This is a genomic window from Burkholderia sp. BCC1977, assembly GCF_905339595.1.
Taxonomy (GTDB): domain Bacteria; phylum Pseudomonadota; class Gammaproteobacteria; order Burkholderiales; family Burkholderiaceae; genus Burkholderia.
Genome location: NZ_CAJPGQ010000016.1, coordinates 1 through 56,717, shown reverse-complemented (window position 1 = coordinate 56,717; position 56,717 = coordinate 1). Strand labels below are relative to the sequence as shown.

Sequence of the window (56,717 nt, the reverse complement as noted above, 5' to 3'; positions counted from 1 at the left end):
AGTTCCCGCGGTTCGGGCTCGGCAGCCCGCTGCGTCGTCATGATCGCGATCGCGGCCAGCGTCGCGGGCACCGCGAGCATCGACAGGATCGCGTCGAACTTCCAGCCGACGCCGAGCAGCGCGCCGCCGATCGCCGAGCCGAAGATGCTGCCGAAGCGGCCCATCCCGAGCATCCAGCTCACGCCGGTTGCGCGTGCAACGGTCGGATAGCGTCCCGGCGCGTACGCGTTCAACCCCGTCTGCGCGCCGCTCATGCAGAAGCCGGCCGCGAACACCAGCAACGCGAGCGACGACGACAGCGCACCGGCCCACGCGAGCACGGCCACGCACAGCCCGCCGCCGAGATAAGCGGCGCCGATCACCGGCGCCGGCCGCACGCGGTCCATCAGCCAGCCCACGCCGATCGCGCCGATCGTGCCGCCGATCTGGAACATCGCGGTCACGTTCGCCGCCGTGCTGACGGACAGGCCCGCATCCTTGATCAGCGTCGGCAGCCAGCCGGTCAGCAGATAGATCACCAGCAGCCCCATGAAGTAGGTGATCCACAGCGACAGCGTCACGCGTCCATAGCCTTGCGAGAACAGCACGCCGATCGGCTTGCGCGTCGGCAGCGGCGGCTCGTTCGACACGAACGTCTCGTTGCCGCTGAATTGCCCGCCGCACACGCGGTTCAGCAGCGCGCCGACGCGTTGCGACGGTGCGCCGCGCACGGCCAGCAGCCGCGCCGATTCGGGCAGCAGCCACAGCTGCAGCGGGATCAGCAGCAGCGGCAGCGTGCCGCCGAACAGCAGCACCGAGCGCCAGCCGTGCAGCGGAATCAGCCAGCCGGCGACGAAACCGATCAGTGCCGAGCCGAGGTTGAAGCCGGTAAACATCACGGTGATCATCAGCGCGCGCATCCGCTGCGGGGCGTACTCCGACAGCAGCGTCGTCGTGTTCGGCATCGCCGCGCCGAGACCGATACCGGTCAGCAGCCGCAGCATCGCCATCTCGAACGGCGAGTGCGCGTGCGCGGTCGCGATCGTGAACACGCCGAACAGGAACACCGACGCGATCAGCACGCGCTTGCGCCCGAACCGGTCGGCGCTCGGGCCGGCCAGCAGCGCGCCGATCACGAGACCGATCGGCGCCGCGCTCATCACGAGGCCGAACTCCGGCCGCGAGATCGCCCAGTCGCGAATCACCGACGGCGCGACGAACCCCATGATCGCGACGTCCATCCCGTCGGCGATCACGACGAGGCAGCACAGCACGACCAGCAGCCACTGGTAGCGCGACACCGGCCGCTCGTCGATGAACGCCTTGATGTCGATTGTCTTTTCACTTGCCATCATGACTCTCCTGTCTCCTTGGCGACGATCGACCAATCGATTCGTCATCCTATTTATATGTCTCGATGCGATACGGAATTTCCGGTTTCGAAGGCGCCGCGATCCCGCGCGCGCCTGCGTCACGCGTTACGTGTTGCGCGGCTTGCCCGCGTCATCCCAGCCCAACGGCCCGGCGCTCTTGCCGGCCACCGAGTACAGCGCCCCCGGCGCGTTGCGCGTGCGCTGGAAATCCTCCAGCGATTCGCCGCGCATCGCCGCATAGATATGCAGGTTCGATACGCCCGTCACCGCGCCGAGCTTCTCCAGCAGGAAGAAGATCACGCCGTAGCGCAGCAGGCCGAGCCAGTCGCGCCGGCCGATCAGGTCGCGCTCCTCCGTGCTGAGGCCCGCGGCGTCGAAACTCGCCGCGGGGTCGCTCATGAACTGCGCGCGATGCGCGGGCTCGATCATCCGGTGCAGGTAGTCGTTGATCCGGTACGCGCGAACGGCCCGCTCGATCGTGAACGGATAGGTGCCCGGCAGTTGCTCGACGCCGGCGAGCTCGGCCGCCATCCGCTGCCGATGGCGTTCGGCCGCCGCCTCGTCGACGTCGGTGTCGGCCGGCTCGTAGACGGCCGTCGCGATGCCCGTCATCGACGGCAGGTAGTAGCTGCGGTGGCGGCACGCGACGCCCGCGGGCAGCGCGCCGCGCATCGTGAGCCACATCACGACCTCGGCCCCTTCGAAGCCGCCGAGCGTTGCGTATTCGGCGAGCGGCATGCCGGCCAGGCGCTCGGGGTCGCGCTCGAGCAGGTCGAGAAAGCGCGCGTCCCATTCGGGATTGTTGAAGCCCGAGCGTTCGCCGTGCACCTGGTGCGACAGCCCGCCGGTCGCGACGATCGCGACGCGCAGGTCCTCCGGATAACTCTCGATCGCACGCCGCAGCGCCTGACCGAGCCGGTAGAAGCGGCGCGCGGACGGTACCGGCAGCTGCAGCACACCCATCTGCAGCGGCACGAGCTGCACCGGCCAGTCGGGCCGGTGCGGGCACAGCACCGACAGCGGCGAGAAGCAGCCGTGATCGAGCGGCTTGTTCTGGAAGAACGACATGTCGAACTCGTCGGCCATCAGCGACTGGCCGATATGCGCGGCCAGCGCCGGATGGCCGGCGATCGGCGGCAGGTCGCGCGCGCCGCCGCCCTCGTCCGCCGGATGCCACTGCGGCCCGACGCCGAGCGAGAACGCCGAGTAGTGATCGAAGAAGAACGACGTCACGTGGTCGTTGTAGATGAACAGCAGCACGTCGGGACGCTTGTCGGCGAGCCACGCGGTCAGCGGCGCGAAGTTCTCGAAGATCGGTGCCCAGACGGGGTCGTCATGCTTGTTCTTGTCGAACGCGAACCCGATCGTGGGCGTGTGGGAGGCCGCGATGCCTCCGATAATCCGTGCCATGCCAAAACTCCTTCGTGATGCTCGAAGGCGGGCCGGCCGCGCCGTCCGCCACTGATTGAATGCGTGCGGGTTCGCTCGCTACGCGCGGCCGGGCGGCTGCGGCGCCAGGCTGCGCTTGACGACCAGCGCGAGCGGAACGGCGAACACGAAATGCGACATGAACCCGCCGATGATCACGTTCGGGTCGAAATAGTTCGGATGATTGCTCGACGCGATCATGATCAGCGCGTGCATCACGATCCACGCGACGATCGCGAAGAACAGCGCGACGAACGTCGCCTCGAAACCGCGCCGGCGAAACCACGGCCAGATCGCCGCGAACACGATGCCCCACGACAGCGCGAACGCGAAGTGGATCGCAGTGCCGATGAAGTACGCGCCGATGCCCAGCGCGTCCTGCGCGGCCTTGCCGAACACGAGCCCCGTCGCGTTGCGCGGAATGCCGGCGAGCGGCATCAGGTGCTGCGCGCCGACCCAGACGAGCGCCTCGTAGACCCAGATCAGCACCGCCCCCGCGAGGCCGCCGCGGATCCCCGCGCGTACCGTGTCGGCCAACGTCGTGCTGCCCGGCGCCGCGTCCGCCGATCCGCCTGCCCCGATGATGTGCTGCTGTCCCATTACGCTGCCTCGCTCGTGAATGCCGGCGCCGCGCGCCGCGCGACGTCCGTTGTGATCGGACGAACAATGAATCAGATGGCGGCCCGATGCGCCGGCAACCGCGTGCTTGCGGTCCCCGGGATCGAAATTACTCATTCGGTGGCCGTGCGAGACAGTCAAGGTAAACCCTTGAATTTCGACGAAGCGGCATGCCCGGCGAGCTTTGAGCCAGCATGCGGACCGCCCTGCCGATGCCCGGAACGCCCGCCGGATATGGCGCTCGCGCGTGGACGCGCGCCGGGTCGCAGGTCGGAACCCGTCTCCGCGTGATTCATCACCGATAAACAAAACAGATAGGCGGATAAGCACGACGCAAGCTCCGCCGCCGCCGTTCCGGTAAAGTCGGTCAACCCGCTTCGCCGCTGGCGCAGGCCGCGCAATTGCAAGCCTGTCATGCGCGCGCTCGCCGCCGCGGCGCCCACCGCCCGACCGACCCATGGACGACACCGAACTTCCGAACCTCGCCTGCCTGTACGCGGTGCAGCGTGTTGCCGAAACAGGCAGCGTGAGCCGGGCCGCCGCCACGCTGTTTCGCGCGCAGTCGGCCGTCACGCGCGCGGTGCAGGAACTCGAAACGGCCCTCGGCGAACCGCTGTTCGACCGCAAGCCGTCGGGCATGCTCGCGACGCCGGTCGGGCGCGCGGTGCTGAAACGCGGCGAGCGCGTGTTCGCCGAACTCGGCGCGCTCGCGAACTGGTGTGCGCTGCGGCAGTCGCGCCGCCGCGCATCGGTCGAAGGCGGCCTGCCCGCTTACCTGCTCAACACGCGGCGGCTCCAGCTGTTCTCGACGCTCGCGCGGCACCGGCACATGCCGAGCGCGGCGCGCACGCTCGGCGTCACGCAGCCGGCCGTCAGCAGCGCGATCCGGATTCTCGAGAGCGGCGCGGGTTTCGCACTGTTCCATCGTCATCCGCGCGGCCTGCTGCTGACGACCGACGGCGAGACGTTCCTGCTGCACGTGCGGCGCGCGCTGAACGAATTGCGGCACGTTGCCGACGACGTCGCCGCGCTGCACGGCAGCATCCAGGGTGTCGTGACCGTCGGCGCGCTGCCGCTCGGCCGCACGCTGATGCTGCCCGAAGCGGTCGCGCGCGTCGTCACGCGGTTCCCCAAGGTGCGTGTGATCACCGACGAAAGCGCGTACGAGGCGCTCGTCGCCGGCGTGCGCGCGGGCGACATCGACTTCATCCTCGGCGCGTTGCGCGCGAGCGATCCGGCGAGCGACCTCGAGAACGAGCGCCTGATGTCCGAGAACCTCGTCGTGCTCGCGCGGCACGATCACCCGCTCGCCGGCGTGCGCAATCTCGGGCTCGCGAGCCTCGCCGCCGCGCAATGGATCCTGCCGCGCAGCCATTCGCCCGCGCGCGGCCTGTTCGAATCGCTGTTCCGGCGCATGAAGCTGAAGCCGCCGATGCCGACGGTCGAGAGCGCCGACCTCGCGGTGATTCGCGGGCTGCTGCTGCACACCGACATGCTCGCGGTGCTGTCCGCGCAGCAGCTGCACTACGAATGCGAAGCGGGGCTGCTGGCCGTCCTCGACGTGCCGATGCGCGAAACGACCCGCGACATCGGCCTGATGACGCGCGCCGGCAGCCCGCCGTCGCCGGCCGCGCGTGCGTTGATCGACGCGCTTCGCATCGTCGCGACCGAGGTCGCGCGTACACCGCACGCCACCGCTGCTACCGCTACCGCTGCGCGATAAGGAAAGCGCATGGCTGTCGCGCCCGATTCGCATCGCGGCCGGCGCATCCGTTGCCCCACAATGCGATCAAACGTGGCTCGGCACCCGGCGCGACGCGCGACGCCGCCATCAGGCATCGCGATACCGCCCGGCCCGCCCGCGCATCCCCCTTTCGAGGAGCGACACGCATGATCGACCCGGCGATTGCCTTCATCGGTTTCGGCGAAGCCGGCGGCCTGCTCGGCGGCGCGCTGGCCGCCCGCGACGTGCGCGTGACGATGTACGACCGGCAGCTCGACGACGCCCGGTCGGCGCCCGCGATGCGCGACAAGGCCGCGCGCCTGCACGTCGAAGCCGCGTCGACGCTCGCCGCCGCGATCCGCGACGCACGCTGGATCGTGTCCGCCGTCACGGCATCGTCCGACGCGGAAGTCGCCGCGGCGGTCGCCACGCGCATCCGCCCGGGCCAGACCTTCATCGACATCAACTCGGTATCGCCCGCGCTGAAGCAGCACGGCCAGCGGCTCATCGAAGCCGTCGGCGGCCGCTACGTCGAAGCGGCCGTGATGGCGCCCGTGCCGCCGCACGGCCTCGCCGTGCCGATGCTGCTGGCCGGCCCGGCGGCCGAAGCGGTCGCGCGCGAGCTGAACGCACTCGGCTTCGCCGCGCAGGCCGTGTCGACCCGCGTCGGCGTGGCGTCGGCGGCCAAGATGTGCCGCAGCGTGATGATCAAGGGGATCGAGGCGCTGACCGTCGAATGCCTGGGTGCGGCCCGCGCATACGGCGCCGACGCGCTCGTGCTCGCATCGCTGCGGCAGACCCTCGACACGTTCGCGACGCTGCCCGACCTGCCCGGCTACCTGATCGGCCGCGTCGCCGAGCACGGCCGCCGGCGCGCGGCGGAAATGCGCGAAGTGTGCGACACGCTGCGCGAAGGCGGCGTCGCACCGGAGATGAGCGATGCATGTGCCCGCGTGCAGGATGCATTCGTCGACAGGATGGCCGCGCGCGGGCTCGATTACGACGCGCTGCTGCCGTTCGACTGGCGGCGGGTGCTCGACCGGCTGGATGACCGGCCGCCGTCGGAATCCGCACCCGGCGACTGACGCGCGCCCGCGGAACGCCCCTATCGCCGCGCCTGCGCCCCATGCGGCAGCGCCGGCGCGAACGCTGCGTCGATGAACCGGATCACGTCGTCGAGCGACGACGTGCACGTCGCACCCGCGGCGAGCTCCCGAAACGCGCCGTCCGGCCCGAGGCAGATGAGCGGCTTGCGCCAGCGCCGTGCCAGCGCGATCTCCTCGGCCGTCCCGTGCCCGCCGGGCAGCGCGACGATCAGGTCGCTGCTCAGCACGTTCACGTAGTTCCGGTTGACGGTATTCGGCGCGACGCCCGGTTCGCGGCGCGGCAGCGGCGTGAGGATCGGGATCTCGACGAACGGATGCGGGTAGCCGTCGAGCGGCACGAAGCCCGCGTGCGGATCGGCCTGCGTCGGCACGATGCCGATCGATCGGCCGGCCCGTTCCGGCACGCCGGTGAACGCGCGCGCGACCGCCTGCATCACGCCCTGGCCACCGCCCGTCAGCAGGTTGAAGCCGGCCTGCGCGAGCCATGTGCCGAGCGGCTCGGAAAACGCGCGCCACGGCTCCTTGCCCGAGCCCATCACGCCGATCGTTCGGTTGTTGCGTTGCATCGTGAATTCCGGTGATGAATCGTTGAATGGCATGGCGGCGTGGCGCCGGGTCACAGGTCACGAAACCCGGCCGCGCACCGCGCGTCGTCATTCGAGTTCGACACCCTTGAGCTCGGGGATCAGGAACAGCGTCGCGACCATGTCGAGCACGTAGAGGCCGGCGAGCAACGCGATCGCCGTCTGGAACGAGTAGCGCGCGGCCAGCGCGCCGACCGCCACCGGCCCGAAGCCGCCGACCGCGCGGCCGATATTCCACAGCACGTTCTGCGCGGTCGCGCGCGCGGCGGTCGGATAGCCTTCGGACATCAGCGTGCCGTAGCCGCCGACCATCCCGTTGACGCACATCCCCATCAGCGCACCGGCCCACAGCATCGCCGTCGGGTCCGACAGGCGCGCATAGGCGATGACCGTCACGACCGAGCCGAGCTGGTACAGCAGGAACGTCGGCTTGCGGCCGATGCGATCGGCGAGCTGCCCGAACGTCCACACGCCGATCATCATCCCGACGACGGTCGCCGCCGTCCACAGCCCCGACTTCGTCAGCGAGAAGCCCATCTGTTTCGACAGGAAGGTCGGCAGCCAGATCATGATCCCGTAGTAGCCGAAGTTCTGGACCGAACACAGGATCACGATGCCGAGACTCGTGCGCGCGGTGCGCGCGTCGGCGACGAGCATCCGGAACGCGTTGGCGCGCGGCTGCGTCGCGCGCTGCACGAAGACTTCCGGCTCGTGCAGCCGGTTGCGCAGCGCCCACGCGAGCAGCGCGGGCAGCACGCCGACCACGAACATCCCGCGCCAGCCGATATGACGCAGCAGCAGCGGCGTCAGCAGCGCGGCCAGCAGCACGCCGGCCTGCCAGCCGAGCGCGACGTAGCACGACACGCGCGCCCGCTTGCTCGCCGGCCACGCTTCGGCCGCGAGCGCCATGCCGATCCCGAACTCGCCGCCGAGACCGATGCCCGCGATGGTCCGATACACGAGCAGATCCCGGAAGCCCTGCGCGAACGCACACAGGCCGGTGAACACCGCGAACAGCATGATCGTCCAGGTCAGCACACGCACGCGGCCGTAGCGGTCGCTCAGGGCACCGAACAGAATGCCGCCCGCGACGGCGCCGATCAGCGTCCACGTGACGAGCGCGCCGCCCTGCCCGGGCGTCAGTTGCAAAGCCGCGGTGATCGCCGGCAGCATGAAGCCGAGGATCAGCAGGTCGAAGCCGTCCATCGCGTAGCCGATCGCCGAGCCGGCCAGCGCCTTCCACGCGTACGCCCCGACCTGCTCCGCGCGCGGCGCCGCCGGATCGCCGAGCGCCGAAGATTTCATGTTTGCTGCCATGGTGTCCTGCCGGAAATGTCCGGGCGACATTCTAAAGCCTGTTCCCGCGCAAGACGGGCCGGCGCGCGGGCGCACGCGGAAAGCGCCGCGCTGCCCGCTTCCGGGAACGGAAGCAGGCAGCGGCGGTAATGAATTTGAAAGATGTTGAAGCCGGCGATCGCGCAATCAGGCGGGACACCGAAAGAAAGGGATGAAGCGGGGGTTGCGTGGCCGGCGTCGCAGGTTGAATGGCACCGGCGGCACCAGCGCGGTGCCGGTGCGGTGCTGCCTCAGCCCTGATCGTCCCCGGGCCACCAGGTCTTGGCCTCGCGGTCGACGAGCAGCGTATCGAGATCCCGGCCTTCGAGCCATTTGGGTCGCGGGCCGCGGCCCGACCACGAGCGGCCGGTCGTCGGATCGTAATACTTGGCGGGCGCCTTGCGTTTTCGCTGGACGATGTAGCCGAGGGCGCTCAGCACTTCCTGCTGCGTGATGCCCAACAGCTCGACCTGCTGCTTGAATGCCGCGAGTGCGGCTTGCTTCTCCTTCTGCTTGGCTTCCGACAGCTTGATGTTCAGGTCCCGAAGTTGTGCTTCGAGTTCCTGCAGGGCCTGGGTCATGTATTCATCCTCTTTGGGCATGTTTTTATTCAAAAAAACTCCGATGGCCGAACCTATCACGAAGTTCCGCCAATCTGTGTTGCGATATGTGACTTGTTTGCCTGGACCTGCAAGTCGTCGAACTGTGCCGCAAGCAACGCCACCGTCGAAAGCCGCACGGCATCGGCACGCAACACGTGACGCGCCGCGTTCGAACGCGCGGCGAGCCGTCGGCGGCGACCGCCTCGCCACCGGGCGCCGCCCCCTGGCACAGGCGCGGCATGGCGCGAATGATAGCAGTGCGCATCCGTCATGTTTGAGGACTTTTGCGGTCCGGCGCACACTCGCCGGCTTTGGCTGGCGAGCGTCGGCGCCGGCGCGGCGGTTTACGTGCGAAAGCTGCACCCGTCCCACGCGATCCGCGCGAACAGCGCATGCAGCTTCGCGCCGCGGGCGGCGTTCAGCGCGCTTGCATGGGCCACGCGTCCGGCCAGATGTCCGCGGAAATCCGGGTGCGCGGCGCGATTCTGCGACGCCGGTCCGTGGCGGATGCAGTTGGTCAGGATGGCCTTCAGGACATCGAACTCGTCGCGCGCCAGATTCGGATGACGATTGACGACCACGCCGGCCAGTTGCTGCCGCACGCCGCGCCGCATCACGCGCGTCTTGCGCAGCTGCAGCGCGAAGCCTTCCTCGAGGGCGATCGCGGCGACCCTCGCCTGCAGCCGCTCGGCCTCGCGTGCGAGCGCACCGCCGCCCGAGAACGCGAGATCGTCCGCATAGCGCGTGTAGGTCGCGTCGAGCGAACGCGCGAGCGCGGCGAGCCGCATGTCGAGGCGGAACGCGCACAGGTTCGCCAGCGCCGGCGAGGTCGGCGCGCCCTGCGGCAGGTGGCGGTTGCGGTAGCGCTGGCGGCCGGTCCAGTCGAACCGGTCGCGCAGGTCGGGCGCGAGCAGCCGTGCCGACGGCACTCGGTTGGTGCACAGCGCGGTCAGCGTCCGCGCGACTTCGGCCGGATACCCGAGCGTCGTGAACAGCGCATGGACCCGCGCCGCACGCACCGACACGAAGAAGTCCGCGAGATCGAAACGGACGACGACGTCGCGATCCGCATGCGGCGCGGCGAACGACACGATCCCGCGCCCCTTGCGAAAACCGTGTGCCGCGTCGTGCGGCGGAATCCGGTCGAGCAGCCCGTGCAGGATGCGGCGCTGCGCGTCGCGCAGCCGGCCCTTCGGGATCTCGATCAGGCGGCAGCCGCCGCGACGCTTGTCGTAGCCCGCGTAGGTGTAGTGATGCAGCGGCGAGTCGCTGCCGCGCGCGTCGACGCGCCAGCGGTCGGACAGCCAGTCGAGTTCGGGCGCACTCATGCCGAGCCAGCTCGCGAGGTCGCCGCACGTCGGCCATTGCGGCACGTCGACGCCGGCGAGCCGCGGCGGCAACGGCCGCTGAACCGGCGGCCGGCGCACGATGCGCATCGCGACCGGCCGGTGATTGCCGTACCACGCGACCATGAAGGCCGGCGTATCGGCCAGCGCGCTGGCCAGCAGATCGGTATCGACGTCGGTCCAGTGCGCGCCGAAGTGCGCGATCGCGTGATCCGCGAGTTCGTTCACCCACGGCGGTGCGGCACCGAGCACGGTCGCGATGCGCTCGAGCAGGCCGCCGCGGTCGGGCGGGCCGGCCAGCATCGCTTCGGCAATCATGCGGGCTATATCGAAGCGGGACGCGTGCATGGAGAAGAATGGGCGGGACGATGAGTCAACGTGACAGGTGCTGCGAGAGCAGTCGTTGCGCAACGCGCAACCTGCGCTCTTGCGACGCATCGGGGTGTCGGTCTCATCCACGGGGTAGCCCCGTAGTCCTGGAACATCGACTGCCTGCTCCGGGGGTGTGCTTGACCCACCGCCCCGCGACGCGACTTTAAAGGCCCGGCGCGCGCGGTGTCAAATGGCGGGACGCGCGCGACGCTCACGCGCGCCGCGCGAACAGCGCGCACGCCTGCGCGTGATCGAACCCGATACGAAGACGTGTCAGCATGGGCCCGCTCTTGCTCTCGTGATTTTTCGAATGCGTCAGGGCAGGCGATCCGGACGCACCGCCCTGCGGCCCCGACGCTTCCTGCCAAACGGGAATGTTGCGCAGTGTCGCGTCTTTCCATGCACGGGCGATGGCCGCTGCCGCGCGTTGCGGCCGCACGGCACGCGCCGCGTTTACGGCAGCGGCGGCGCGTCGCGCAACACGGCTTGCAGCCCGGTCGCGAACGGCGTCGCATGGTCGATCCCGAGCGCGCGCACGCGCGATGCATCCAGATGGCAATCGTACGGTCGCGGCGTCGCATCGGCCGGCGTGTCGATCCGCGCGAGCGCCGCGTCGATGCCGAACGCGGCCGCGATCCGTTGCGCGATGTCGTATTTCGTCATCGGTTCCTCGCCCGACCAATGACGGATGCCCGTGACGGGCGAGCCCGCGAGCTGGCGCCGCGTCAGGTCGCGGATGACCGCCGCGACGTCGGGTGTGTAGGTCGGATAGCGGATCGCCCACGCGTCCATGCCGACCGCGTCCGCGCCCGGTCGTGCGGACGCGACGATCGCCGGCACGAGGCTCGTGACGGCCGACTCGCGCCAGTCGACGATCGGGCCGTAGAGCAACGGCAGGCGCAGCACGCAGGCCAGCGGCGATGCGGCGAGCAACGCGGCCTCGCCTTCCAGCTTGGTGCGGCCGTAGATGTTCAGCGGGTTCGGCGTGGCGTCTTCGCGGTACGGTGCGGCCTGGCCGTCGAACACGTAGTCGGTGGAGATGCCGAGCGTCCACGCGCCGTAGCGTGCGGCGAGCGCGCCGATGCGGGCCGGCGCGTCGACGTTGATCGCGCGCGCGGCGGCGGGGTCGCGTTCGCAGACGTCCGGGCGGCGTTCGGCAGCGCAGATGATCACGGCGGCCGGGCGGCAGGTGTCGAACAGACATTCGAGCGCCGGCTGATCGAGGACGTCGAGCCGGGCGACGTTTTCCGGCGGCAACGCCAGGCGCCGTGCGCCCGCGGTGTCCGGGTTCCGGATGGTCGCGACGAGCGTCAGCGACGATTCGCGGGACAGCGATGCGGCAACCGCACGGCCGAGCAGGCCGGACGCGCCGATGAGAAGAATGGTCGGATGCGACACGGTAGCCAACGATGAACGGGGATGAGGGCCCCCAATCTATCCGAGAACACGCGGCCGATGTCGATTTCGATCGCACGTCGACGACGTGCGGATGATGAAACAAGGCCCGGTGCGCGATTGCGCGCACCGGGCCCGTCGTGCGGCGCGAAGTCTCGCGCCCGCTTGTCTCGCGCCCGCTTACTTCCGGTCGAACGAATACCGCCCCGGTCCGCTCACCGCGAGCAACAGCAGCCCGCCGATGATGCTGATGTTCTTGTAGAAGTTGATCATCGCGAGGTACTGATCCATGCCCTGCAGCGCCCAGTAGCGATGCCCGATCAACGCGGTCGCGAGCGTGTAGACCGCGAACACCAGCGCGAGCGGACGCGTATAGAACCCGACCGCGATCAGCGCACCGCCGACCAGCTCGACCGCCACCGCGATCACCGCCGACAGCTCGGGCGACGGCGCACCCGTCGACGCCATGTACGCGACCGTGCCCGAGAAACCGTTCAGCTTCTGCCAGCCGAACAGCACGAACAGGATCATCATCAGCACGCGAGCCGCCAACAGCAGCTCGTCCTTCTTCGACTCCAGCGAAACGTAACGCATAGCAATCACCTTGATTTGACGGTTTGACGCATTCGGTGCCGACGTTCGCCGCAACGGCAACCCACGGATCGACAACGAACCCGCCTCGCACGATCGAACCGCGGGCCGGCCGGCCCGCTGCCGAAGAATCCGCCCGGTCGCGCCGTCGTGGCGCGCTGCGGAGCGGTTCTGGCGAAGCACGGGTGCAGTCTACTGTCTCACCAAGAATCATCAATCCGTTAAAACAAGATTGGCTGTCTCGATATGGTGGACAATTGTCACGTAACAAACGCGTCATGTGTGGCGGACGCGCCGATCGGCGCGCCGGCCGCAAGATCACATCAAATCGATCGGATAGGTCTTGTCGAGATTGTCGTGCCATGCGCGAATGGTCTTCGGCACGGCCTTTTTCCACGCCGGCACGTTCGAGTAATAACGCATCCGCACCCTGTCCTGCGCATCGAACACGAGCAGCCCGATCCACAGATCGGTACCCCGGCGCATCACGATCGCGGCGTTCGTCGTCGCGATGCCGCGCACCCAGTACGACGTCACGCCGGCGTTCAGGCCGTCGAGATCCTGCTCGCCCGCGCTGACATTGATCGTGTCGACGAGCGTCTGATAGTCGGCGCCGAGCAGCGTGTGCGCGATCGCGTTCTGCCGTGCGTCGGTCAGTACCTTCAGCGTCACGAGATCCGCCGGCCGATTCGCCTGCGCCTTCGACGCCGTCACGTAGTCGCCCGAGTACACGACGCCCGCACCGGCGCCGCAATCGGCGTCACCGCCCTGCTGCGCGACCTGCACGCGCGCGCCCTTGCGGCTGAAATCGAGCCGGCATCGATCCTGGCGGAACGTGCCGCGGTCGCCGTGCAGTTCGATATCGCCGCTGAGTCCGCCGGTATTTGCGCCGTTGGTGCCGCTCAGTTCGAAATGAAGACGCGGCGCCGTGCCGGTGAACGTCAGCACGCCGCCGGACGACGGGTTGTCGCTGTCGCGATACCACGTCTGCTGCCAGCGATCGGCCGCGAGCGGCGTGCCGTTCAGGCTCGCGAGCCGCTCGCGATAGCGGTCGCCGAGGCACGGCGCGTCGTTGCCGCAGCGGTCGCGCTGCCTGAGCCATTTCAGTTGCGCGGCCTTCAGCGCGGCCGTATCGCCGCCTTTCGCCAGCGCCTTCTTCCACGCCGCCGCCAGTTGGCCGTCGAGGGACGACAATCCGGCGTCCGCGCAGATCGTCTTCTCGGTCGGCGAAGCGGCTTTCGCGCAATCGAAGCCGGCCGCACACGCGGCGATCGGCGAGATCATCAGGATTGCGAATATCATGGCGGATCGCCGGTTCGCGCGCCGCACCTGCCGGCCGCGACGCGCGGCTTGCCCTCGCTCGCCGGTGCGAGCATTCGATCGGATCTTGGTTGTCATGGCCTGGATCGTCGCTGGTTCGCGGGCCTGTAGAAACGCCATGCCCGCAACGTTCGAGGTAAAAATGCCCGGCGGGGCATGCGGCACTCGCCCCGCCCGCCGAAGCGTAACGCGAACCGACCGCGCCATCCACACCGATCACGCGCACGCTGCCTTTGCCTTGCCTGTCCGCGCCGTGATGGCGACGCTCGCGAACGCCAGCAGTGCGAGCAGGCGTCAGCCGTCGAATGGCACCCGTTCGTCACTCGTGCTCCGGCCACCGGACGACGAGCGACGCAGCACACCGCGCGCGACGAGTTCCGCGATATCGCGCGGCGCCGTGTGTTGCGAGCACTTCGCGAGGGCGGCCCGCTTGCCGGTCGTCAGCTTCCCTTCGAAACCATCGAGCAAGCGATTCATCACCTTGACCTGACGTTCGTTCATCGCGAGGCCCGCACATCGCTGCCGGAGCGCGCCTTGATCAGAACCGCATCGAGCGTCGTGTGCGCGTGATCGACGGCCCGGCCCAGTGCCTCCAGAAACCACGCGAGCCATGCCGTGACGTCCAGCGAACCGCGCTGCGTGCGCGCCAGCACGTCGCAATACGCAGTGCGCTCGCGCTGGATTTGCGCAGACAGGCTATGGAAGCGCTGCGGGCTCCGATCCGCGCGCGCTTACCGCACGACTCGACAATCTCCGCACATTCTGCGGAGATTAGGCTTCGATTCACCGCCTGCCCGCTCCACTACCGCCGCATGCCCGCGCCGCCGTTCGCCGCCGGCACCGCCGTCCCCAGCCGCTCCGCCAGAAACGCGATGAACGTCCGCAGCGTGACGAACCCTTCCCGGTGCTGCGGAAACACCGCGTTCAGCGTGATCGGCGACGGCGCATACGCGTCGAGCACTTGCACGAGCGCGCCGCTGTCGAGCGCCGCCCCGACGATGAAATGCGGCAGCAGCGCGATGCCGAGCCCCGCGATCGCCGCGTCGCGCACGACTTCGCCGTTGTTCGCGACGAGCGGGCCCTGCACGTCGAACGTGCGCGCCGCGCCGTCGATCCGGAATTCCCAGCCGACGCGCCGCTCGCGACCGTACATCAGGCACGTATGGCCAGCGAGGTCGGCCGGTGTCGCGGGCGTGCCCTGCCGTTTCAGGTAGGCGGGGCTCGCGCACGCGATCATCTTCCACGCGCCGAGCGGGCGCGCGATCAGCGTCGAATCCTCGAGCGCGCCGATCCGCAGCACGAGGTCGAAGCCCTCGCCGATCAGGTCGACGCGCCGGTCGGTCAGGTCGAGGTTCAGCCGCACGGCCGGATGCGCGGACAGGAATTCCGCGATCAACGGCGACACGTGCGTGATCCCGAACGACAGCGGCGCGCTGATCTTCAGCGAGCCGTGCAGCTCGGTGCTGCGCACCGACATCGCCTGCTCGGCATCGGCGACCTCGGCGAGGATCCGCTGCGCGCGCGCATAGAACTCCTGCCCCGATTCCGTGACCGCGAGATTGCGCGTGTTGCGATGCAGCAAACGCACGCCGAGCGACGCCTCGAGCGCCATCGTGCGCCGGCTCACGAACTGCTTGGACAGCATCAGCTGGTCGGCCGCCGCCGTGAAGCTGCCCGCATCGACGGTCGCGACGAAGATCTTCAGGTCGTTGAGTTCCATATTGTCCACTCCATAGCGACAGTCATTATCTCTACGGCCATTTATTTGTCAAATAGATTGACCTAAGATTCATCTCAACGAACGGCCGGGCCCACTTCCGAGGTCCGGCGACATCCAGGACAACATCATGATCGAGACTCGTGCAGCAAACCAACGTGGCCGTGCCGAGCATGGCTGGCTCAGCTCCCGTCACACGTTTTCTTTCGCGAATTACTACGATCCGAAGCAAGTCGGCTTCTCCGACCTGCTGGTGATCAACGACGACCGCGTCGCGCCGGGCCGCGGCTTCGGCACGCACCCGCACCGCGACATGGAAATCCTGTCGTACGTGCTCGACGGTGCGCTGGAGCACAAGGATTCGATGGGCACCGGGTCGGTGATCGTGCCGGGCGACGTCCAGTTGATGAGCGCGGGCACCGGCGTGCGTCACAGCGAGTTCAACCACTCGCACGAGACGCCCGTCCACTTCCTGCAGATCTGGGTCGGGCCGTCCGAGAAGGGTGCCGAGCCGCGCTATCAGCAGACGAATATCGCGGCAGCCGACAAGCGCGGCAAGCTCACGCCGATCGTGTCGCCCGACGGTAACGGCGGTTCGCTGACGATCCGCCAGGACACGCGGATCTACGCGGGCCTGTTCGACGGCGACGAGCGCGCCACGCTCGAACTGGCACCGGACCGCTTCGCCTACGTGCATGTCGCACGCGGCAGCGTGACGGTCAACGGCGTGACGCTCGGCGAAGGCGACGGCGCACGCATCCGCGGCGAACAGGCACTGACGTTCGCCGACGGCAAGGATGCCGAAGTGCTGGTATTCGACCTGCGTCCGGTCGAAGTGACGGCCGAGTGGGCATGACGCCCGTTCGGAACATCAGGCCCCGCTGAAGGCGGGGCCTTCTTAATCGGAGATTCGCAAGATGGCCAAGGTACTCGTTCTTTACTACTCGTCCTACGGGCACGTCGAAACGATGGCGCAGCACGTCGCGGAAGGCGCGCAATCGGTGCCCGGCGTCGAGGTCACGCTCAAGCGCGTGCCGGAAACCATTCCCGTCGACCAGGCGAAGGCGATCGGCGTCAAGGTCGACCAGGCCGCACCCGTCGCCACCGTGGACGAACTCGCGGGCTACGACGCGATCATCTTCGGCACGCCGACCCGCTTCGGCAACATGGCCGGCCAGATGCGCACGTTCCTCGACCAGACCGGCGGCCTGTGGATGAAGGGCTCGCTCGTCGGCAAGATCGGCAGCGTGTTCGCGTCGACCGGCACGCAGCACGGCGGCCAGGAAACGACCATCACGTCGTTCCACACGACGCTGCTGCACCACGGGATGGTGATCGTGGGCGTGCCCTACGCCTGCAGCGGGCTCGTCAACATGAACGAAATCACGGGCGGCACGCCGTACGGCGCGACCACGCTCGCGGGCGCGGACGGCAGCCGTCAGCCGAGCGCGAACGAACTCGACATCGCGCGCTACCAGGGCAAGCACGTCGCGGAACTCGCCGCGAAGCTCGCGTCGTAACGCGGGTACCGCCCGTCCCGGCAAGCCCGGGACCGCGGCGCGTGCCGCGTGCGCGGCATGCACCAGAACGAACGGCGCCGGTCGACCCGGCGCCGTTTTTCATCGCGCAAACGCCGGGCGTTACTGGCCCGATGCCGGCGCGGCGGGCGCGGCGGGTGCGGCCGGCGCAGGTGCGGGCGCCGCCTTCGTCGCGGGCGCCTTCTCCACCGCGTTCTGCGGATAGTTGCTCTGGTCGTTGGTCAGCCGGTAGCCGGTGCCCGTGCCGATCGCCTTCAGGTCCTTCGCGTGGCGCGCGCGGGCCGCCTTGCGGGCTGCCTTCTTCTGCGCCTTGTCGAGCTGCTTCTGCGTCGGTGCGGACGCCGGATCCTGCGCGTATGCCGCCGGCGCGGCGGTCAACAGCAGACCGAACGACGCCGTTACTGCCACTGCCACCGAAACCACGCGAGACTTCGTCATGGCCGGATCTCCTTGTCGATTGTTGGTTGTGGATCGAACGCCGATACGCACGCGACGGACGTCGGCGTGCGACAACGGCGCCGATGCAACGTTAGCCGATCGCTGCGCAAATGTCCGTGCCGGTTCCTGAATTCTCCCGATAACGGCAACGATACATGCGCGGCGCTCGCCCGCCGGCCGGCGCGGCACGCACGGCCATCAGGGAAACCGATAGCATCGCGCGCCGCCGGGGCCCGGCGCCGTTCAGATCCAGCGCGACAGCACCGGCAGCAGGATCGGCACGACGAAGGCGGTCAGCACGCCGTTCAGCCCCATCCCGAGCCCCGCGAACGCGCCGGCCTCTTCGCTGACCTGGAATGCGCGCGCGGTGCCGATCCCGTGCGACGCGACGCCGAGCGCGAAACCGCGCACGGCCGGCTCCTCGATGCGCAGCGCGTTCAGGATCGCGCGTGCGCACACCGCGCCGAAGATCCCCGTCGAGATCACCAGCACGGCGGTCAGCGACGGAATCCCGCCGATCGCCTGCGCGACGGCCATCGCGATCGGCGTGGTCGCGGATTTCGGCGCGAGCGACGCGATCGTCTGGTGCGATGCGCCGAACAGCGCGGCGATGCCGACCGCCGACACGATCGCGGTCAGCGAGCCCGCCAGCAGCCCGACGAGCAGCGGCACCGCGCTGCGCCGCAGCTTCGACCACTGGCGGTACAGCGGCAGCGCCAGCGCGACGGTCGCCGGGCCGAGCAGGAAATGGACGAACTGCGCGCCCTCGAAATAGGTCGGATACGGCGTGTGCGTGATCGTCAGCAGCACGACGATCAGCGCGACCGCGATCAGCACCGGGTTCGCGAGCGGATTGAAGCGCGCGCGTGCATACACGGCCTGTGCGATCAGGTACGCGATCAGCGTGATCGTCAGGCCGAGCAGCGGGGTCGCGGCGAGGTAGACCCAGATCGCGCCGAGTTTCGGAAAGGCCGTCATTGCGTGCCCTCCGCCGCGCCGTCCGCGCGCCGCTGGCGCCGCAGCAATGCGCGCGTGACGAGCGCCGTCACGGCGATCGCGAGCGACGTGCTCACCGCCAGCGCGACGACGACCGCGAGCGCATCGCCGCGCACGCGGTCGGCCGACACCATGATGCCGACACCGGCCGGCACGAACAGCAGCGACAGATGACGCAGCAGTTCGAGCGCGGTCGGCTCGATCGCGTCGGCCACCCGCGGGCGCAACATCACGAAGCCGAACAGCAGCAGCATGCCGATCACGGGGCCCGGCACCGGCAGCCCGAACAGATAGGACATCCCTTCCCCGAGACACTGGAAGGTCAGCAAGACCGCGAACGCCTGCAACATGAACCGCTTCTCCCGAACGTGGCCGTCGACCGTGCAGCCGCGCGGCCGATGGGCCGGCGGCATGCGACGCCGGCGTGGACGATACGCGCGATCGTACCAACAATGGATGCGGGGCGGGCTGCGGGCGCGGCGCGCGACCGCCGGCAACCGCCAAGCAACCGAATCGAATCGATGCGAAACTTGCCGCCGAACGACGCGAAAACGGCGCCATCCCCGCTCGTTAGGATGCGCTGGCGGATCGACCCGCGCGGCCGCCGCGGATAGGCGCCGTGTGCACTCACACCGATCGCGTCATGGATTCGTTCACAACGAACGCGCGCCGCACGGCACGCATGAAGCACGCACGACCGGCCGGACCGCCGGCCCGTGCGGCATCAAGGAGAAGGTTCAATGTTTTCGTGGTTTGAACGGCGTTTGCCGACATTCCCGCTCGAAGATCCCGTCACGCCGCCGAAAGGGTTCTTCTCGTTCGTCTGGGCGTGCACGAAGGGCGCGCGCAGCTGGATCCTGCTGATCGCGCTGACCTCGGCCGCGCTCGCCGCCTACGAGGCCGCGCTGTTCGCGATGATGGGGCGCGTGGTCGACTGGCTGTCGTCGGCGACACCGGCCGACTTCGGCGGCCGCCACTTCGGCACGCTCGCCGGCTTCGCGGCGATCCTCGCGGGCAGCGCGCTGCTGATCGCGCTGCATACGATGGTCAAGCACCAGGTGCTCGCGATCAACTTCCCGATGCGGCTACGCTGGCTGTTTCACCGGCTGATGCTCGACCAGAGCCTGTCGTTCTACGCGAACGAATTCGCCGGCCGCGTGACGACCAAGATCATGCAGACCGCGCTCGCGGTGCGCGATGCGCTGTTCATGTCGGTCGACGTCGTGATCGGTGTCGCCGCGTACCTGATCGGCATTCTCGCGCTCGCGGCGAGCTTCGACTGGCGGCTGATGATTCCGCTCGTGCTGTGGGCGCTCGGCTACGGCGCGGCCTGCGCGTTCTTCGTGCCGCGCCTGGGTCACGTCGGCAGCCAGCAGGCGGACGCGCGTGCGCTGATGACGGGCCGCATCACCGACGCCTATTCGAACATCACGACCGTGAAGCTGTTCTCGCACACGCGCCGGGAAGCCGACCACGCGCGGCGTGCGATGGAGGCGTTCAAGGTCACCGGCGATGCGCAGATGCGGCTCGTCAGCGCATTCGAGATCGTCAACCACCTGCTGTCGACGCTGCTGCTGGTCGGCTCGGCCGGCCTCGCGCTCTACCTGTGGATGCACGGCGAAGCGAGCGCGGGCGTGGTCGCGGCCGTGATCGCGATGGCGCTGCGCCTGTCGAGCTATTCGCACTGGATCATGTGGGAGATGACCGAGCTGTTCGAGAACGTCGGCACGATCCAGGACGGCATCAACACGCTGACGAAGGTGCGCAGCGTGGTCGACGCGCCGGACGCAAGGCCGCTCGCGGTGCAGCGCGGCGGGATCGTGTTCGACAACGTGCAGTTTGCGCACGAGGACAACGACCGGCCCGTGTTCGACGGCCTGAACCTCACGATCCGGCCGGGCGAACGGATCGGCCTGATCGGCCGCTCGGGCGCCGGCAAGTCGACGCTCGTGAACCTGCTGCTGCGCTTCTACGACGTGGGCGGCGGCGCGATCCGGATCGACGGTCAGGACATCGCGCACGTGACGCAGGACAGCCTGCGCGCGGCGATCGGAATGGTCACGCAGGATACGTCGCTGCTGCACCGGACGATGCGCGAGAACCTCCTGTACGGCCGCCCCGACGCGACCGAGCGCGACATGCACGACGCGGCCGTGCGCGCGGAGGCGTCCGACTTCATCGACCGGCTGCGCGACCGGCACGGGCGCAGCGGCTACGACGTCGAGGTCGGCGAGCGCGGCGTGAAGCTGTCGGGCGGCCAGCGGCAGCGCGTCGCGATCGCGCGCGTGATGCTCAAGGACGCGCCGATCCTCGTGCTCGACGAAGCGACCAGCGCGCTCGACTCCGAAGTCGAGGTCGCGATCCAGCGCAGCCTCGACGGCCTGATGCGCGGCAAGACGGTGATCGCGATCGCGCACCGGCTGTCGACGATCGCGGCGATGGACCGGCTGATCGTGCTCGACGAAGGACGCATCGTCGAGGAAGGCACGCACCTGCAGCTGCTGCAGGCAGGCGGCATCTATGCGGCGCTGTGGGCGCACCAGAGCGGCGGGTTCCTCGGCGAGACGGCCGACGCGGAAGGGGCGGCGCAGTAACGCGCGCCGACGCATCGGGCATTCGCCACGCGCGCGGCTGCCCGAAGCCGCGTCTCGTGTCACCGGTTGCGCACGCAACGATACGGCAATGCGCTGCCGCACCTCATAACGATTCGACAATTTATTGGTTCCCTCGACGATGCGCCGTCCGTATCGTTTCCCGACTCGTCAGACCTATCGACCAACGGGGGAATCCAACAATGAAACGAATCCGGTCATTCGCACTGCTCGCCCTTCCGGCCTCGCTCTGCGCCGCCGGCGCGCACGCGCAAAGCAGCGTCACGCTGTACGGCATCGTCGATGCCGGCATCGCGTACGTGCACAACGTGCAGAACGCCAACGGCGGCAATGCGTCGAACCTCGTCAGGTTCAGCAGCGGCAACCTGTCGGGCAGCCGCTGGGGGCTGCGCGGCATCGAGGATCTCGGCAGCGGGCTGTCCGCGCTGTTCCAGCTCGAGAACGGCTTCAACATCGGCACCGGCGCGCTCGGCCAGGGCGGCCGCGAGTTCGGCCGCAAGGCGATCGTCGGCCTCGCGAGCAACACCTACGGCACCGTGACGCTCGGCCGCCAGTACGATCCGGTCGTCGATCTGGTGCAGGGCCTCACCGAGGACAACTACTTCGGCGGCGTGTTCGCGACGCCGGGCGACCTCGACAACTACGACAACAGCCTGCGCGTCAGCAACTCGGTGAAATACACGAGCCCGCTGATCTCCGGCTTCCAGTTCGCCGCGCTGTACGGCTTCGGCGGCGTCGCAGGCGCGACCGGCAGCGGCCGCACCTACAGCTTCGGCCTGAGCTACGCGAACGGACCGCTGTCGCTCGGCGCCGGCTACTTCTTCGCGAACGGCGGCTCGACGGTCGCGAGCGGCGTGCGCACGTGGTCGAGCAGCTCGGACACGCTGTTCAACACCGTGATCAACCAGGGTTTCTCGAGCGCGAAGTCGATCCAGATCGTGCGCGTGGCCGGCCAGTACGTCGCCGGACCGGCGACCTTCGGCCTCGCGTATTCGAACACGCAGTACGGCGCGGACACGCTGTCGGCCTTCACGCAGAACGCGAAGTTCAACAACGGCTCGGCGTTCTTCAACTGGCAGTTCACGCCGGCGCTGCGCGCGGGCGTCGGCTACAACTACACGTCGCTGACGGGCCCGGCCTCCGCGCACTACAACCAGGTGAACCTCGGCGCGGACTACGCGCTGTCGAAGCGCACCGACCTGTATGCGCTGTTCGGCTACCAGAAGGCGAGCGGCAATACGCTGAACGCGAGCGGCGCGATCGTGAAGGCCGCGGCATCGGTCGGCTCGTATGGCGTGAACTCGGGCACCGATACGCAGGAACTCGCGATCGTCGGCATCCGCCACAAGTTCTGACGGCACCCGTCACCTCGCGATGACGCGGCGGACGCGCACTGCGGTGTGCGTCCGCCGCGCCGCGTGCGCAGGTCTAATGCCGATGCATGCCGCCGAACCCGTGCATCCCGCCGACCACCGGCGGACCATGGTGAAAGCCGGTGCCCATCGGCGCGCCGACGCGGCCGCGCATGCCCCCGTCGAAGTGGCCGACGTGACCGAAGTGGTCGAAGTGATGGCGATGATGGAAACGGTCGATGAAGACGAAACTGACGCCCGTGCCGACGAAAACCGCCGGCCCCCAGTACCACGGGTCGGCGTACGGATAGGCGGTGTCCGGATACCACACGATGCTGCCGTCCGTGCCTTGCATCATCTGCCAGGTGCCGTCGCTTTGCCGGCACGCGCGCCCGACGATCTGCTGTTCCGTACCGTCGATTTCCGCCTGCGCGACGACCGCACGGCAACGGGCGCCTTCGTCCGGCGAGTCGTCATACGTTTGCGCCAGCACACACATGGAACAGCCGAGACAGACGACGCCCATCCCGAACCGAAACAACTTGCACATGATCGGCTCCTGCATTGTTGCCCCCGACCACTCGACCCTGGGCGTCACGGACGACGCGCGGATTCGTATAGGGTCACCCGACCATTAGACGATGTAGCGTGCCGGATTATTCCAGGGGTCGGGATGCGAATGCGTGACGCGGGAACCGCCGGCGATCATGCGCGCGGCGACCGCCGGACCATGCAGTAGACGCCCGCCGCGGTCACGCCGAAGACCACATGGGCAACCAGCGTGATCGCGCCGCGCACCGGAACGAACCACGGGAAGAGCGCGGTGAACGCGTGCAGGTTGACGCCGTAGAGCCCGAGCCCGAACGCGCCGCCCGCGAGCAGCGCGGCGCCACGCGACAGGTTGCGGACCATCCTCGCCAGCACGGCCGCATAGGCCAGCGACAACGCGGCATGCACCAGCGTCGCCACGCCCATGATCGTCGGATCGAAGCCCGCGGACGCGCCGAGCACGGACCGCCCCATCACGAGGGCGGCCGTCAGGCGCGCGTCGCGAAGCAGGTTGTGAATCGCGTCGTCGCCGGCGATCGGCCAGAGCAGCAGCTCGACGACGGTCGAGCCGAGCGCCGCGCCGAACGCTGCCCACAGAATCGGGACCGGACCGGTCTGTTTCAATTGCCCTCCGCGGCGGCAGCGCGCCGTGCGGCCTTACAGCGGACGTTCGCAGTCCGTCCAGTACGCGAACGGATCGCGATGCTTCGGGTAGTGCTCGTCGAGCCATTTCAGCAACGTCGCGCGCGCGTTGTCCATATCGGCCTTCGACGACGACGTCGTCAGCTCGTGCACTTCGACGGACTTTTCCCGATCCATCACGTAGCAGTTCCAGTCGGGGCCGTCGAGATCCGGATCGTCGGACGCCTTCGACGACTTGCGCCAGCCGAACCCCTTGCGCGCATCGATGTAGTAGCGCGGATGCACTTTCAGATACGACATCTCGCCGCCCTGCAGGCTGCTTTCCGCGCGCAGCACGTCGCGCTCGTCGACGATCTGCGTGACTTCCGGAAGGCGGCGCGAGCGCCAGCCGGCCGGCAGCGTCGCGCTCGCCCGCACGGCGTCGTACGGGCCCCACGTGAGGCCCCAGGCTTCGGCCATGCGCTTCATGAACGCGTCCGCGCCCGGATAGCCGCGCAACTGGATTCTCGTCGACAGCGTGACTTCGACGCGGCCGTCGGCGCCGGCGGGGTCGCCTGCCGCTTCGAACGGGTTGCCCGGGCGCGACGCGCGCTGCTGCGCGTCCGCGGGCGCCATGCCCGAAAACAGCTGGTCGAGCGCCGCACGCGCTTTCGACGACTTGTCTGGTCTATTCATTCCTCATTCCCTCTGCATTCGAACGGTTCAACACGCTCGATTCTCGTTTATCTGTCGGATCCCGCGGTTTTCCGCGGTCGCATTGTCGACGATCCGGTATCCCGGGTCGAGCGGCAGCGACATCCTCGCCGCCTGCGTCGCGCACCTCGACGCCCCGGCCGCCTATCCCAGCGCCGCCCGCATCCGTGCCATCAGCGCGAGCACCTCCGGACGATTCTCGCCCTTCGCATGCACGAAGTGATACCTGAGCGGCGACTCGACCTCATGCCGGCTCACGCGAACGAGCGCGCTGCGCTTGAGATACGCATCCGCGAGCGGCATCCGCGCCAGCGCCACGCCGAGCCCCGCTTCGGCCGCCGCGAGCACCAGGTTGTAGTCCTCGAAACGGCGGTCCTGTGCGCGCGGCTTGAACGGAATGCCGAGCGCGTCGAACCAGGTACGCCAGCCGGTCACGTCGGAATCGTGCAGGAGCGGCATCTCGAGCAGCGCGGCATCGCCGCTTCGACGGCGCAGCGCGGCCAGTTGCGCGGCGAGCCGCGGATGCGCGACCGGATAAAGCGCCTCCGGCATGAACTCGCGCGTCTCGAGCTGACGCCAGTTGCCGCGTCCGTACCGGATCGACAGATCCGCTTCGCCTGCCGCGATATCCACATTGCGAAGCTCGATGCCGAGCTCGATGCGCAACGCGGGCGCCTCGCTCTCGAGCGCATGCTGGCGCTCGAGCAGCCAGAGCTGCGCGAACGCCGGCACCACGCTCATTCTGACCAGTCGCGGCGTACGCGGCGAGCGCCACTGGTCGGCCGCGCCGTCGATGATCGCGAACGCCTGTTCGATCCGGCCGACGAAGCGCTGGCCGTCCGGCGTCAGCCGCACGCCGCGCGCATGACGTTCGAACAACGCCATGCCCAGCCAGTTTTCGACGGCGGCCACACGCCGGCTGATCGCACCGTGCGTGACACCGGAGACGTCGGCGGCCGCCAGAAACGAACCCTGGCGCGCCACCGTGCAGACAGTCTCCAGGCTCGCAAGCGGCGGCCGCGGGCCGGGTGCCGGCGTGACCGACGACAGCGCGTCCGCCACACGCTGCCGCGTGCGCGCCGAGCCATCGGCCCGGCGTCGCACCGAGCTGTGAGCCATATTCATACCCGCTGGTTGATCTGTGCGCTAGCTTAACATCTCGCCACGCCGCACCATTGCCGCATGAACACGCTCTCTTCCTCCTCGTCGCGCCACGCGCGACTGCCGCTCGTCGCGGCCGGCGCGGTGGCGTTCACGATCGTCTCGTGGGCCTCCGCCTTCCCGTTCATCCGGATCGGCCTGCACGGGCTGGCCCCGCTGCAACTCGCGGCCGCCCGCTTCGCGACCGCGGCCGTGCTCGTGATCGCATGGCTCGCGTGGCGGCGGCCTCGCATGCCGGCCAACGGCGACGCGGTGCGCTTTCTCGTCTGCGGCTTGCTCGGCATCGCACTTTACAACGCGCTGCTCAATACCGGCGAGCAGACCGTGTCGGCCGGCGCGGCGAGCTTCATCGTGAACACGCTGCCGATCTTCACGGCGGTGCTGGCCGCGGTGTTTCTGCGCGAACGCTTCAATCGCTGGGGGTGGCTCGGTTCGCTGGTCAGCCTGGCCGGCATCGCCGTGATCGCGCACGGACAGCCGGGCGGTCTCGTCCTCGGCTCCGGCAGCACGCTGATTCTCGGCGCGGCACTGTGTTCGGCCAGCTATTTCGTGCTGCAGCGGCGGCTGATTCCGGTGTACGGCGCGCTGCCCTGCGCCGCGTATACGCTGCTGGCCGGTGCGCTGCTGCTCACGCCGTGGTTGCCCGGCGCGCTCGCGTCGCTCGGCGGCGGCGCGTCACGCGACACGGCGCTCGCCGTCCTGGTGCTCGGCATCTTTCCCGCCGCGCTGGGTTACGCGACCTGGACTTTCGCCCTCGGCTACTTCGGCGCGGCGCGCGCCGCCAATTTCCTCTACCTGACACCGGCCGTCGCGACGGGGTTGTCGATGGCGCTCACAGGCGAGCGGCCCGGCATCGAGACGGTGTGCGGCGGCCTGCTGGCGATTGTCGGCGTGATATGCGTGGCCTTGCGCGGACGGACGTAGGCATGCGGCCGCGCCGGATGGCAACGCCGGTCCGAACGATCCGGCAGCGGGCCGGCCGAGCCGGCCCCGTCGTCTGCAAATCCGGACGCACACGCTGAACCAGTCCGGCTGCAGCCATTCGTCGACGCGGCCGGACCTGACCGTTAGTTGCAACAAGTGGATGACGACTTCGCCGCGGCAGGGCGATGAAACTGTGCAGACAAATCGACCGAACAGTTCCCGATTGATTGCATCGCACTGTCCATGGTCACCGGGATCGGCCCGGTCGAATAATCGAGGCAATCGACCGCGCAAGACCGCTACCCCGGCGCGACGAACCGCGAAACCCGCCGCGCCATCGCCTCACATTTGCGCAAGGCTGGACAAGTCGGCGAAGCGGTCGCAAACGGGTTCGGATATATTCATACCAATTGCGTGTCGTCAGACGAAAGCGCCCGCTCGCTCGGGCACTGCCCGGCGCCGGTGTCGTTCGTCGCATCGACAACCCGGCGACATGCAAGCCGAACCCGTCACGGGTCGTGAAGACGCGTCCGGCACACCGACCGCCTCACAAGGGCGCGCGGCCGACCGGGCGGCAATAGAAATATCAATCAACGGAGATGGCAGATGGAACGAAGCACTGTCGGCATGCGCTGCAAACCCCTGATCACCGTCGCACTGGCAGCCGCCGCATTTGCGGCCGCGTCGGGCGCGATGGCCGACCAGGTCGTGAAGATCGGCAGCGTCGAACCGACGACGGGCGGCATTTCGCACCTCGGCAAGGACAACGAGAACGGTGCGCGCCTCGCGGTCGAGGAAATCAATGCGAAGGGCCTGACGATCGGCGGCAAGAAGATCACGCTGCAGCTTGATGCGCAGGACGACGCGGCCGACCCGCGCCAGGCCACACAGGTCGCGCAGAAGCTCGTCGACGACAAGGTCGTTGCCGTCATCGGCCACCTGAACTCGGGCACGTCGATCCCGGCCTCGAAGATCTACAGCGACGCGGGCATCGTGCAGATCTCGCCGTCGGCCACCAACCCGACCTACACGCAGCAAGGCTTCAAGACGACCTACCGCGTGGTCGCGACCGACGCGCAGCAAGGCCCGGCACTCGCGAGCTACGCGCAGTCGAAGGGCGTGAAGAGCGTGGCGGTGATCGACGATTCGACCGCGTACGGCCAGGGCCTCGCGAACGAATTCGAGAAGAAGGCGAAGGCACTCGGCCTGAAGGTGCTGTCGCACGACGCGACCAACGACAAGGCGGTCGACTTCCGCGCGATTCTCACGAAGGTCAAGGGCGAGAACCCGGACGCGATCATGTACGGCGGCATGGACGCCACCGGCGGCCCGCTCGCGAAGCAGGCGAAGCAGCTCGGCCTGCGCGCGAAGATCCTGTCCGGCGACGGCGTGTGCACCGACTCGCTGGCCGAGCTGGCCGGCCCGGCGGCCGACAACGTGCTGTGCTCGCAGGCCGGTGCGGCGCTCGAGAAGATGCCGGGCGGCGCGGCGTTCCTCGCCAAGTACCAGAAGCGCTTCAACCAGGGCATCAAGTTCGATGCGCCGTTCGCGTACGACGCGGTCTACATCGCGGTCGACGCGATGAAGCGCGCGAACTCGACGGACCCGGCGAAGATCCTCGCCGCGATGCCGTCGACGAAGTATGAAGGCGTGATCGGCACGACGACGTTCGACGCGAAGGGCGACCTGACGCACGGGATCATCTCGATCTACGGCTACAAGAGCGGCAAGAAGACCTTCCTCGACCAGGTGAAGATGTAACGCCTCGCGACGCCGGCACGACGGGAACGCCACCCGTCGGCGCCGGCGCCGGCGCCGCGCGGCGCCGATTCAAGTTTTGCGGAGATGAAGCGACATGTGTGCAATGGCGTATGCGGAATTTCAACAGGAGTTGAAGAAAGCGCAGTTGACGGCGCGGGAGTTCGCCCGTCTGATCCGGATGAACGAAAGTTCCATCACGAACTATTCGAGCAAGGGCACCGTTCCTTCCCACCTCGCGGTCATCGCGACACTCATCGGCGCGCTCGCCGCGCACGAGATCGATTTCCGGCACGTGATCGGTAAAACGGGCATCGAGCCGAAACGCCCGCGCGGCGTCGGCGCGTTTCCGGCGGCAGGCAAGCCGCGTTCACGGAAGCCCGCGAAAGCCGGTTCCTGAGCCGCGACGTGCGTCGGTAGCAGCACCGCATGTGCCGTTCGATTCCGGCACGCGAACGATACCGCCACACGCCCCGCCCGCCCGTCACCCCGCCGCCCGCACCTGCTCGAGCAGCGCCTGCAGCGGATGACGCACCTGCCGCGCCGACATGCGCTTCACCTGGCTGCGGCACGAATACCCGGTCGCCAGCGCCTCACCCTGCGCATCCGGCGCATCGACATGCGCGGCCCACGATTGCGCATAGATGCTCCGCGACGTCTGCAGGTTGCGCGCCTCGTGCCCGTAGGTCCCCGACATCCCGCAGCACCCGGCCGCCTGAACCGCGAGGCGCAGCCCGCGACGCGCGAACACCTGCGCCCACTGCTTGCCGCTGTCCGGCGCGTTGGTCTTCTCGGTGCAATGCGGCAGCAGCCGGTACGCTGCCGATACGTCGCCCGCGCCGGCCCCGCCTTCCGGCATCGCATCCAGCAACCACTCCTGCGGCAGCGCGACCTTCGGCACCTCGGCGAGCCCCGTCACCTTCAGGTATTCCTGCCGATACGTGAGCGTCATCGCCGGATCGAGGCCGACGAGCGCGACACCCGGGCGCGCGAGCGCGGCCAGTTGCGTCGCGTTGCGGATCGCCGCCTGCTCGAACGCGCGGAGAAAGCCCTGCACGTGCAGCGCCTTGCCGTTCGGCGCGAGCGGCGCCAGCCACACCTGGAAGCCGAGGCGCGCGGCCAGCTCGATCAGCGTCGCCAGTTGCTCGGTGTCGAAATAGCGCGTGAACGTGTCCTGCACGATGACGACGCTGCGCGCGCGCTGCGCATCGCTCAACGCGGCGAGCGCCTGCGGATCGGCCGGCCGCACGTTCCATTGGCGGATCACGGCCGCGAGATCGAAGCGGCTCAGGAGCGGACTGTCGACCATGCCGACGTGCCGCTCGAGCAGCGTGCGCACCCAGCCGGCGCGCATCAGGCCGTTGTACAGCGCGGGCACGCGCGCCATCCACGGCATCGTGAATTCGAGCGAGCCGATCAGGTAGTCGCGCAGCGGCCGCAGGTAGCGCTGGTGATACAGCTCGAGAAAGCGCGAGCGGAACTCGGGCACGTTGACCTTGACCGGGCACTGCCCCGCGCACGACTTGCACGCGAGACAGCCGGCCATCGCGTCGTACACCTCGTGCGAGAAGTCGGCTTCACCGTTGCGCGCGGCACGGCTGTTGCGCCAGCGGGTCACGAGGCCGCTGATGAACGGCTGCCGCGCGCGCGCCGCCGCGACGACGTCGATGCCGGCCTGTCCTTGCAGACGCAACCATTCGCGCATCAGCGACGCGCGCCCCTTCGGCGACTGCACGCGCTCGCGCGTCGCCTTCCACGACGGGCACATCGCATCGTCCGGATCGAAGTTGTAGCACGCGCCGTTGCCGTTGCAGTGCATCGCGGTGCCGTAGCTCTGCCACACGCGCTCGTCGATCTGCCGGTCGTGGTCGCCGCGCGTGGGCACTTCGTCGATCTTCAGCAGCCGCAGCGTGTTGTCCGGCGGCGTCGCGATCTTGCCCGGGTTGAACTGGTTGTGCGGATCGAACGCGGCCTTCAGCTGCTGCAGCGACGGATACAGCTCGCCGAAGAACGCCGGCGCATATTCGGAACGCACGCCCTTGCCGTGTTCGCCCCATAACAGGCCGCCATGCCGCTGCGTGAGCTCGGCCACCGCGTCCGATACCGGCCGCACCAGCGCGGCCTGCTTCGGATCCTTCATGTCGAGCGCCGGGCGCACGTGCAGCACGCCGGCGTCGACGTGGCCGAACATCCCGTACTGCAGCCCGTGGCCGTCGAGCAGCGCGCGGAATTCGGCGATGTACGCGGCCAGGTTCTCGGGCGGCACCGCGGTGTCCTCGACGAACGGCTGCGGGCGCGCCTCGCCCTGCACGTTGCCGAGCAGGCCGACCGCGCGCTTGCGCATCGCGTACACGCGCTTCACCGCGTCGTCGCCGGTCGCGAGCGTGTGGCCCAATCGCTCGACGCTCGTGTCGGTGCGCAGGTGCTCGACGAACGCACGCACGCGCGCATCGACGTCGTCGGCATCGTCGCCGCTGAATTCGATCAGGTTGATGCCCAGCGTCGGACGCGCGTCGTCCTGCGGGAAATACTCGGCCACGCTGCTCCACACGAAATCCTTCATCGCGAGCATCAGCACCTTCGAGTCGACCGTCTCGATCGACAGCGGCTTGCGTTCGAGCAGCGCGCGCGCATCGCGCAGCGCGTCCATGAAGCCGGCGTAGCGCACGTTGACCAGCACCGAATACTTCGGGATCGGCAGCACGTTCAGCTTCGCCTCGACGACGAAGCCGAGCGAGCCCTCCGCGCCGCACAGCACGCTGTTCAGGTTGAAGCGGCCGTCCGGCTCGCGCAGATGCGCGAGATCGTAGCCGGTCAGGCAGCGATTGAGCTTCGGAAACTTCGCGTCGATCAGCGCGGCCTTTTCGTCGCTGATCCGGCGCGCGGTGCGATAGACCTTGCCGACCCGGTCCTGCCGCGCGCAGCGGCGTTCCAGCTCGTCGTCCGCGAGCGCGTCGCTGTGCAACGGCTCGCCGCCCATCAGCACGAAGTCGAGCGCGAGCACGTGGTCGCGCGTCTTGCCGTACGTGCAGCTGCCCTGCCCGCTCGCGTCGGTGTTGATCATCCCGCCGACCGTCGCGCGGTTCGACGTCGACAGCTCCGGCGCGAAAAACAGGCCATGCGGCTTCAGCGCGGCATTGAGCTGGTCCTTGACGACGCCCGCCTGCACGCGCACCCAGCGCTCGTCGGCGTTGATTTCCAGGATCCGGTTCATGTTGCGCGACAGGTCGACGACCACGCCGTCGGTCAGCGACTGCCCGTTGGTGCCGGTGCCGCCGCCGCGCGCCGCCACCGCGACGTCGCGGTGCGCGGGTTCCGCGAGCAGGCGCGCAAGCAGCCGCACGTCGTCCGCATGCGCGGGACAGATCACCGCCTGCGGCAGGCGCTGGTAGATCGAGTTGTCGGTCGCCTGCACGGTCCGGTTCGCATGGTCCGCGTGGATTTCGCCGGCGAATCCGGCCGCCTGGAGGGCGGCGAGAAAGTCGCGGTAACGGCCCTCGGGCGGGCGGGCGGGACGGGGCAACGGAGCGATCGACATGGGATGGAGGCGCGAGGTGGGTGGGGCCGGTGCGCTGGATCGATCAGAAACATGAGTTTTGAGCAAGATTCCACGCAACCCGGAAATCCAGTATCTTGCTAATTAGCGCGAGAAACAAACGAATTCTCCCCCGGCAAAACTTGCATAAAACTCATGAATTACCGTCGCCTGACCCCGTCCATGTCGCTGCTGCTGGTGTTCGAGGCCGCCGCGCGGCACGAAAGCTACACGCGCGCGGCCGACGAGTTGTCGCTGAGCCAGAGCGCGATCAGCCGGCAGGTCCAGACGCTCGAGGATCAGCTCGGCGTGCCGCTGTTCCGGCGTGAGGGCCGCTCCGTGAAGCTGACGGAAGTCGGGCGGCGCTACTTCGTCGAGCTGAGCGGCGCGCTCGGGCGCATCCGCGGCGCGACGCTGCAGGCGATGTCGCACCAGGCCGGCGCCGGCACGCTGCGGCTCGCGACCTTGCCGACCTTCGGCTCGAAATGGCTGCTGCCGCATCTGCACGATTTCTATGCCACGCATCCGGGCGTCACCGTGCACCTGCATTCGCGGATCGGCGGCATCGACTTCCATACCGACGATCTCGACGCGGCCATCACCGTCGGCGCCGGCGACTGGCCCGGCCTGCACGCGCACCGGCTGTACAACGAGTTCCTGATCGCGATCGCGAGCCCCGACGCGGCCGGGCGCCGCAAGGCCGGCCCGCGCGCGCCGGCATGGGCGGCCGGGCAAACGCTCCTGGGCGTGACCAGCAATCAGCACGCGTGGGCCGAATGGTTCTCGCATTTCGGGCTCGATCATCGCGAGATGCGCATCGGCCCCAGTTTCGAGCTGACGTCGCACCTGATCCAGGCCGTGCGGGCCGGGATGGGGATCGGCCTCGTGCCGAAGGTGCTGGTGGAGGACGAGCTGAGCCGCAACGAGCTCGTGTCGATCGGCGACGCGATCACCAGCCAGCGCAGCTACTACCTTGTGTACCCGCCGGAAAACGACACGCTGCCGTCGCTGGCGGCGTTTCGGGAATGGCTGCTGAAATCGTGCTGACGCGCCCGCGGACGGACCGCGCGATCACGCGCGCCATTCGTCGAGAATCTGTTCGGCGAGGTAGTCGCACGGCGGGCGCGCCGATTGTGCGCTGCGCGCCAGCACGACCTCGATCGCGTCCAGCGGCGGCAGCCCTTCGTTCTGCGACAGCTGGACGAGATGCGCGGGAATGCTGCAGCGCGCGAGCGGCGCGATCGCGAGGCCGGCCTCGACCATGCTGAGCAAGCCGAGGAAGCTCGGGCTTTCGTATGACATCCGGAACGGAATCTTCTGCCGGTTCAGCGCCTTGAGCGCGTGATCGCGCGCCATGCTGCCGTGCGTGAAGAGCGCGACCGGCAGCGGCCGCTCTTCCCAGACGTTCCGTTTCGCCGAGCCCGTCCACACGATCGGCTCGCGCCGCACCAGCTCGCCGGTCACGCCCTTGATGCGCGTGAGGCAGGCAAGATCGATGGTGTTGTCCTTCAGCATCGGCACGAGCGCGCTGCTCGGCTGGCCGATCACGCGCACCTCGACACGCGGATGCATCGCGGCGAACTTGCCGAGCACCTGCGGCAGCAGCGACGAGATGTAGTCGTCGGGCACGCCGATCGTCACGCGGCCGCGGATCTCCGGCCGCACGACCGACGCCCACGCCTCGTCGCGCATCGCCAGCATCCGGCGGCCGTATTCGGCGAGCATGCGGCCGTCGCCGGTGGCCGTGACGTTGCGCGTGTCGCGGATGAACAGCGGCTTGCCGAGCGCGTCCTCCAGCGCCTTGATCTGCATGCTCACCGCCGACGGCGACCGATGCACCGCTTGCGCGCCCTGCGCGAACGAGCCGGACTCCGTCACGGCCACCACCATCGCCAGCACATCGAGATCGAGCTTTTTCATGTCATTCAGAAAATCTGATCAATCGATTCAGTTTATCCCGTTTTACTGTCTGCCTCCAGGGTCGGACAATGCATGTCATCGACGTTCACTGCAGGAACCCGCAACCATGCACACCTCCGGCTCGCTCTATGGATTCCTGGTCATCGGCGGCATGCTCGCGGTCACGCCGGGGCCGAACATGGTCTACGTGATGTCGCGCTCGATCGCGCAGGGGCGCACTGCCGGGCTGATTTCGCTGGCGGGCGTGATGGTGGGCTATCTGTTCTACATGTTCGGCGCCGCGTTCGGGATCACGACACTGTTCCTGAGCGTGCCGTACGCGGGCACCGTGCTCGGCGTGGTGGGCGCCGCGTATCTGCTCTATCTCGCGTGGCAGGCGGTCCGGCCCGGCGGCCGTTCGCCGTTCGAGGTGAAGACGCTGCCGAACGAGCAGCCGCTGCGGCTGCTCGCGATGGGCGCGACGACCAGCGTGCTGAATCCGAAGCTCGCGATGCTGTTCGTGTCGCTGCTGCCGCAGTTCATCGATTACCGGCAAGGCAGCGTGTTCGGCCAGTCGCTGTTTCTCGGTTCATTGCTGATCGCGGCATTCGCGTCGGCGAACGGACTGGTCGCGATCTGCTCGAGCGGCATCGCGAAGTTCCTGCACGGGCGTCCGGCGCTGCTGCTCGCGCAGCGCTGGGCGATGGGGGCGGTGCTGGGCGGCCTCGGCGTGCAGATGCTCGTCGAGGCGTCGAGCATGGCGGGCGTGGCGTGATGCGTACGGCAGGTCGCGGATCGGACGAAGTCGTGCCCGGCACGCGCCGCCCGTCCTGAAGCAACGCTCGTTGACGGCAGGCGACACGCAGCGCCTGCCGTCACGTTCACACGATCGCGCGATCCTGGGCGATCCTGTGCGATCGCAGCCGCCTGCAGCCCACCCGCGCGCATCACGCGGCAATCGCCTGCTGCCGCCGCGCTTCGAGCTCGCGCACGAGCGGCAGCACGCGCTTGCCGAAGTACTCGACTTCCTCGATGAAATGCAGGAAACCGGCGAGCACGAGATCGACACCGATCGCCTTCAACGCGACGATCCGCTCGGCGATCTGTTGCGGCGTGCCGATCAGGTTCGTGCGGAAGCCGTCGTTGTACTGCACGAGATCCTCGAACGTGGATTTCGCCCAGTTGCCCTCGCCTTCCGGCGACGCGCGGCCGGCCTCCTTCACCGCATCGCCGAACGCATGCACGGCCTCGACATGGGCGTGCCGGATGATGTCGTCGAGCACGGCCTGCGCCTCTTCCTCGGTGTCGCGCGCGATCACGAACGCGTTCACGCCGATCCGCACGCGATGATTGTTCGCGGCGGCCTTCGCGCGGATGTCGTCGATCTGCGCCTTCAGGTTCTCGGGCGTATTGCCGTTCGTGAAGTACCAGTCCGACACGCTGGCCGCGTTGTCGCGTGCCGCGCGCGAACTGCCGCCCTGGAAGATCTCCGGATGCGGTTTCTGCACGGGCTTCGGGCTCAGCGTGTAATCGTTGAAGCGGTAGAAGTCGCCCTTGAACGTGAAGTTGTCCTGCGTCCAGATCCCCTTCAGCGCCTGGATGAACTCCTTCGAGCGCCGATAGCGTTCGTCGTGCTCGAGCCACGGCTCGCCGATCGCGGTGAATTCGCCCTTGAACCAGCCGCTGACGACGTTGATCGCGATGCGTCCGTTCGAAATATGATCGATCGTCGCGAGCTGCTTCGCGACCACGGCCGGATGCCAGGGCCCCGGCAGGATCGCCGCGAGCACCTTGAGTTTCGTCGTCGCATGCAGCAGCGCCTGGCTGAACGAGACCGACTCGTGCTGGTATTCGGCGCCGTAGCCGGCCGTGAAGCGGATCTGGCTCAGCGCGTAGTCGAAGCCGGCTGCCTCGGCCGTGCGCGCGAGCGTCTGGTTGTATTCGAGACTCCAGTCGGTACGCTGCTCGATCGTGCTGACGACGAGGCCGCCGCTGACGTTCGGCACCCAGTACGCGAATTTGATGCCGTCGGCCGAAGGTTCGTGAATGCTCATGAGTGGTCCTGATCGAAGGAAGAAACGGAAGACGGGAAAGACCGGCTACGCGGCCGCGGCGGCAAGCGCGCGCGGACGCAGTTGCGGCACCGCACGGTCGACCGCGAGCGCGATGCGTGCGCGCAATGCGGGGTTCGCGATCTCGTAGCGGTCGAAATCGCTTTCGGCTGCGTACACGCCGATCGGCAGCGTGCGCGCCTGGAAGAAGCTGAACAGCGGCCGCAGCTGATGGTCGATCACGAGCGCGTGGCGCTCGCTGCCGCCGGTGGCCGCGAGCAGCACCGGCACATCGACCAGCGACTCGTGATGCACGAGGTCGAACAGGTGCTTGAAGAGCCCCGTGTACGACGCGCGATACACGGGGCTCGCGACGACCAGCGCATCGGCCGTCTCGATCGCGCGGATCAGCGCGTCGAGATCCGGCGGCACCTGCGCGCGCTTCAGCGCGCCGGCCAGCCGGCTGCCGATCTCGCCGAGTTCGATCAACTGCGTGTCGATCGGCAATGCATCGCCGAGCGCGCCGACGATCGCGTTCGTCAGTGCCAGCGTGCGTGACGGCCGTTGCAGGCCGCCCGAGATGGCGACGACGTTGAAGGTGTTGCTCATGCCATGCGTTCCCGTTGTCGAGCTGCGCGTTGCCGCGCCGATACCATGTCGGGTTCGCAAGGAGCGTGCCACTGTCGACGACGACGCCATCGCACCGATCATCTGCATCACGAATTTTCTTTCGATCGCCCGCCGGGCATGGCTTGCGCGGTCATATAGCCGGCCGTGGCAAGCGTTCCGGAAATCACGTCACATCGATATTCCGCAGCGCGATGAACCGGGGGAAACAGCCGTGCTGATGCGCTGCTGCTCAATCAGCAGTGTCGCGCCCTCCAGTCGTTCGATAGCAACGCTCATGGAGCGTCGCAGTCGAACGCAATCGTGTCGAATTCGCTGTCACGGCGACACATTCCCGCGCCGTTGCATCCTGCGCAGCAATCCCGCTTTCGATATCAGAAATCGATGTTTCCCGTGCGGTGCAAAACCCTGAACACTCTGCTGACCGGGGCAGCAACCGAACCGCGGCGCCCGTCGGCGCGGATCCGGCCCGTTCGATCGACTCACGCCTTCATCGCCATGACTTCCCTCTTTGCCACGCCGCGTCCGGTCAATCTTCGTGTCGTCACCGCACAGCCGGACGAAGCGCGCGCCCGGTCGAGCGGCGCGCCCGTTCTCACCCTGTCCGCGCACCCCGCACCGAACCGCGCCCGCGCGCACGTGTTCGTCGATCCGCGTTCGCTCGCGCTGCTCGAGCGCGTGCGGCTCGTCGCGCCGAGCGACGCGAACGTGTTGATCGTCGGCGAGACCGGCACCGGCAAGGAGCTGATCGCGCGCCACGTGCACGACGCCAGCCATCGCGGCAACGGGCCGTTCGTCGCCGTGAACTGCGGCGCGCTCTCCGACACGCTCGTCGACAGCGAACTGTTCGGTCATGAGAAAGGCGCATTCACGGGTGCGGCCGGCACGAAACCGGGCTGGTTCGAGGCCGCGAACGGCGGCACGCTGTTCCTCGACGAGATCGGCGACCTGCCGCTGTCGATGCAGGTCAAGCTGCTGCGCGTGCTGCAGGAGCGCGAAGTCGTGCGGCTCGGCTCGCGCACGGGCATCCCGATCGACGTGCGCGTGGTGGCCGCGACCAACATCGACCTGCAGCAGGCGGTGGCGGACGGACGGTTTCGCGGCGACCTGTTCTACCGGCTCAACGTCGTGCGGCTCGACGTGCCGACGTTGCGCGAACGGCCCGGCGACATCCTGCCGCTCGCGCGCCACTTCTTCGACGCATACCGCAGCCGCCTCGGCAACGGGCCGCGCAGCATCGATCCGCGTGCGGCGCGCCGGCTCGAAGCGCATTCGTGGCCCGGCAACATCCGCGAGCTGGAGAACGTGATCCATCACGCGCTGCTGGTGAGCCGCCACGATGCGCTGCAGGACACCGACCTGAACCTGTCGTCGTCATGCGTGCCGGTCACGGCCGCGCGGGAAGCGGCGACGCGGGTGCCCGCCCAGGAATCGCTCGAACTGGCGCTGTGCGCGCTGTTCGACGAGGCGCACGAGAACCTGTTCGAACGCATCGAGGACACCGTGATGCGGGTCGCGTTCGACTTCAGTCACCGCAACCAGATCCAGGCCGCGCGACTGCTCGGCATCAGCCGCAATGTGCTGCGTGCACGGCTGATTCGCGCGAAGGCGATCGCGGCGGTCAAGTAAGCGAACGCGCCCGGCGGCGCTTCCGCGATGCGGGCGGCGGTCACGCCGGCTCGCCGCAATTCGTTTGCGGTGGGGGCGGTGATGCCGATGCGAAGCGCGACCGGGCCGACAGGAACGGCAACCGGCGCGCAACGAGCTTCCTTGCCGCTTGCCGCTTGCCGCTCGGTACTCAGTACTCGGTACTCGGTACTCGGCACTCGGTGCACACCTACTTCCCGCCCCCACCGCCCCCGCCACCAAGCAGCGACGTCACCGGCGCCAGCGGATTCGCCGCGGAGCCGGCGCCCGATCCCGCGCTGCCCGTTACACCGCCAAGCGTGCCGGTCACCGTCGAAACGAGATTCGTCACCGGCGCCAGCGGGCTCCCCGCGCCGGCACCTGTGGTGCTGCCGAGCGCGCCGGTCAGCGACCCGAGCGGTGTCGATCCGAGTCCCGACAGCAAGCCGCCGAGCGGCCCCGACGCGCCTGACCCGCTCGGCGGACCGTTCTTCACGGTCGCGACCGACGCGCCCGCGACGCTCACGATCAGGCCCGGAATCGGCGCGATGCCGTTCGGGCCGTTGTAGTTGACGAGACCGCCCGCGTTCGTCACGGTATCGCCGACCGCGCCCACCAGCCCGCCTGCCGTGCCGACCAGCTGACTCGCCGGGCCGACGGCCGGTTGCGCGGCAACGGTCCCCAACCGCCAGCCCGCCGTCGACACCGCGCCGCCGACTTGCCCGAGCAGGCCCGCTACCGGTTGACCGAGGCCCGTCGCCGCGCCGATCTGCTGCGTGGTCCGGCCGGCCGTGAGCACGAGCGGCGTGACGGCCGAGCTGATCGGTTGCGTGACCTGCTGCACGGGGCCCGACGACAGCGTCGAGCCGACCGTGCTGCCCGCCGCACCGAGACCGCCGGCCACCGTGTCGAGCACCGCGCCGACGCGGGTCGTGACCGGCGCGAGCGGCGCCAGCGGTCCCGCGCCGAGCGCGCGTACGGTCTGTGCCAGCCCCGCCACCGGATTCGCGGTCGCACCGACGACGTTGCCGAGGCCGGCGACCGTCGTGCCGACCGGATCAGCCGTCGAACCGATCTGCCCGAGCCCGTCACTGAGCGCATTGGCGGCCGCGCGCGAGATCGTGCTGACGCTGGAAATCGTGTCGCCGGCGCTGCGCGTCGCTGCGTTGCCGAGCCCGGGCACCGTCACGCCGCCGGCGGTCGAGCCGACGGCGATGGCGAACTGGCCCGCCGTGCTGATGACGCCATTCGTGCCGGATGCGCCGCTCGTCCCCCAGCCGCCGTCGGTCACGCCACCCGAGCCGGGTCTGCTGTCGGCGACGGCGCCGCCGTTGGTGCTGCCGGCCGCGCTCGACCGCGCGGTCGCGTCGTTGCCGCCGCAGGCGGTCAGCACGCCGGCCGCGGCCAGCACCGCGACGGACGTGAACATGCGGGTTCGATACATGGTGGTCTCCTCGCGGTCCGGGCGATGGAACTTTCGAATCAGGACCGGGGAAACAATCAGCATTTTCCATGCCATTGGCACGCGCCAACGCGCCTTCCCGCCGCCAGGCCGGCATCCGCGCGCGCCTGCCCGTGCTCACGCTCGATACGTTTCGGGCCGATGCGCGGCGCTGTTATCGTTACATTCGTGCTACGAATGCTTCGATGTTACGTAACGCCGATCGTGCCGCACGCCGTTTTCGGATCGCAGCGCCTACCATTCACAGTCCGTCGCCCGGCCGGCACCGCATGCGTGCCGCCGGGCTCCGTCCCACCGTCAGGAAACCGTCGCCATGAAAAAGCTCGTGAACCACCCGTCCGATGTCGTGCGCGAAATGCTCGAGGGCATCGCGCGGCAATCGCCGCATGTCGCGATCCTCGGTGACGAGCACGTACTCGTCCGCCAGCCGCTGCCCGAGCCGTCGCAGCGCCCCGTCGCGATCCTGTCCGGCGGCGGCAGCGGCCACGAGCCCGCGCACGGCGGCTATGTCGGCGAAGGGATGCTGAGCGCGGCCGTCTGCGGCGAAGTGTTCACGTCGCCGTCGACCGACGCCGTGCTCGCCGCGATCCGTGCGAGCGCCGGCCCGAACGGCGCGCTGCTCGTCGTGAAGAACTACACCGGCGACCGCCTCAATTTCGGGCTGGCCGCCGAACTCGCGCGCGCCGAAGGCATTCCGGTGGAGACGGTGATCGTCGCCGACGACGTGTCGCTGCGCGGCCGCGTCGAGCGCGGGCAGCGGCGCGGGATCGCCGGCACCGTGCTGATCCACAAGCTGGCCGGCGCCGCCGCCGCGCGCGGGCTGCCGCTTGCGCGCGTCGCGGCAATCGCGCGCGAGGCGGCGGCCGAACTCGGCACGATGGGCGTCGCGCTCGACGGCTGCACGATCCCCGGCGCCGACAAGTCGGGATTCAGCCTCGCCGACCACGAGATCGAACTGGGCCTCGGCATCCATGGCGAGAAAGGCGTCGAACGCACCGCGCCGATGCCGGCCGACGCGCTTGTCGAGACGTTGCTGTCGAGCATTGTCGCCGACCTCGTGCTCGATCGCGGTGACCGCGTCGCCCTGTTCGTCAACGGTCTCGGCGCGACACCGGACATGGAACTGGCGATCGTGCTGCGCGCCGCGTACGACAACCTGGGCCGCCGCGGCATCACGGTCGCGCGTGCCTGGGCCGGCACCTTCCTGTCCGCGCTGAACATGCCCGGCTGCTCGATCTCGCTGCTGCGGCTGAACGACGAACGGGCTGCCCTGCTCGACGCACCGACGCAGGCGCGCGCATGGCCCGGCGGCGGCACGGTCAACGCGCAGATTCGGATGACCGCGGCCGCTGCGCACGACGAGCCGCTGCCGCCGCTCGACGCGGCCGGTCGCGCATGGGCCGCGCGGCTGCAGCCGGCGCTGCATGCGGTCGCGCAGGCGTTGCTCGACAACGAGGCGACCCTGACGGAACTCGACACGGCCGCCGGCGACGGCGATCTCGGCGCGAGCATGCAGCGCGCCGCGCAGGCGATCCTCGCGCTGCCGGAAGCCGCGTACGGCACGCCGGCCGGCACGCTCGCGGCGCTGGGCGCCGCGTTGCGCCGCGCGATCGCGGGCAGTTCGGGACCGTTCTACGCGACCGCGCTGCTGCGCGCGTCGCGGCGCCTCGGCGATGCTGCCGAGCCGTCGGCGCGCGACTGGGCCGCGGCATTCCGCAGTGCGGTGGATGCGATCAGCGAACTCGGCGGCGCCCGCGCCGGCGACCGGACGATGCTCGACGCGCTGGTGCCCGCCGCCGATGCGTTCGACCACGCACTCGACCATGACCGCGACCCCGCGAGCGCATGGGCGGCCGCCGTGGAGGCCGCGGAACACGGCGCACGGCAGACGGCCGGCATGACGCCGCGTGCGGGACGGGCGAGCTATCTCGGCGAACGCGCGATCGGCACGCCGGACGGCGGCGCAATGGCGGTCGCGTACTGGCTGCGCGCGTTGCTGCCGCACGTGCGGTAGGCGGGGATTCGGGCGATGCGCCGGCCTCGCGAGCCGGCGTTTGCCGGGCGCGATCTCCCGGTCGAACAAGACGGCGTGGTCCGATCGAACCATCGGGTTGCAGCGCGGCATCACGGCCCTCCCACGCTCACAACCTTACAGTTTGACCCGCCCCGTGCCCGCCGCCTAAATTGCTCGTTGCAGGCCGCACCCCGGTGGGCGGCGTGACACCCAGGTGACAAAACCGATAGTTTGCTATCGAATGTTTTTGCCCCTATCATCTCGCCCATGACCAATCTGCACGACCTCCGCCTCGCCGTCAGCAGCCTGCTGGTGCTCACCGCGCGCAAGTGGCGCCGCACGAGCGACGCCGTGCTGACCGCGTACAACGTGTCCGAAGCCTGCGCGACGCCGCTGCTGATCGCCGGCCGCCTCGGCGAAGGCGTGCGCCAGGGCACGCTCGCCGAACACGTCGGCATCGAGGGACCGTCGCTCGTACGCCTGCTCGACCAGCTGTGCGCGGCCGGCCTCGCCCGCCGCGACGAGGATCCGCACGACCGCCGCGCGAAGACGATCTCGCTGACGACCGCCGGCCGTGCGGTCACCGCGAAGATGGAAGAAGACCTGCGCGTGCTGCGCGCCCAGGTGCTCAAGGGCGTCACGCGCGCCGATCTCGAAGCGACGCTGCGCGTCCTGAATGCGTTCAACGCGGCCGATGCGCAGCATCCGGCGTCGCGTTCGTCCCACCCCGCCGATTCCGCGTCATGACCTATCCGAGCCTTCGCGACTGGCTGTTCTCGGGCAAGACGTTCGCCGCGTCGATGCTGGCGCTGTACCTCGGCCTGTATTTCCAGCTGCCGCGCCCTTACTGGGCGATGGCGAGCGTCTACATCGTGTCGAACCCGTTCGTCGGCGCGACGCGCTCGAAGGCGCTGTATCGGGCGCTCGGCACCGCGCTCGGCGCGGCCGCCGCGATCCTGTTCGTGCCGCCGTTCGTCGAGACACCGTTCCTGTTCAGCATCATCGTCGCGACATGGTGCGGCACGCTGCTCTACCTCGCGATCTCCGACCGCACCGCGCGCAGCTACGTGTTCATGCTCGCCGGCTACACGATGCCGCTGGTCGCACTGCCGACGGTGACCGATCCGTCGACGATCTTCGACGTCGCGATCGCGCGGACCGAGGAAATCGTGCTCGGCATCGTGTGCGCGAGCGTGGTCGGCGGCGCCGTGTTCCCGAACCGGCTCGCGCCGACGCTGATCGAGCGCACCGACGCATGGTTCAAGGACGCCGCGTTCTACGGTCGCGAGACGCTGTCCGGGCACATCGCGGGCAAGGCGCTGTCGGCGTGCCGGCAACGCCTCGCCGCGACCATCACCGGCCTCGAATTCCTGCTGAGCCAGCTGAGCTACGATCATGCGCACCCGCGCGTGCTCGCCCGTGCGCAGGCGCTCGCGGGCCGGATGCAGCTGTTCCTGCCGCTGATGTCGTCGCTCGCCGATCCGCTGATCGCGCTGATGCGCGACCTGCACGTGCGACCGCCGGCGCTCGACGCGCTGCTCGCCGACGCCGCGAAGTGGTTCGACGCGCCGCTGCCGGCCGTGAAGGCCGGCAGCGACGGCGACACGGCCCACGATCCCGTCGCGGACAACCTGCGCGAGCGCATCGCCGCGATGCAGCCCGCCGACAGCGCGCTGACGAGCTGGGACGGCGCCCTGCTGTCGAATGCGCTGTGGCGGCTGCACCAGGTCATCGACATCTGGCAGGACTGCCGCTCGCTGCGCGCGCTGATCGCGAACGAGTCGGGCGTCTGGCAGCCGCGCTACCGGCACTGGCGGCTCGGCGGCACCGAGCGCTTCTTCGATCGCGGCATGATGCTGTTCTCGACGCTGACCGTCGTGCTCGCGATCGTGTTCGCCTGCTCGCTGTGGATCTCGTCCGGCTGGCACGACGGTGCCGCGGCCGTCACGCTCGTGGCCGTGTCGTGCAGCTTCTTCGCCGCGCTCGACGAACCGGCGCCGCTGGTGTTCAAGTTCTTCCTGTCGACGGCCGCGAGCGTCGTGTTCGCCGGGCTGTACCTGTTCGTCGTGCTGCCGCACGTGCACGACTTCGCGATGCTCGTGCTGATGTTCGCGGGGCCGTTCATCCTGATCGGCACGCTGCTGCCGCGCCCGCAGTTCAACATGGTGACGATGCTCGTCGCGGTGAACACCGCCACCTTCATCAGCATCCAGAGCGCATACGACGCCGACTTCTTCGTGTTCCTGAACAGCAACCTCGCGGGCGTCGCCGGGCTGCTGTTCGCGTACGTGTGGACGCGCGCGACGCGTCCGTTCGGCGCGGAACTCGCGGTGCGGCGCCTGCTGCGCTCGGGGTGGGAGGACGTCGCGCGCTCCGCGTCGACGCAGCCGCTCGACGACCAGCGCAACCATGCGTCGCGCATGCTCGATCGCGTCACGCAGTTGCTGCCGCGCCTCGGCGCGTCGGACGACCACCGCCATCCGTCGATCGAGAGCTTCCGCGACCTGCGCATCGCGCTGAACGCGCTCGACCTGCGCCGCGCGCGCCGCAAGCTGACGGGCGACGTGCCCGACGCGATCGACCGCGTGCTGGCCGGCGTCACCGATCACTACACGCGCTGTGCGACCGAGAATGCGCGCCAGCCCGCGCCGCCGGCGCTGCTCGCGTCGATCGACGACGCGCTGCAGCGCGTGGCCGGCCGCAACCTGCCGGGCGCGTCCGCCGCACCGGCGGACGACGGCACGACGCCCGCCGCCCCCGCCGCGCCGACCACGCCCGCGACGCACCGCCGGCTGCGCGATACGCTGCACGCGCTCGTCGGCCTGCGACTGTCGCTGTACCCGGCCGCGTCCGCGCAGCCGCCGCAAGCCGCACCGGACGGAGCACGCGCATGATCCCGTTTTCCAACCTGTCCTACCGACCGCGACCATGATCGGCGAAATCGACATCTTCGGCGTATTCGTGCCGGCTCCGCTCGTGCTGATGCTGATCGCCTACCTGATCAACATCGTCGTGCGGGCCCTGCTCGAACGCGTCGGCTTTTACCGCCTCGTCTGGCACCGTTCGATCTTCGACCTCGGCATCTACGTGTTCGTGCTTGCCGCGGTCGTCATCGTGTCTCACCATCTCGTGGCTAGCTAACCGTGAAAAAAACCTGGCTCTCGGCAGGGCAGATCCTGCTTACCCTGATCGTCGTCGTCGTGGCCGCCCTCGTGCTGTGGCGGATCATCAACTACTACATGTTCTCGCCGTGGACACGCGACGGCCACGTGCGCGCCGACGTGATCCAGGTCGCGCCCGACGTGTCGGGGCTCATCACCGCGGTGCAGGTCGCCGACAACCAGGAGGTGAAGCGCGGCCAGGTGCTGTTCGTGATCGACCAGGCCCGCTACACGCTCGCGGAACGGCTGGCCGAAGCGACGCTCGCGCAGCGCCGCGCGACGCTCGCTCAGGCGAAGCGCGAATATGCGCGCAACCTGCAGCTCGGCAACCTGGTCGCGAGCGAACAGGTCGAGGAAAGCCGCACGCGCGTCGAGCAGGGCGAAGCCGCCGCCGCCGATGCGCAGGTGTCGCTCGACACCGCGAAGCTCAACCTGCAGCGCACGACGATCGTGAGTCCCGTCGACGGCTACCTGAACGACCGCGCGCCGCGCGTCGGCGAATACGTGCCGGCCGGCCGCGCGGTGCTGTCGGTCGTCGACCGCAATTCGTTCCGCGTCGACGGCTACTTCGAAGAAACCAAGCTGCGCGGCATCCACATCGGCCAGCCGGTCGATATCGTCGTGATGGGCGAGCCGCATCCGCTGCGCGGCCACGTGCAGAGCATCGTCGCCGCGATCGAGGATCGCGACCGCACGCAGGGCGCGAACCTGCTGCCGAACGTGAACCCGGCTTTCAGCTGGGTTCGGCTCGCGCAGCGCGTGCCGGTGCGCGTCGTGCTCGACGAGGTGCCCGACGACTTCCGGATGATCGCCGGCCGCACCGCAACCGTCGCGATGCGCACCGACACGCGCCACGACGACACGGCGAAGGCGACTGCCGGCGCTTCCGCGGCGGCGGCGACGACGGCTTCGGCACCCGCGGGCGCAAGCGCGACGGGAGCATCGCAATGAAGCGCCACGGCCTGCGCCTCGTGGCGGCACTCGCGCCGCTCGCGCTCGCACTCGGCGCGTGCAAGTCCGTCGGCCCCGACTACAAGCTGCCGCAGCAGGCGTACGTGAATGCGCCGCTCGCGAACCATGCGCTCGACGACGCGAACGGCACGCTCGTGTCGCGCGACGCGGTGCCCGGCAACTGGTGGCAGCTGTACGACGATCCCGTGCTCGACGAACTCGTGCGCGGCGCGCTGAAATCGAACACCGACCTGCGCGTCGCCGCGGCCAACCTCGCGCGTTCGCGCGCGGCGCTGGAAGTCGCGAACGAACAGGGCGGCTTCTCCGGCAGCGCGGAAGCGGCCGTGCAGCGCGCGCAGGAGTCGGCCGAACAATATCTGCTCGAAAACAAGCTGCCGGTCGTGAACGAAGGCGCGGTCGGCATCAACGTGTCGTACGAGCTCGATCTGTTCGGCAAGCTGCGGCGCGGCGTCGAGGCGGCGCGCGCGGACAGCGAAGCCGTGCAGGCGGCCGCCGACCTGGCGCGCATCACCGTCGTCGCGGACGTCGTGCGTGCGTACGTCGAATCGTGCTCCGCCGGCGACGAACTCGCGATCGCGAAGCAGTCGCTCGCGCTGCAGCAACAGCGCGTGAAGCTGTCGCAACGGCTGCGCGACGCGGGGCGCGGCAACCAGACCGACGTCACGCGCGGCGTCACGCAAGTGCGCACGCTCGCGGCCGACATCCCGCGTTTCGAAGGCCGCCGCAAGATCGCGCAATACCAGCTCGCCGCGCTGCTCGCGCGCTCGCCGGCCGACCTGCCGAAGGCGGTCGCCGAATGCGAGCGGCTGCCGAAGCTGCGCCAGCCGATTCCGATCGGCGACGGCGCCGCACTGCTGCGCCGCCGTCCCGACGTTCGCGAAGCCGAGCGTCAGCTGGCCGCCGCGACCGCGCGGATCGGCGTCGCGACCGCCGCGCTGTATCCGTCGGTCAGCATCGGCGCGTCGGCCGGCTCGGTCGGCGTCGCCGCCGACCTGTTCTCGTCCACCACGAATCGCTGGTCGTTCGGACCACTGATCAGCTGGTCGTTCCCGGTCAACGGCCAGCGCGCGCGCGTGCGCGAAGCCGAAGCCGCGACCGGCGGCGCGCTCGCGCACTTCGACGGCGTCGTGCTGAACGCGCTGCGCGAAACGCAGTCGAGCCTCGCGACCTATGCCGCCGACGTGCAGCGCACCGATGCGCTGCGCACGGCCTACGAATCGGCGCGCAGTTCCGCCGACGAAACGCACCGGCTCTATACGGCCGGCCGCGAGTCGTTCATCTCGGATCTCGATGCGACGCGCACGCTGACGAGCGTGCGCGCGCAAGTCGCCACGGCCGAAGGCCAGGTCGCCGCCGACCAGGTGAAGCTGTTCCTCGCGCTCGGCGGCGGATGGGAAGGCGATGTGGCGCCCGCTGCGGCGCAGCAGACGTCGGCAACGGGCGCACCGGCTGCTGCGTCGGGCGCTGCAAAGTAGGCGCGCGCGCGGGGCGGCACGACGTGCACGTCGCGCCTGCTGTCCCGCACCATCGTGCGCGGTTTCGCATGCCCGGTATGTCGATGCCGACGTCGCGCTTTACCTGCATTGCCGGTAAACTCGTCCGCGGTTTTCGTCATTCGCCGGCCGCCCGCCGGGCGGCCCATTTCCCGGAGAGTCATCATGCGAACCAGCGCCCGTAATCAATTCGCCGGCCAGATCGGCGCCGTCAAGCCCGGTGCCGTCAACGACGAAATCACGCTGCGTACCCCGGACGGCCTCGACATCGTCGCCGTGATCACGCACGGCAGCGCCGCGTCGCTGGGCCTCGCGGCCGGCACGAAGGCATTCGCGCTCGTCAAGGCATCGTCGGTGATCGTGATGGTCGACGTCGACAGCAGCAAGGTGTCGGCCCGCAACTGCGTCGCGGGCACCGTGTCGTCGGTCGCGAAAGGCGCGGTCAATTCGGAAGTCGTGATCAAGGCCGCGGGCGGCGCCGGAATCGTCGCGATCGTCACCAACGACAGCGTCGATCGTCTCGGCCTCGCGAGCGGCAAGGCCGCGTCCGCGATCTTCAAGGCATCGAGCGTGATCGTCGGGGTCGAGTGATCGTCCGGTCGACTGCAATGACGACCCGGCGTTCGCCGCGCCCGCAAGCGATGCGCAACGCCCGACCGGCGTGCAGGCGCACACGATGACGTCCGCGCTCGAGCACGCGCATGAACGCGTATTGCGATCGCTGCTGTCCGGGGCAGCCGACGCCGATTCTCCGGATGCACGTCTGTTCGGCGCCCTCGTTGCGGCACGTGCTTGCCGCAACGAACTCGCGCTGCTCGGCCTGCCTCCCTCCCGGTTGAGCCGCCTGCTTGCCCGCCAGTTTCCGCACCTGAATTCCATCGATGCCGCCGCGCTCGTGCCGGCGGTCGCGATCGCGGCGCTGCCGGCCGCGCACGCGCGGTTCGTCGCGACGCTGCACGCGCGGCTGATGCAGGATGTGCATTCCGCCGTCGCACGCGACGATGCCGACTGCGTCGCGGCCATCATCGCGCATGCGTGCCTGCGCCCCGATCACCTGTGGCGCGATCTCGGCCTCGACGGACGCGATGCGGTATCCGCGATGCTCGACCGCTATTTCCCCGCGCTCGTCGCACGCAATGTCGCTCAGCTGCGCTGGAAGAAATTCCTCGCGCAGGAAGTGGCCGCATCGCTCGACCTGCCTCCCGGGCCCGCCCCCGGATGCACGGGCTGCGAGGATTTCGGATTCTGCTTTCCCCGGGGACGATAGTCGCGGCGGCCCGCGCGGCTTGCCGACGCGCATCGCTTGACCGATCATGCGCGACATTCGTGCGCGCGTTTTCCCGCGCCTGCGTTCGATCGCACCGCCCACCGGAGGAACAGCCTTGACCGACTTTGCGAGCCCCAATCTGCCGTCGCGCGATTTCAAAGCCACGTCGCTTTTCTACGCGAAGCTCGGCTTCGTCGAAACCTGGCGCGACGACGGCTGGATGATCCTGAGACGAGGTGACGTACTGCTGGAATTCTTTCCGCATCCCGATCTCGATCCGGCCACGAGCTGGTTCAGCTGCTGTTTCCGGCTCGCCGACGTCGATGCGTTTTTCGACGAGGTGCTCGCTGCCGGCATTCCGGAGCAAACGACCGGCTGGCCGCGCGCGCATCGGCCGAAACGCGAGGCATGGGGCGGCACCGTCGGCGCGCTGATCGACCCGGACGGGTCGTTGATTCGGTTGATTCAGACGGACGACTGAATCGCGACCGGTCGCCCGAATCGATCGATACCGAAGCGGCGCGGCGGGCACGAAACGGCGGCACCATAAACGGTTACCTTGCGACGCGCATGGCACGCAGCGCGCGTCGTTCTCCCGTGCCGCGCGATCAGTGTCGATGGCGGTGGTGAATGTCCGGGAAATGCGCGTGACTGTGCGTGATCGGCAGATGCACGTGCGGATGCGTGTGCGGTTCATCGCCGTCATACGGAAAATCGTGCGTGTGCTGATGATGTTCGTCGTGCCGATGCCGGTGCGTATGCTCGAGCCGCTCATGCGCGTGCTCGTGTTCGTGCCGCTCGCGCACATGCAGCCAGATGCCGAGCGCCATCAGCGCGGCCGCGACCCAGAACGTGACGGACGGCAGCGCCGGCCAGATCAGCAACGACAGCACGACGCCGAACAGCGGCGCCACCGAAAAATACGCACCCGTGCGCGCACTGCCGAGATGCCGCAGCGCGACGACGAACAGTACGAGACTGATCCCGTAGCCGCCGAGGCCGGTCAGCATCGCGGCCGCCGCGGCCGGAACGGCCGGCAGCGCCGCGCCGGTCGCGAGCGCGATGCCGATGTTCACGGGCCCGGCGACCAGGCCTTTCACGCATGCGATGACCATCGCATCGTTCGCGGCGACCTTGCGGGTCAGGTTGTTGTCGATCGCCCAGCACAGGCATGCGCCGGCAATCAGCAGTGCGCCGACCGGCACGCCCGCGCGCCCCGGCACCCACGACAGCAGCGTGCCGCCGGCGACGATCGCGACCATGCCGAGAAACACCTGGAGATCCACGTTCTCGCGAAACACGACCCACGCGATGACCGCCGTCAGCACGCCTTCGAGATTGAGCAGCAACGCACTCGTTGCCGCCGGCGTGCTCGACAGCCCGAGCATCAGCAGCGCCGGACCCGCGACGCCGCCGGCCGCGATCGCGCCGGCGAGCCACGGCAGATCCGCGCGTTGCAGCGGCGCGGCGTCCTCGGCCGGCGCGCGGCGGCGGCGCAGCCCGCGCAGCAGCATCCCGACGCCCAGGCCGATCCCGCTGCCGAGATAGAACAGGCCGGCGACCATGAACGGCGACATCGCGCCGATCAGTGCCTTGGCGAGCGGCGTCGCGGCGCCGAACAGCGCGGCGGCGGTGAGCGCGACGAGAATCGCGGAATGTCTCGGGTTCATGATGCGGTCTTTGCGTAGGGCGTTGCGCATATGGAATCGGCAGGTTTCACGGGATGCGGTGGCGCGTACGGTTTGCCGGTGCCTGTCAATTTCGGGGTATGTCGGACGCGTTGCGCGGGCTTTCAGGTACCTGTCGCGTCATGCGCTGTCGACAATGCATGCCGGCCCGGCGATTCGTGTCGGGGAGATTATCGCGTTTGCGTGACGGATCGCCAACTGACGGACGGGCGGCGCCGGCAGCGGCGGCGGCGCGTCCGGACATCACACGTCGGTCTCTCGAATACGGCCGCACTTCGCGTCTGACGACAGCTCGCGCGACACCTATTCGCGTGTGTGCGCATCCGGGTTTCATCTGCATCCCGATTAAATCAGGAAAACGAATTATTTTGACGGAACATGCGGGATGCACGTCGGTTACTCATTCGATGACGCGCGCGTCGACCATTTGTCCGCAAGCATGGATGCACAGTCGCGCGGGACGCCCGTCTCCGAAACGTTTGCCGGGCGGGGCAGCGCAGTGAATTAATGATGTACGCGGCCCCTGCTCGATGCCCGGTCGCCATGCTCGCTCGACGTGAGCAATACCGTGCGCAAGCCGCGTCCGCCAACGCGCTTTCGTCGTCGGTTCGATTGGCAGTTCGATGCTGATTGGGTGAGACTGACTGGCTGTGCCGCCAGCGGAGGCAGTCCCGACCTGCCCCGGATGGGGACAGGTCGGTCTGTCATGTGATGCGCTGCCTGCGCGGGGCAGGCAGGCCGTCACCGCGCGGTCGCGCGGCGACGCATCGCGTGTTACTCGCTTGCAGCCGTTTGCTGCTCGGCCTGCGGTGCTGCGTCGGCCGGTGCTTCCGCGGTCGCCGGCTGCGGCGCGGCGTCGTCGGCCTGCGCGTCCGCCTTCGGCTGCTGCGGGGCGCCCTTCGCCGCTTGTGCGCCGCCCTTGTTGCCCGGACGGCGCGATTTCAGCCGGCGCGCGCGCGCCGCGTCGTCGTGCGTCACGCGCCCGACTTCGTTACCTTGCAGATCGACCCGCACCGCGTCTTCGACGAGACACGACCAGTAACGATTGCCGCGGCACCACGTCGACATCGCCTCGCGCAGCTCGGCTTCGCTCAGGCCGACGGCTTGCGCCTCGCGGGCGAGGTCGTCCCAGATACCGACCTTCAGCGGCACCTTCGGGGCCGGATTCTTCGGGAACGCGCGCGGGAACCGGCGCTGCAGTTTGCCGATCGCGACGATGACCGGATCGACCGGGGTCGACGGCTTCGACGGCTTCGCCGAAGCGGGCTTCGCGCCGGACGACGCTTTGGCCCCGGCACCCGATTTGGCCCCACGAGCGGGCCGGTCGCCGGACTTCGGCTTCGCGCCTGCGTCCGGTTGCGTAGCCGGTCGCTTCGCGTTGCGCTCCTGCTTGGCCTTTGCTGCGAGCTGCGCCCGCAATTCGGCAAGTTGTTCAAAACCCATAAATTCAATCCACCAGGAATATAAGGTGTGGTTCGTGCGGCCCTTCCGCACATCGGCGTTCGCCGCATCGCCTGCGGCTCGTCTGCCACCGATGCGGCTCACTGCGGGGCCGCATCGCCACCATCACTGTTTCAGGCACCCGGCCACGATGCCGGACAAAGGCAGGAGTGGAAGTATACCGGTACGCGCGGCAGTCGGTTGACTCACCGGTTCGCATTTGACGGCCCCGGGTGGGCAAGCAGTGTGTCCGCGCAGTCGTGTTGCGCATTATGGCTGCGTTTTCAACAGGTATCGACACACGCGTCACGTAGTGTCGCTTGCGGCACTTTCGCGCGCCAGTACACCGGTCACGCAACGCATCGGTTATTCCACAGTGCGAAATGGCGAGCGGGCGAGCGATGGTTCGGGCAGCGAAGACGTCGACGCCTGCGGATTTGTGCTGTCCGGGAGTCCGGGCTTTCGCATACGATCCGCACGACGTGGCGGAGTGCGTATCGATCGCTGCCGACATTCTATTAGTTGCGTCCGCATCGATCGTCGATCGTACGATGCCATCGAAAAATGCGTAGTATGGCCGGATCGACAGCGTCGGCAGCCTGCCGTGGCCGGTTTCACAACCCGCTGCTCAGCCGACGACATCGCTGTTGAATGCAAAGAGACCCCGGTTGTATGACACGGAGCGGAGACATGAATCCCCGACACGACCTCCCGCACGACGGCATGACGCGCGAAGAGATTCACCATCGGCAGATCGACATGCGCGGCTATCGGCGCAGCGACGGCCTGTTCGAAGTCACGGCCTGTCTCGCGGACCGCAAGACGAGCGATTTCACGCCGCCGGGCGGCACGCGCACGGTCGCGGCGCTGGCCCCGATTCACGACCTCGGCGTGACGCTGGTCTTCGACGCCGACATGATCGTGCGCGCGGTATCCACGTTCATCCGGTCGCATCCTTATGCGCAGTGTCCGGGCGGCGGCGACACGCTGCAGGCGCTCGTCGGGCTGCGCATCGGCGCGGGCTGGAACAGCGAGGTCCGCAAGCGCCTGCCGGCCTGCGACACGTGCACCCATCTGAAGGAGATCCTCGGTCCGGTCGCGACCGCAGCCTATCAGACGATGGTCGGCATGCGCCCATCGTCGCTGGATCAGCGTGATGGCGACGGAAAGCCGCTCAAGGTCGACAGCTGCTACGCGTATGGCGCTTCGCGCGATCTCGTGAAAAGCCTGTGGCCCGAATATCATCGGCCGCCAGTGTCGGCAAAGGCTGACTAGGGCATCGACATTCCATTGGTGCCGCTGCCGCGAACGGAAATGGGGTTCGCAGAAGCGGGGTCCCGCGAACAGTGCGCATCGCCAGAGCTCGCTGCAATCGGGTGCCGCACAGCAGGCGTCGCGCTCCAGCCGTTGCGCGCAGCTGCGGCGCCGCTTCGGCCGGCTTGATCGCCGCTAATCAGAACACGCCGAGCGCAAGCCCTGCGGCCAGACCCGCGCCAATCTCCGCGCAGCGCGCGAGATCCTCGCTGTCGATCGTCTTCGGCGCGAGGATGCGCTCCGGCGTCTGCGCATGAGTGCAGACGATCAAACCCGGCGCCACATTCCTGAGCCGCCATCCGGTCGCGATCCGGTCGATCTGGCGCAGCGCGTTCTGCCCGTCGCTGCCGGCGCAGATCATCGCCGCATACGGGCGGCCGTTCACGCGATCGAGCGCCGCGTAATAGCAGCGATCGAAGAAATCCTTCATCAGCCCGGACATCGCGGCGAGATTTTCCGGCGTCGCGAACAGGTAGGCGTCGGCGGCGAGCACGTCGTCCGCGCTCGTCGCGTCCGCACGCTGCAACCTGACGTCGACGCCGGGTTGCTCGCGCGCGGCACCCGCGGCTGCTTCGGCCATCTGCTGCGTGCCTCCGGTCATCGTGTGATAGACGATCAACAGCGTCTTCATCGGTGTTCGCTCGCGTTCGGTTTCGTATGCGCCCGCCGCACGCGTCGGTACGGCTCAAACCCGTATGTCGACGCGTATGCCCGGGCCTACGTTTGCCGGTTGTCGAATGGCGCCGTCTTCGAGGTGGCGGATGTCGCTCACCTTGAGTATATCGACGCGCCTGTTCCGCTTCGCGCTTCGCACGACGCGCGGTCAGTCCTGCCCGTTACCCGACGCACCTGCCTGGTCCGCACGCGCGTAGTACGCAAGAAACATGTCGGCAGCCGTTTCCGCGACCTTCTGCTGTTCCTGCGCGCCGAGCGGCGGCTGGCCCATCGTCACCTGCGGCCAGAACGCGAACGCTTTCACGATCCCGTGCAGTTGATGCGCGGCGAACACGGGATCGGTCGCCGTCAGCCGGCCAGCGGCCGCGGCCGCACGAATCCAGACCGTCACGTCTTCTTCGCGCTCGCCCATGCGCTCGACCATGTCGCGCGCGCGCTCCGGGGAGTGGATGGCCGCACCGATCGCAACGCGTGCGAGTGCGAGGAACGCTTCGTCGTTCAGCAACCGCAATTTGCGGCTCAGCAGCGCGAGCAGTTGATCGCGCAGCGGCACGTCGGCGCAGTAGGCCGGCGCGCCGGCGGTGAGCGTCGCGTCCCACAGCTGATGCAGGATCGCCGCGAACAATGCTTCCTTGCCCGGGAAGTGGTTGTAGACAGTGCGCTTCGACACGTCCGCGCGCGCAGCGATGCGATCCATGCTGGTCGCGTCATAGCCGGCCGCGAGAAATTCGTCGATCGCCGCGGCGAGTATTGCCGCACGCTTTCGGTCGGTCAGGCGCTGAGGAGAAGTACTCGTATCCATACAAAAATTTTACACCGCGGAGTTTACTTTTCCCAGGGATAAACTACACTGCCCGGTGTACTTTCATTTCCGGACGAATCGACATGGCTTCGCCTCTCGTTTTTCTTCATCGCATACTGGGATTCGCTGCCGCCAGGCGCGGCCGCACGCTGTCCGGCGAATCGCCGCAGCACGACGGCGAGCGCTTCAGCAACGTCGCACCGCGACCGGTCGAAGGTTTCGGCAAGACGCTCGGCATCGCATGGAACATGCTGGTCAACAAGCCGCGCAACACGGTTCCGACAGGTGCATTGCCCATCGATTCACTGACGCGCGAACAACTCGACGCAGCCGCCGACCGCAGCCTGTATCGGCTGGGGCATTCGACGCTGCTGCTGAAACTGCGCGGCGAGTTCTGGCTGACCGATCCCGTATTTGCCGAACGCGCGTCGCCGTTCCGGCGCATTGGCCCCAAGCGCTTCCATGCGCCGCCGATTGCGCTCGAGGATCTCCCGCCGTTGCGCGGCGTGATCCTGTCGCACGATCACTACGATCACCTTGACCGCGACACCGTGCTCGCGCTTGCGGCCACCACCTGCGTGTTCGTCACGACGTTGGGCGTCGGCGACCGCCTGATCGAATGGGGTATCGACGCGAAGAAAGTACGCCAGCTCGATTGGTGGCAGAGCATCGACATCGACGGACTGACGCTGACCGCGACACCGGCACAGCATTTCTCCGGCCGCAGCCTGTTTGACGGCAACAGCACACTGTGGGCGTCGTGGGTCATCGTCGACGACGATCTGCGCGTGTTCTTCAGCGGCGACACCGGTTACTTCGACGGTTTCCGGACAATCGGCGAACGTCTTGGGCCCTTCGACGTGACGCTGATCGAGACCGGAGCATACGACCCGCACTGGCCCTACGTGCACATGCAGCCGGAAGAAACCGTGCAGGCGCACATCGATCTGCGCGGTCGCACGCTGATGCCGATTCACAACGGCACGTTCGATCTCGCGATGCACCGTTGGCAAGAACCGTTCGAGCGCGTCACCGCGTTGGCGATGGTGCGCGGCATCGAGCTGTCCACGCCCAGGATGGGCGAACGACTCGATCTGAATGAGCCACATCGCGGCGAACGGTGGTGGAGAACGGTCGATGAGCCGGCAAAGGCTCCCGCAACGAAGACGCGCCGGTGGCAGCTGTGCGCGTCGCAGGCGACGAAGTAGGTTCGCCGGCCGCGGCGGTTTCCGGGCGGAAACGTCGCGGCGGTGAATTCTTGTCGTGGTACGCGGCTTGGTTGCGAATTCTTTGATTGATGGTCGGCCAGCCCGGAAGGCAGACATCCGGCGCTGGCCGAGATATATACGGCCCGTCCAATGGTGGCGATGCGTTTCACCTTCTTGACGCAGATTCAGCAAACTCCCGATTCATCCGCACAGCGATAGACATTCGCCAAGCCCATCGTAGACGGTCATCCACGACCGCCTACAGATTCACCTTTCGCTCAACTCGGTCTTGGGGCGCCCCGTAAATTCAGCATCGGCCACGCGCCCGCTTCGATTTCTCCCGACACCTGCAGGTTCACAATCCGTCACCGCCAACGCAGCGCGTTGTCACGTGACAACTGGCGATGAAGAGGAGCCACCTCTATTGAATCTCCGTCGCTCTGTTCGGCGCGATGTTTCAGGTTGCCGGCATGTCGATCGAACCGCACGCCTACTCGGAGCTAAATCGTATTATTTACCACGAAACACGTTATTATCGATACGATTTTGCATCAGCCACCATTAGCTGAACTCAATCGCGTGCTCGAGATTCATTCGCCCCCATTTTACCGGCCGATCACGCTCATTTTGCGTGAAACAACATGAAGAAAGTGTCGCAACCCATTGCTGGACAAGGGTTTACAGAGACACCTCTTTTTGGAGAAATGTTTCACGGCCCGGCTAATTCCCATCATCTCGCATCGTCAACGCGTCTGAATTCGCCTGCAAAAGCCATTGTGTGAGAAGGATGCGCGACACGATTCCACTGCCAGCCACCATCGAATCCCACGCTGGCACGACAAAGTTTCGAATCTCTACCCTCTCCCCTTCCCGATCGTCGTTGCAACGAGAACGTTGATTCGCCCATATTATTGGGGCCACATCAACCACCACAAGAGACCCAATTGAAATGCCGTGCAAAGGGTGAGAGCACGCTGCCCGCTGGAATACCCAGCGACGCGCCAGCCTGCCCAACCAGCACCGATCACTCGCGCATCCCGCTCGCACAACACGCCCCTTGGAATGGAGATGCCGCAGCAGTATCAAGTCGGTCATTCCTGTATGAAGCCGCAGCGGTTGTCACGTGACAACCGCGCAACCCAAATAGCTTGTCCATCGGAGACCCGGCCCAATCGACCGCGGCCACTTCGCATATCGCGCGGATTTCGTTACGTTAACGACTTCTTCTTTGGCTTCGCAGACGCAAGCGAAATCCGCCCAGAATCGCCACGGACGTGGGTTGTCACGTAACAACCCACGTCGCCCTCAGCCTCAGCTCCAGCTCCAGCTCC

At 68.2% G+C, this 56,717-nt stretch carries 51 protein-coding genes and 1 pseudogene (1 of these 52 running past the window's edge); 23 read left to right on the top strand and 29 right to left on the bottom strand.

Annotated features, from left to right (window positions below; translation table 11 throughout):
* The 4 genes from U5771_RS15680 to U5771_RS15665 all read right to left on the bottom strand — a co-directional run.
* Nucleotides 1–1,331, bottom strand: the 5' portion of a protein-coding gene (locus U5771_RS15680; protein WP_322024877.1) for an aromatic acid/H+ symport family MFS transporter. The gene continues 19 nt to the left of window position 1, outside the view; the window shows 1,331 of its 1,350 coding nt (coding positions 1–1,331); it begins with the start codon at nt 1,329–1,331; its stop codon lies beyond the left edge, outside the window.
* A 126-nt stretch (nt 1,332–1,457) separates the two neighbouring features.
* On the bottom strand, nt 1,458–2,762 hold the full coding sequence (locus U5771_RS15675) for a gallate dioxygenase (protein WP_322024817.1): 1,305 nt from the start codon (nt 2,760–2,762) through the stop codon (nt 1,458–1,460).
* A gap of 78 nt (nt 2,763–2,840) precedes the next feature.
* Nucleotides 2,841–3,380, bottom strand: coding sequence for a hypothetical protein (locus U5771_RS15670; RefSeq protein ID WP_322024816.1), 540 nt, complete (start codon nt 3,378–3,380; stop codon nt 2,841–2,843).
* A 155-nt stretch (nt 3,381–3,535) separates the two neighbouring features.
* On the bottom strand, nt 3,536–3,814 hold the full coding sequence (locus tag U5771_RS15665; protein ID WP_322024815.1) for a hypothetical protein: 279 nt from the start codon (nt 3,812–3,814) through the stop codon (nt 3,536–3,538).
* A gap of 41 nt (nt 3,815–3,855) precedes the next feature.
* Here U5771_RS15665 and U5771_RS15660 point away from each other — a divergent pair, with 41 nt between their 5' ends.
* Both U5771_RS15660 and U5771_RS15655 read left to right on the top strand, forming a co-directional pair.
* Nucleotides 3,856–5,121: a LysR family transcriptional regulator gene (locus U5771_RS15660; RefSeq protein WP_322024814.1), complete on the top strand. Its 1,266-nt coding sequence runs from the start codon at nt 3,856–3,858 to the stop codon at nt 5,119–5,121.
* Between the two features lie 167 nt (nt 5,122–5,288).
* Nucleotides 5,289–6,206: an NAD(P)-dependent oxidoreductase gene (locus U5771_RS15655; protein WP_322024813.1), complete on the top strand. Its 918-nt coding sequence runs from the start codon at nt 5,289–5,291 to the stop codon at nt 6,204–6,206.
* Between the two features lie 20 nt (nt 6,207–6,226).
* On the opposite strand, the gene U5771_RS15650 is transcribed toward U5771_RS15655, so the two are convergent.
* The 9 genes and pseudogenes from U5771_RS15650 to U5771_RS15610 form a co-directional block, all read right to left on the bottom strand.
* The gene (locus U5771_RS15650; RefSeq protein ID WP_322024812.1) at nt 6,227–6,793 is read right to left on the bottom strand and encodes a DNA-binding protein; all 567 of its coding nucleotides are present in this window, start codon (nt 6,791–6,793) and stop codon (nt 6,227–6,229) included.
* Between the two features lie 87 nt (nt 6,794–6,880).
* On the bottom strand, nt 6,881–8,128 hold the full coding sequence (locus U5771_RS15645; RefSeq protein ID WP_322024811.1) for an MFS transporter: 1,248 nt from the start codon (nt 8,126–8,128) through the stop codon (nt 6,881–6,883).
* A gap of 269 nt (nt 8,129–8,397) precedes the next feature.
* A complete protein-coding gene (locus U5771_RS15640) occupies nt 8,398–8,727 on the bottom strand; it encodes an H-NS histone family protein (protein WP_322024810.1) in 330 nt (109 codons plus the stop codon).
* A gap of 365 nt (nt 8,728–9,092) precedes the next feature.
* On the bottom strand, nt 9,093–10,442 hold the full coding sequence (locus U5771_RS15635; protein WP_322024809.1) for a reverse transcriptase family protein: 1,350 nt from the start codon (nt 10,440–10,442) through the stop codon (nt 9,093–9,095).
* 477 nt (nt 10,443–10,919) lie between these two features.
* A complete protein-coding gene (locus U5771_RS15630; protein ID WP_322024808.1) occupies nt 10,920–11,864 on the bottom strand; it encodes an SDR family oxidoreductase in 945 nt (314 codons plus the stop codon).
* 177 nt (nt 11,865–12,041) lie between these two features.
* Nucleotides 12,042–12,455 (bottom strand): DoxX family protein, encoded by a 414-nt coding sequence (locus tag U5771_RS15625; RefSeq protein WP_059449243.1) that lies wholly within the window; start codon nt 12,453–12,455, stop codon nt 12,042–12,044.
* A 315-nt stretch (nt 12,456–12,770) separates the two neighbouring features.
* Nucleotides 12,771–13,754, bottom strand: a complete 984-nt coding sequence (locus tag U5771_RS15620) for a lysozyme inhibitor LprI family protein (protein ID WP_322024807.1) — start codon at nt 13,752–13,754, stop codon at nt 12,771–12,773.
* A 312-nt stretch (nt 13,755–14,066) separates the two neighbouring features.
* Nucleotides 14,067–14,503: pseudogene (locus tag U5771_RS15615) on the bottom strand (DUF4172 domain-containing protein); the annotation flags it as partial.
* A 71-nt stretch (nt 14,504–14,574) separates the two neighbouring features.
* A complete protein-coding gene (locus U5771_RS15610; protein WP_322024806.1) occupies nt 14,575–15,492 on the bottom strand; it encodes a LysR family transcriptional regulator in 918 nt (305 codons plus the stop codon).
* Nucleotides 15,493–15,619: 127 nt separating this feature from the next.
* Here U5771_RS15610 and U5771_RS15605 point away from each other — a divergent pair, with 127 nt between their 5' ends.
* On the top strand, nt 15,620–16,345 hold the full coding sequence (locus U5771_RS15605; RefSeq protein WP_322024805.1) for a pirin family protein: 726 nt from the start codon (nt 15,620–15,622) through the stop codon (nt 16,343–16,345).
* 61 nt (nt 16,346–16,406) lie between these two features.
* On the top strand, nt 16,407–17,009 hold the full coding sequence (wrbA, locus tag U5771_RS15600; RefSeq protein ID WP_322024804.1) for an NAD(P)H:quinone oxidoreductase: 603 nt from the start codon (nt 16,407–16,409) through the stop codon (nt 17,007–17,009).
* 120 nt (nt 17,010–17,129) lie between these two features.
* Here wrbA and U5771_RS15595 read toward each other — a convergent pair whose 3' ends face one another.
* From U5771_RS15595 to U5771_RS15585, 3 genes are all read right to left on the bottom strand, one after another.
* Entirely contained in the window at nt 17,130–17,465 is a 336-nt protein-coding gene (locus U5771_RS15595) for a hypothetical protein (RefSeq protein WP_063553081.1), read from the bottom strand.
* Between the two features lie 243 nt (nt 17,466–17,708).
* Nucleotides 17,709–18,443: an LrgB family protein gene (locus U5771_RS15590; protein WP_322024803.1), complete on the bottom strand. Its 735-nt coding sequence runs from the start codon at nt 18,441–18,443 to the stop codon at nt 17,709–17,711.
* On the bottom strand, nt 18,440–18,811 hold the full coding sequence (locus U5771_RS15585; RefSeq protein WP_322024802.1) for a CidA/LrgA family protein: 372 nt from the start codon (nt 18,809–18,811) through the stop codon (nt 18,440–18,442). Before U5771_RS15585 ends, U5771_RS15590 begins: the two co-directional genes overlap by 4 nt.
* 390 nt (nt 18,812–19,201) lie before the next feature.
* On the opposite strand from U5771_RS15585, the gene U5771_RS15580 reads away from it, so the two are divergent.
* Nucleotides 19,202–21,055 carry an ABC transporter ATP-binding protein gene (locus U5771_RS15580; RefSeq protein WP_322024801.1) on the top strand — a complete coding sequence of 618 codons (1,854 nt, stop codon included), beginning with the start codon at nt 19,202–19,204 and terminating at the stop codon, nt 21,053–21,055.
* Nucleotides 21,056–21,255: 200 nt separating this feature from the next.
* Nucleotides 21,256–22,428 (top strand): porin, encoded by a 1,173-nt coding sequence (locus U5771_RS15575; RefSeq protein ID WP_322024800.1) that lies wholly within the window; start codon nt 21,256–21,258, stop codon nt 22,426–22,428.
* A 73-nt stretch (nt 22,429–22,501) separates the two neighbouring features.
* Here the strand turns inward: U5771_RS15575 and U5771_RS15570 are convergent, their stop codons facing one another.
* From U5771_RS15570 to U5771_RS15555, 4 genes are all read right to left on the bottom strand, one after another.
* The gene (locus tag U5771_RS15570; protein ID WP_322024799.1) at nt 22,502–22,975 is read right to left on the bottom strand and encodes a hypothetical protein; all 474 of its coding nucleotides are present in this window, start codon (nt 22,973–22,975) and stop codon (nt 22,502–22,504) included.
* A 155-nt stretch (nt 22,976–23,130) separates the two neighbouring features.
* The gene (locus U5771_RS15565; RefSeq protein ID WP_322024798.1) at nt 23,131–23,598 is read right to left on the bottom strand and encodes a sodium:proline symporter; all 468 of its coding nucleotides are present in this window, start codon (nt 23,596–23,598) and stop codon (nt 23,131–23,133) included.
* A gap of 33 nt (nt 23,599–23,631) precedes the next feature.
* The gene (locus U5771_RS15560; protein ID WP_322024797.1) at nt 23,632–24,291 is read right to left on the bottom strand and encodes a nitroreductase; all 660 of its coding nucleotides are present in this window, start codon (nt 24,289–24,291) and stop codon (nt 23,632–23,634) included.
* Between the two features lie 162 nt (nt 24,292–24,453).
* The gene (locus U5771_RS15555; protein WP_322024796.1) at nt 24,454–25,434 is read right to left on the bottom strand and encodes a LysR substrate-binding domain-containing protein; all 981 of its coding nucleotides are present in this window, start codon (nt 25,432–25,434) and stop codon (nt 24,454–24,456) included.
* A gap of 57 nt (nt 25,435–25,491) precedes the next feature.
* Here U5771_RS15555 and U5771_RS15550 point away from each other — a divergent pair, with 57 nt between their 5' ends.
* From U5771_RS15550 to U5771_RS15540, 3 genes are all read left to right on the top strand, one after another.
* Nucleotides 25,492–26,394, top strand: a complete 903-nt coding sequence (locus U5771_RS15550) for a DMT family transporter (protein ID WP_322024795.1) — start codon at nt 25,492–25,494, stop codon at nt 26,392–26,394.
* A 606-nt stretch (nt 26,395–27,000) separates the two neighbouring features.
* On the top strand, nt 27,001–28,155 hold the full coding sequence (locus U5771_RS15545; RefSeq protein WP_322024794.1) for a branched-chain amino acid ABC transporter substrate-binding protein: 1,155 nt from the start codon (nt 27,001–27,003) through the stop codon (nt 28,153–28,155).
* A 94-nt stretch (nt 28,156–28,249) separates the two neighbouring features.
* The gene (locus U5771_RS15540; RefSeq protein ID WP_322024793.1) at nt 28,250–28,552 is read left to right on the top strand and encodes an XRE family transcriptional regulator; all 303 of its coding nucleotides are present in this window, start codon (nt 28,250–28,252) and stop codon (nt 28,550–28,552) included.
* A gap of 84 nt (nt 28,553–28,636) precedes the next feature.
* Here the strand turns inward: U5771_RS15540 and U5771_RS15535 are convergent, their stop codons facing one another.
* On the bottom strand, nt 28,637–31,690 hold the full coding sequence (locus U5771_RS15535; protein ID WP_322024792.1) for an FAD-binding and (Fe-S)-binding domain-containing protein: 3,054 nt from the start codon (nt 31,688–31,690) through the stop codon (nt 28,637–28,639).
* Nucleotides 31,691–31,843: 153 nt separating this feature from the next.
* On the opposite strand from U5771_RS15535, the gene U5771_RS15530 reads away from it, so the two are divergent.
* Nucleotides 31,844–32,734: a LysR substrate-binding domain-containing protein gene (locus tag U5771_RS15530; protein ID WP_322024791.1), complete on the top strand. Its 891-nt coding sequence runs from the start codon at nt 31,844–31,846 to the stop codon at nt 32,732–32,734.
* Nucleotides 32,735–32,758: 24 nt separating this feature from the next.
* On the opposite strand, the gene U5771_RS15525 is transcribed toward U5771_RS15530, so the two are convergent.
* Nucleotides 32,759–33,607: a LysR substrate-binding domain-containing protein gene (locus tag U5771_RS15525; RefSeq protein ID WP_322024790.1), complete on the bottom strand. Its 849-nt coding sequence runs from the start codon at nt 33,605–33,607 to the stop codon at nt 32,759–32,761.
* A gap of 106 nt (nt 33,608–33,713) precedes the next feature.
* Here U5771_RS15525 and U5771_RS15520 point away from each other — a divergent pair, with 106 nt between their 5' ends.
* A complete protein-coding gene (locus U5771_RS15520) occupies nt 33,714–34,361 on the top strand; it encodes a LysE family translocator (protein WP_322024789.1) in 648 nt (215 codons plus the stop codon).
* Nucleotides 34,362–34,533: 172 nt separating this feature from the next.
* On the opposite strand, the gene sfnG is transcribed toward U5771_RS15520, so the two are convergent.
* Entirely contained in the window at nt 34,534–35,640 is a 1,107-nt protein-coding gene (sfnG, locus tag U5771_RS15515; RefSeq protein ID WP_322024788.1) for a dimethylsulfone monooxygenase SfnG, read from the bottom strand.
* A gap of 45 nt (nt 35,641–35,685) precedes the next feature.
* Complete coding sequence (msuE, locus tag U5771_RS15510; RefSeq protein WP_322024787.1) at nt 35,686–36,246, bottom strand: FMN reductase; 561 nt, start codon at nt 36,244–36,246, stop codon at nt 35,686–35,688.
* Nucleotides 36,247–36,762: 516 nt separating this feature from the next.
* On the opposite strand from msuE, the gene U5771_RS15505 reads away from it, so the two are divergent.
* The gene (locus tag U5771_RS15505; RefSeq protein ID WP_322024786.1) at nt 36,763–37,893 is read left to right on the top strand and encodes a sigma-54 interaction domain-containing protein; all 1,131 of its coding nucleotides are present in this window, start codon (nt 36,763–36,765) and stop codon (nt 37,891–37,893) included.
* Between the two features lie 208 nt (nt 37,894–38,101).
* Here U5771_RS15505 and U5771_RS15500 read toward each other — a convergent pair whose 3' ends face one another.
* Nucleotides 38,102–39,334, bottom strand: a complete 1,233-nt coding sequence (locus U5771_RS15500) for a collagen-like triple helix repeat-containing protein (protein WP_322024785.1) — start codon at nt 39,332–39,334, stop codon at nt 38,102–38,104.
* A 331-nt stretch (nt 39,335–39,665) separates the two neighbouring features.
* On the opposite strand from U5771_RS15500, the gene U5771_RS15495 reads away from it, so the two are divergent.
* The 9 genes from U5771_RS15495 to U5771_RS15455 all read left to right on the top strand — a co-directional run bounded on the left by U5771_RS15495 (nt 39,666) and on the right by U5771_RS15455 (nt 48,740).
* Nucleotides 39,666–41,366, top strand: coding sequence for a dihydroxyacetone kinase family protein (locus U5771_RS15495; RefSeq protein WP_322024784.1), 1,701 nt, complete (start codon nt 39,666–39,668; stop codon nt 41,364–41,366).
* A gap of 267 nt (nt 41,367–41,633) precedes the next feature.
* Nucleotides 41,634–42,113 carry a MarR family winged helix-turn-helix transcriptional regulator gene (locus tag U5771_RS15490; protein ID WP_322024783.1) on the top strand — a complete coding sequence of 160 codons (480 nt, stop codon included), beginning with the start codon at nt 41,634–41,636 and terminating at the stop codon, nt 42,111–42,113.
* Nucleotides 42,110–44,260 (top strand): FUSC family protein, encoded by a 2,151-nt coding sequence (locus U5771_RS15485; protein WP_322024782.1) that lies wholly within the window; start codon nt 42,110–42,112, stop codon nt 44,258–44,260. The genes U5771_RS15490 and U5771_RS15485 overlap by 4 nt, the downstream gene beginning before the upstream one ends.
* 34 nt (nt 44,261–44,294) lie before the next feature.
* Nucleotides 44,295–44,507, top strand: coding sequence for a DUF1656 domain-containing protein (locus U5771_RS15480; RefSeq protein WP_044849171.1), 213 nt, complete (start codon nt 44,295–44,297; stop codon nt 44,505–44,507).
* Between the two features lie 2 nt (nt 44,508–44,509).
* Nucleotides 44,510–45,478 (top strand): HlyD family secretion protein, encoded by a 969-nt coding sequence (locus U5771_RS15475; protein WP_322024781.1) that lies wholly within the window; start codon nt 44,510–44,512, stop codon nt 45,476–45,478.
* The gene (locus U5771_RS15470) at nt 45,475–46,974 is read left to right on the top strand and encodes an efflux transporter outer membrane subunit (protein ID WP_322024780.1); all 1,500 of its coding nucleotides are present in this window, start codon (nt 45,475–45,477) and stop codon (nt 46,972–46,974) included. Before U5771_RS15475 ends, U5771_RS15470 begins: the two co-directional genes overlap by 4 nt.
* Before the next feature lie 183 nt (nt 46,975–47,157).
* Nucleotides 47,158–47,583 carry a TOBE domain-containing protein gene (locus U5771_RS15465; RefSeq protein ID WP_322024779.1) on the top strand — a complete coding sequence of 142 codons (426 nt, stop codon included), beginning with the start codon at nt 47,158–47,160 and terminating at the stop codon, nt 47,581–47,583.
* 85 nt (nt 47,584–47,668) lie between these two features.
* The gene (locus tag U5771_RS15460) at nt 47,669–48,259 is read left to right on the top strand and encodes a nitrogen fixation protein NifQ (protein ID WP_322024778.1); all 591 of its coding nucleotides are present in this window, start codon (nt 47,669–47,671) and stop codon (nt 48,257–48,259) included.
* Between the two features lie 115 nt (nt 48,260–48,374).
* Nucleotides 48,375–48,740 (top strand): bleomycin resistance protein, encoded by a 366-nt coding sequence (locus U5771_RS15455; RefSeq protein ID WP_322024777.1) that lies wholly within the window; start codon nt 48,375–48,377, stop codon nt 48,738–48,740.
* Between the two features lie 127 nt (nt 48,741–48,867).
* Here U5771_RS15455 and U5771_RS15450 read toward each other — a convergent pair whose 3' ends face one another.
* Together U5771_RS15450 and U5771_RS15445 are read right to left on the bottom strand one after the other, a co-directional pair.
* Entirely contained in the window at nt 48,868–49,929 is a 1,062-nt protein-coding gene (locus U5771_RS15450) for a DMT family transporter (RefSeq protein ID WP_322024776.1), read from the bottom strand.
* Nucleotides 49,930–50,721: 792 nt separating this feature from the next.
* Nucleotides 50,722–51,390 carry a ProQ/FinO family protein gene (locus U5771_RS15445; RefSeq protein WP_322024876.1) on the bottom strand — a complete coding sequence of 223 codons (669 nt, stop codon included), beginning with the start codon at nt 51,388–51,390 and terminating at the stop codon, nt 50,722–50,724.
* Nucleotides 51,391–52,077: 687 nt separating this feature from the next.
* Between U5771_RS15445 and U5771_RS15440 the strand changes: the two genes are divergently transcribed.
* The gene (locus U5771_RS15440) at nt 52,078–52,662 is read left to right on the top strand and encodes a DUF2889 domain-containing protein (protein WP_322024775.1); all 585 of its coding nucleotides are present in this window, start codon (nt 52,078–52,080) and stop codon (nt 52,660–52,662) included.
* 178 nt (nt 52,663–52,840) lie between these two features.
* Here the strand turns inward: U5771_RS15440 and U5771_RS15435 are convergent, their stop codons facing one another.
* Together U5771_RS15435 and U5771_RS15430 are read right to left on the bottom strand one after the other, a co-directional pair.
* Nucleotides 52,841–53,332: a flavodoxin family protein gene (locus U5771_RS15435; RefSeq protein ID WP_322024774.1), complete on the bottom strand. Its 492-nt coding sequence runs from the start codon at nt 53,330–53,332 to the stop codon at nt 52,841–52,843.
* Between the two features lie 192 nt (nt 53,333–53,524).
* On the bottom strand, nt 53,525–54,178 hold the full coding sequence (locus U5771_RS15430; protein WP_322024773.1) for a TetR/AcrR family transcriptional regulator: 654 nt from the start codon (nt 54,176–54,178) through the stop codon (nt 53,525–53,527).
* An 83-nt stretch (nt 54,179–54,261) separates the two neighbouring features.
* Between U5771_RS15430 and U5771_RS15425 the strand changes: the two genes are divergently transcribed.
* Nucleotides 54,262–55,386: an MBL fold metallo-hydrolase gene (locus U5771_RS15425; RefSeq protein WP_322024875.1), complete on the top strand. Its 1,125-nt coding sequence runs from the start codon at nt 54,262–54,264 to the stop codon at nt 55,384–55,386.
* The last annotated feature ends 1,331 nt before the right edge of the window (nt 55,387–56,717 follow it).

Coding starts and splice junctions, on each gene's coding strand:
- U5771_RS15485 (WP_322024782.1), top strand. CDS start 42,110: ATGACCTATCCGAGCCTTCGCGACTGGCTGTTCTCGGGCAAGACGTTC.
- U5771_RS15625 (WP_059449243.1), bottom strand. CDS start 12,455: ATGCGTTACGTTTCGCTGGAGTCGAAGAAGGACGAGCTGCTGTTGGCG.
- U5771_RS15435 (WP_322024774.1), bottom strand. CDS start 53,332: ATGAAGACGCTGTTGATCGTCTATCACACGATGACCGGAGGCACGCAG.
- U5771_RS15530 (WP_322024791.1), top strand. CDS start 31,844: ATGAATTACCGTCGCCTGACCCCGTCCATGTCGCTGCTGCTGGTGTTC.
- U5771_RS15590 (WP_322024803.1), bottom strand. CDS start 18,443: ATGACGGCCTTTCCGAAACTCGGCGCGATCTGGGTCTACCTCGCCGCG.
- U5771_RS15560 (WP_322024797.1), bottom strand. CDS start 24,291: ATGAATAGACCAGACAAGTCGTCGAAAGCGCGTGCGGCGCTCGACCAG.
- U5771_RS15635 (WP_322024809.1), bottom strand. CDS start 10,442: ATGCACGCGTCCCGCTTCGATATAGCCCGCATGATTGCCGAAGCGATG.
- sfnG (WP_322024788.1), bottom strand. CDS start 35,640: ATGAGCATTCACGAACCTTCGGCCGACGGCATCAAATTCGCGTACTGG.
- U5771_RS15430 (WP_322024773.1), bottom strand. CDS start 54,178: ATGGATACGAGTACTTCTCCTCAGCGCCTGACCGACCGAAAGCGTGCG.
- U5771_RS15500 (WP_322024785.1), bottom strand. CDS start 39,334: ATGTATCGAACCCGCATGTTCACGTCCGTCGCGGTGCTGGCCGCGGCC.
- U5771_RS15620 (WP_322024807.1), bottom strand. CDS start 13,754: ATGATATTCGCAATCCTGATGATCTCGCCGATCGCCGCGTGTGCGGCC.
- msuE (WP_322024787.1), bottom strand. CDS start 36,246: ATGAGCAACACCTTCAACGTCGTCGCCATCTCGGGCGGCCTGCAACGG.
- U5771_RS15495 (WP_322024784.1), top strand. CDS start 39,666: ATGAAAAAGCTCGTGAACCACCCGTCCGATGTCGTGCGCGAAATGCTC.
- U5771_RS15540 (WP_322024793.1), top strand. CDS start 28,250: ATGTGTGCAATGGCGTATGCGGAATTTCAACAGGAGTTGAAGAAAGCG.
- U5771_RS15645 (WP_322024811.1), bottom strand. CDS start 8,128: ATGGCAGCAAACATGAAATCTTCGGCGCTCGGCGATCCGGCGGCGCCG.
- U5771_RS15670 (WP_322024816.1), bottom strand. CDS start 3,380: ATGGGACAGCAGCACATCATCGGGGCAGGCGGATCGGCGGACGCGGCG.
- U5771_RS15655 (WP_322024813.1), top strand. CDS start 5,289: ATGATCGACCCGGCGATTGCCTTCATCGGTTTCGGCGAAGCCGGCGGC.
- U5771_RS15640 (WP_322024810.1), bottom strand. CDS start 8,727: ATGACCCAGGCCCTGCAGGAACTCGAAGCACAACTTCGGGACCTGAAC.
- U5771_RS15595 (WP_063553081.1), bottom strand. CDS start 17,465: ATGACGAAGTCTCGCGTGGTTTCGGTGGCAGTGGCAGTAACGGCGTCG.
- U5771_RS15460 (WP_322024778.1), top strand. CDS start 47,669: ATGACGTCCGCGCTCGAGCACGCGCATGAACGCGTATTGCGATCGCTG.
- U5771_RS15545 (WP_322024794.1), top strand. CDS start 27,001: ATGGAACGAAGCACTGTCGGCATGCGCTGCAAACCCCTGATCACCGTC.
- U5771_RS15440 (WP_322024775.1), top strand. CDS start 52,078: ATGAATCCCCGACACGACCTCCCGCACGACGGCATGACGCGCGAAGAG.
- U5771_RS15650 (WP_322024812.1), bottom strand. CDS start 6,793: ATGCAACGCAACAACCGAACGATCGGCGTGATGGGCTCGGGCAAGGAG.
- U5771_RS15480 (WP_044849171.1), top strand. CDS start 44,295: ATGATCGGCGAAATCGACATCTTCGGCGTATTCGTGCCGGCTCCGCTC.
- U5771_RS15555 (WP_322024796.1), bottom strand. CDS start 25,434: ATGAATATGGCTCACAGCTCGGTGCGACGCCGGGCCGATGGCTCGGCG.
- U5771_RS15445 (WP_322024876.1), bottom strand. CDS start 51,390: ATGGGTTTTGAACAACTTGCCGAATTGCGGGCGCAGCTCGCAGCAAAG.
- U5771_RS15465 (WP_322024779.1), top strand. CDS start 47,158: ATGCGAACCAGCGCCCGTAATCAATTCGCCGGCCAGATCGGCGCCGTC.
- U5771_RS15575 (WP_322024800.1), top strand. CDS start 21,256: ATGAAACGAATCCGGTCATTCGCACTGCTCGCCCTTCCGGCCTCGCTC.
- U5771_RS15660 (WP_322024814.1), top strand. CDS start 3,856: ATGGACGACACCGAACTTCCGAACCTCGCCTGCCTGTACGCGGTGCAG.
- U5771_RS15525 (WP_322024790.1), bottom strand. CDS start 33,607: ATGAAAAAGCTCGATCTCGATGTGCTGGCGATGGTGGTGGCCGTGACG.
- U5771_RS15450 (WP_322024776.1), bottom strand. CDS start 49,929: ATGAACCCGAGACATTCCGCGATTCTCGTCGCGCTCACCGCCGCCGCG.
- wrbA (WP_322024804.1), top strand. CDS start 16,407: ATGGCCAAGGTACTCGTTCTTTACTACTCGTCCTACGGGCACGTCGAA.
- U5771_RS15425 (WP_322024875.1), top strand. CDS start 54,262: ATGGCTTCGCCTCTCGTTTTTCTTCATCGCATACTGGGATTCGCTGCC.
- U5771_RS15570 (WP_322024799.1), bottom strand. CDS start 22,975: ATGTGCAAGTTGTTTCGGTTCGGGATGGGCGTCGTCTGTCTCGGCTGT.
- U5771_RS15585 (WP_322024802.1), bottom strand. CDS start 18,811: ATGTTGCAGGCGTTCGCGGTCTTGCTGACCTTCCAGTGTCTCGGGGAA.
- U5771_RS15665 (WP_322024815.1), bottom strand. CDS start 3,814: ATGACAGGCTTGCAATTGCGCGGCCTGCGCCAGCGGCGAAGCGGGTTG.
- U5771_RS15520 (WP_322024789.1), top strand. CDS start 33,714: ATGCACACCTCCGGCTCGCTCTATGGATTCCTGGTCATCGGCGGCATG.
- U5771_RS15550 (WP_322024795.1), top strand. CDS start 25,492: ATGAACACGCTCTCTTCCTCCTCGTCGCGCCACGCGCGACTGCCGCTC.
- U5771_RS15505 (WP_322024786.1), top strand. CDS start 36,763: ATGACTTCCCTCTTTGCCACGCCGCGTCCGGTCAATCTTCGTGTCGTC.
- U5771_RS15535 (WP_322024792.1), bottom strand. CDS start 31,690: ATGTCGATCGCTCCGTTGCCCCGTCCCGCCCGCCCGCCCGAGGGCCGT.
- U5771_RS15675 (WP_322024817.1), bottom strand. CDS start 2,762: ATGGCACGGATTATCGGAGGCATCGCGGCCTCCCACACGCCCACGATC.
- U5771_RS15490 (WP_322024783.1), top strand. CDS start 41,634: ATGACCAATCTGCACGACCTCCGCCTCGCCGTCAGCAGCCTGCTGGTG.
- U5771_RS15610 (WP_322024806.1), bottom strand. CDS start 15,492: ATGGAACTCAACGACCTGAAGATCTTCGTCGCGACCGTCGATGCGGGC.
- U5771_RS15605 (WP_322024805.1), top strand. CDS start 15,620: ATGATCGAGACTCGTGCAGCAAACCAACGTGGCCGTGCCGAGCATGGC.
- U5771_RS15580 (WP_322024801.1), top strand. CDS start 19,202: ATGTTTTCGTGGTTTGAACGGCGTTTGCCGACATTCCCGCTCGAAGAT.
- U5771_RS15470 (WP_322024780.1), top strand. CDS start 45,475: ATGAAGCGCCACGGCCTGCGCCTCGTGGCGGCACTCGCGCCGCTCGCG.